A 57,671-nucleotide genomic window follows, 5' to 3' on the forward strand; every position below is an offset into this window, starting at 1 on the left:
GACGACCAGCTGGGCCGCCTGACCTTCACGCGCGACATGGCGCAGGCTATCTTCCACGTGCTGGGGACGCACGCCCCCTACGGCACCTATAACTGCACCGGCTCGGGTGCGGTCAGGTCCTGGGCGGACATCGCGCGCGCCGTCTTCGAGGCCGCCAACGGCAACGGGGAGAAGGTCGTGCCGGTCAGCACCGCCGACTACTACGCCGGCGCCGTCGGCCCCATCGCCCCGCGCCCGGTCCACTCCGCGCTCGACCTTTCCAGGCTCGAGTCGGTTGGGTTCCATATGCCCGACTGGGAGGAAGAGCTAAAACTTCATTTTGATTAGATGCCTTTAGTACATTGTTTGCATTCTTAAAATCAGTGAGAATGCAAACAATGCCATGGGCATTTATGCCATTTTGCCAAGCTGCACCAGGAATTTTTTGGATGGTTTTCAATGCATTTTAAACTTGCAAATTTGATTTTTAACGGATCTGATGCGATGTTGCAGTATCCATTGCTTTGCTATAGGGCAACGGAGGGTCTTGTTATTCCAACTTCGAATGACGCTATTGAAATCATGAAATCGACCAATGTTGATTTCACAACATATTTTAATGCGCTATCCATTTATAAGTGGCGAAAATACACTACTGCAAAGGCGTTTTATCTTCATATCGAGTATTGCGGCTCCGCCTTAACGCTTCAGCAGACGTATGCAAATAATTATTCTTGGATTCCTTCTACAATTGATGGCTCTGCGGTTAGTTTGCAACGATCCGATGAATGGAGTACGGCTGAAATCGAACTCTCCCTGTGTGAGGGAGAGATTCTGCACGCTTTTAATATCAGTACTGAAGGCCCTGTTAATATTCGGAATGCGTATTATTATTGCGATTGTGAAGAACTGGATATTCATCCAGTTGAGCTAGCGCTTGCAACTACTACGTTTAAAAAAGAAGACTATATTGTCCGTAACGTATCTCTTTTACAAAAGAACATTATTGATTCTGATGAAGAGATTGCTGATCATTTCCACGTACACATTATTGATAATGGCCGTTCGCTGAATAGTGCAAACCTGGATTCATCGCGTGTTACTGTTCATCCAAATCCTAATGTCGGCGGGTCTGGTGGTTTTGCTCGGGGGATGATTGAGTCACTTGAGCAGAATCCTAAAGCGACTCATGTTCTCCTGATGGACGATGATGTCGAGGTTCTTCCCGAGAGTTTTATCCGCACTTTCAACCTGCTCTCTCTTCTCAAAGAAGAATATGCTGAGGCCTTTTTATCGGGTGCCATGATGAGCTTGGAAGAGCCCAATTTGCGTACCGAGGATTTAGGGTTCTTTACTGCTAAGGGAACTTTTTCTCCCCTTAAGCCTGCAGGCTATATGACCTCACTTCATGATGTCGTTGAGACCGAGATATATAAGGCCCCAACTGGCCTTTATGAGGACACTGCCCAACAGTATGCTGGCTGGTGGTATTGCGTTATACCTACCGCAACGATTGAACGTGAGGGGTTGCCCTTGCCCTTATTTGTTCGTTCTGATGATGCTGAGTATGCTCTTCGTTGTAAACCCAAGTTCATGTCCATGAATGGTATTTGCGTTTGGCATAATTCCTTTAATTTTAAGTATAGTGCTGCCGTGGAGCGTTATCAGGTAAGCCGAAATACGTTAATCAGTCAGGCGACAACTGGCGCCGCGCCTCTCTCTGATTTTCTTTATGAGATTCGTCGTGAAGTTGAGCTCGACTTGAAAAAATTTAATTACGATGAAGCCACTCTTGCCGTAAAAGGTCTTGAAGATTTTCTGAGAGGTCCGGAGTGGATTTCTCATCCTGTTGCTGAATCTCGCTTTATGGCGGCAAATCGTGAAAGGGAACAATTGATTCCCATCGAGCAGCTCATCCCTCAGGCACTAGAATTGGGTGTCGACTTGACGCAACTGACTTTTGGCAATTTGAGTCTTGGGGGGGACAGGTCTAGGCTGCAGGCACTTAAGGATTATCTGACTATTAATGGCCACCGTTTTGTTAACGACTCCGCCAAACGTAACGGTAGAGTTGCTGTTATTGATGCTGCGGGATGGGTTTATCCCGCCGGTAAAATCAGGGATGTTGACACGCTTATTGTGGTAGATATGCCTAATAAAAAGGGCGCCATTAGACATATGGATAAGAAGCGATTCAAAGAGGTTTGGACTCGTTTTCGTAAAGCCGAGAAGGAATTCAAGCGTAACAAAGATAATATTTATGCCGAATACGCTTCGTATAGAGATGTTTTTACTTCGATCGATTTCTGGAAACAGTATTTGAAAGAAGCGTCGGAGTAGTCTTGATGTGAGTGGGTTTCAAGGTGGGACCCACTCATTCTTTTGTATCATATGAGTAATTGAGCTTCGTTCATTGTTTGTCGTTGCGAAGGTTAAGCCATGTCCTTGCTTTCTACTATTAAAAAGATCCTCCCTGGCTCATCCCGATCGTTGCATGCTATGCATGAGGATATGGATCGTCGTTTTGACGAGGTTTTCGCCCGTATTGAGCAGGCCGATAGTGGTATTAATATGAATATCAATTACAAATTCGATACTCGGCTATTTCCAGAAATTGAATTGCTCAAGCAACGCCAACAAAGTCTGTCAGAACAAATGAGTCTTCGCTTTGAATTGCTAGCGCGACGTGCGTACCCCGATCTCACCCCTTTTGAGCTCCGTTGCAAAATCTTTGATGCATTACCCGACGCCGAGGGTGATATTCGATTGATGCAACAGGCAAACGCGGCGTTGATGAGTAAGCTAGACGCGATTTGTGCTGCCAATAATATTCAATACTGGCTTTCTTATGGTTCTCTTGTTGGCACCTTGTCTCGATCGGGTTTTATTCCTTGGGACGACGATATTGATATCTGCATGCTTAGGTCCGATGCGGATAAGCTCACTGCCGCTTTAAAAGACGACCCTGAATATCAAATCACTCTTGTATATGACTGGTTTGTAAAGTGCCGTCAAGTTCGCTTTTGTTCAACTAATTCGCTTATACCTTGTTTTGTGGACATTTCGATTTACGACCGTGCGGCCGAGAATTCCAAGCGCGCGAACGATCGACTTAGGCAACTCAGAATTGAGCTTATGGATTTCTTTGACAAAAATGAACATGAGTTTAGTTTTTGGAAAGATAATCCTTGGATGTTTCATCCCGACAGTGGTCTTAGCGTGCAGTGCGGGGATGTTGACTTGGAAGCTCAGAGAACAGTTGTTTCTTCTGCGGAGATTGATCTTGTCCAGAGCGTATTCGATTCGTTTAACGAAAAGGCTCATGCACTTGGTTTGTTGACCGATGAGCCTCATGGCGATTTTGCATACGCGATCGATAACGTTTTTGATGCCCCTAAGCGAAAAATAATTTGGGATCGCAACGATATTCTTCCCGTAAGAAAGCATCCGTTTGGCGGTTTCTCTTTTTCGGTTCCTGCGAAAGCGGAAAAGGTCGCTGACGCCTGTTATCCTGGATGGCCTTACATGCCTATGGACATCTGCGGGCATGATCATTTTGCAAAGGATGTTTTGTCTGATCCTGATGTTCGCTCCGCGATGGCAAAGTTTGTCGTCGAATGTAATTAGTAGTTACAACGGCTTTGATTAAGGTATTTGAAATGCAGTTTAAACTTGCGAATGTTGTACTTAAAGTTGAAAAGCATGCAAAGGATTTTCCCGAACTCTACTATCGCGTGCTCTCCGGTGGTGCTTCGTATGATGACGATATACATTCACTTCATGTCAATGGACACGTTGACTTTCTGACGTATGTGAATGGCTTATCTGCTGGCAAATGGCATCAGTATGCATCTGTTGACGGCGTTGTCTTGCATATGGCTTTATTTGGCAGGGGCCGGGTTATCGTTCATGGAGTGAGATCTAGCGAGCTGAATCCTGTCGAGCTTAAATCGAATCCTTTTGATGGCGATGAAGTTGATCCTTGCGTTCTCGATATTGATATCGATACAACCGGTTACGACTTGATCGGTTTTAGGATTGAGTGTGATAGAGGCTGTTCTGTTGACCTCTTGAACGCCTCTTATCTGACCGATGTTCCTGAGGACTCAATTAACCAGATCAATCTTGCTCTTTCTACTACTACATTTAAAAATGAGCAGTACATTCTCCCTAATATCGAGCTCGTTAAAGCCGGTATCTCTAAAGAGGACGGTCCGATTCGCGACCACTTTCACATGTTTGTCGTCGACAATGGCCAGACGCTCGATTCTGCATCACTTTCCGATGAGCTAGTCACTGTTCTCCCGAATCCCAACACGGGTGGCTCGGGAGGCTTTGCACGAGGAATGATGGCGGCTACTGAAACTCCTGATCAGTTCACACATATCATTTTGATGGATGACGATGTCTCCATCATGCCCGAGAGTTTGATTCGTACGTTCAATCTCCTCTCTCTTGCGAAGGGCAAATATAAGGATGCCTTTATTAACGGCGCCATGCTTTCGATGGAGGATCCCACTCGTCAGTTTGAGGATGTCTCGTATGTGGCGACTACCGGTGCCTATCGTCGTGTAAAAGAGGACCTAAATGTTGGCAAGCTGTCCGACATCCTCGAAAATGAACGCACGAACGTTGAAGTTAATCGGGCCTACGGGGCTTGGTGGTATAGCTGCATTCCGGTGAAGGCTATCGAAAAGAACGGCCTTCCCATGCCTTTCTTTATCCGCTGCGATGACGTTGAGTTCGGCATGCGCAATAAGCCTGTCTACATGACCATGAATTGCATTTGCGTGTGGCATGCAAGCTTTGAGGGGCGTTTCCGCGCTTCGGTTGACTGCTACCAGTACTTCCGCAACTTCTTTGCCATGATTTCACTCGATGATTGTGCTGATGAGAAAATGTTTGTCCTTCGTATTCAGCGAGGGGTACGTCAGAACTTGCGCGATATGGATTATCAGGCTGCTGAGTTTATCCTTGATGGCTTTGAGGACTATCTGCGCGGCCCTGAGTATCTCCAGAAGCTTGATGGCGCCGCGACGATGATCGGTAAGGGTAGGTTAAACGAAAAGCTGATTCCTGTTTCCGAAATGGATCCAGAGCTTCTTCGCAAGGCTGGGGTTACGGAGCAAGTGCTCGCTAATGTTAATCTGGAATTCCATCCTTCAAAGTTTATGAAGTACTGGAGATCCATTCCTTACGACAAACACTATCTTCCCGATGCGCTGTTGCGAGAGAAGCCAGGTTATGTGGTTAAGAATGGCAGCTGTACGCTTGAGGGCAACTCGACGCGTTGTAAGACGCTGGTATTTCTTGATCCGACCCGCGAGAAGGGGTCGGTTCGCATGATGGATCGAACGCGATTCAAGAGCATTCGCCGTCGAGAACACGAACTGATGAAGCGCTATCGTAAAGAGGGCAAGAGCGTCAGGGGGGCATGGAAAGATGCCATGCCGTACATGACTTCGCGAGAGTTTTGGGAACAGTATTTAGGTCTGAAATAAGAAGAGGTCCGGATTAAGTCCGGACCTCTGTTAGTGTCGGAAAAATTTAGCCAAATATAGTCGGCCGAGATTGACCAATCCCGGCCGACCCATTTTGGCCAACACGCCCGCATCTATGACTTTCCTATCGCATTCCTACATCCCCTCGGGCTGGATCCCCCTCACCTTCACCGCCTGGGGGACGGCCTCCACCGAGTACGTGTCGAGCCCCCTGCCGCGGTAGCTCGGGCCCCGCATCACGAACACCGACGCCTTGTCGAGCAGCCTGTCGAGGGCGGCGTGTTGGCGCCACCAGCGTAGTGGCGGCGGGGAGGCACGGTGGCCATTATTCGGTGACCGGGATTGGTCAAAATCGGTTGACTATTAGCGGCTAAAATCGCCCGGCGCTAACACCTCTTCTTATTTTGAATAGGTTTTATAGGCTTGTAACTCCCATTGTTTTCTTTCGACTTTTGCAACTGAGTCGAGGATTAGTCCCGTTGCTAGGCTCAACCCACACAGGAACATGAATGAGGCCGCAAGTATGGCCGTGGGGAAGCGGGGGACTAAGCCGGTTTGGAAGTACTCCACAACAATTGGAATTCCGAGGGCAAGGCCTATGATGGCGAAGATGAGCGCTATAAGGGTAAAGAACTTGAGCGGACGATAGTCTTTAAAGAGCGTTCCAATCATTGCGATGACCTTGATGCCGTCGCTAACGGTGTTGAGCTTGGACTCGGAGCCTGCGGGCCGATCGCGATACTCCACCGGCACGTCTTTAATTCGCCAGCGGTGATCGACAGCGTGGATGGAGAGCTCGGTCTCAATCTGGAAGCCCTCGCTCAAAACGGGGAAGGTCTTGACGAAGGGTCTGCTCATGGCTCGGTAGCCGGTCATCACGTCGTCAAAGCTGTAGCCGTAAATCCACTTGATCATGGCGCGAACAAGATTGTTGCCAAAGCCGTGGAAGGCCCTCTTGTTCTCTTCGGCATAGGTGCCGTTTGACAGGCGATCGCCAACGGTCATATCGGCTTCGCCGTTAAGGATGGGCTCGCAAAGCGCCTTTGCCGCCTCGGCGGGGTAAGTGTCGTCTCCATCAACCATTAGATAGCATTCGGCGTCGACATCACGGAACATTTGGCGGCACACGTTGCCTTTGCCCTGTCTGGGCTCGTGGCGCACCGTGGCACCGTGCTGCTTGGCGATTTGCGAAGTGCCATCAGACGAGTTGTTGTCATATACAAAGACGGTTGCACCGGGTAACTCTCGATGAAAATCGTCAACAACTTTGCCAATCGTCAGCGCTTCGTTGTAGCAGGGGATTATGACGGCGGTATTCGAATAGTCCATGTCGGACCTCCTTTAATGAATCAACGGGTCGAAAGTATACCTATGTTAGCGCCGGGCGATTTTAGCCGCTAATAGTCAACCGATTTTGACCAATCCCGGTCACCGAATAATGGCCACCGTGCCTCCCCGCCGCCACTACGCTGGTGGCGCCAACACGCCGCCCTCGACAGGCTGCTCGACAAGGCGTCGGTGTTCGTGATGCGGGGCCCGAGCTACCGCGGCAGGGGGCTCGACACGTACTCGGTGGAGGCCGTCCCCCAGGCGGTGAAGGTGAGGGGGATCCAGCCCGAGGGGATGTAGGAATGCGATAGGAAAGTCATAGATGCGGGCGTGTTGGCCAAAATGGGTCGGCCGGGATTGGTCAATCTCGGCCGACTATATTTGGCTAAATTTTTCCGACACTAACACCTATCGTCTGCCCCTTTGATTAGATATGGGTTAGTTCTCCAGATTTGTTGCGGTGAGTTATCGTCAACGTGGGAGGGCTATACTTTCCACTGTTATGGTTTACGAGACAAGGAGATGGTCCGTGGCTGACAACGTAGAGAGTCAGAAAGCGGTGGCTAAACCGGCCTCTCACGCTAAAAATGATTTTGAAAAGGACAAGTTCATTCTTAAGCAACTTGTCACCAAAGATTTTAAGATTAAATATCGTCGCAGTGTTCTGGGTGTGGCATGGTCCGTGCTTAACCCGCTGCTGATGATGATTATTATGTCGATCGTGTTTTCGACAATCTTCGCGCAAGGTCGCAATGGTTCTATTACGCCCGAAATGTATCCGCTTTACTTGATCGTCGGTAACGTGACGTTCTCTGTCATGTCCGAGTCGACGAACCAAGCGCTTATGTCCATCATTTGGGCTTCCTCTCTGCTTAAGAAGGTTAAGGTGCACCGTTGGGTCTTTCCGGTGCAGAAGGTGCTGTTCTCGCTCGTTAACTTCGCCTTCTCTTTGGTTGCCGTCGCCTTGGTTATGCTTTGGTTCCACGTGCTTCCCACCTGGCATTTAATTCTGCTGCCGGTTTGCTTGCTCCTGCTCATGTGTTTCTGCATGGGCTTGGGCATGATGCTGTCTGCGCTGGCGGTTTTTTTCCGCGATGTTATGCACCTGTGGACCGTTGTTATCACGGCCTGGATGTATCTGACGCCGATTTTCTGGACAACCGACTTCATTAGCCAAATGGCACATTGGATCCAGGTCCTTGTGGTTGTGAATCCCATGTACAACTACCTCCAGTTTATGCGTGATATCTTCCTGTTTAATACCGTGCCTTCTGCGCTTACCTTTGGGCTGTGTGTTGTTTGGGCTATTCTTGCTCTTGCTATTGGTTACGCCGTCTTTCACAAGACCGAGCACAAGTTTATCCTCTACATCTAAGGAGTGCTGCTCATGACTGAATCTGCTATTGATTACAGCAAGCAGCCCCTTGCTGTTGAGGTCAAAGACGTCACCATGATCTTTAACATGGCGTCCGAGTCGCTTACGAACCTCAAAGAGTATTTTATTAAGCTCGCGAAGCATGAGCTGTTCTTTGAGGAATTCCGTGCGCTTAAGCACATTTCATTTGATGTGCATCGTGGCGAGGTCGTTGGCCTTGTTGGTACTAACGGTTCCGGCAAGTCTACGATGCTCAAGATCATCGCTGGCGTTTTGGAGCCCAGCGAAGGTGAGGTTAAGGTTCACGGCAATATTGCGCCGCTGATTGAGCTTGGTGCTGGCTTTGACCCGGAGCTTACGGCTCGTGAGAACATCTATCTGAACGGTGCGCTGCTTGGCTATACCAAGGAGTTTATCGACGCTAGTTTTGACGAGATTATTGAGTTCGCCGAGCTTAAAGACTTCGTTGACATGCCCTTGAAGAACTTCTCGTCGGGTATGGTCGCGCGTATCGCCTTTGCTATCGCTACGATTACCGAGCCCGATATTCTCATCGTCGATGAGACGCTTTCTGTTGGCGATGTCTTTTTCCAGCAGAAATGCGAGCGCCGTATTCAGCACTTTATTGAGAGTGGCGAGGTCACGGTCTTGTTCGTTTCTCACTCCATGGAGCAGGTTGAGCGCATTTGCCAGCGTGCTGTTTGGATCGAGAAGGGCGACCTGCGTATGGATGGCCCCGTGGATGAGGTCTGCAAGGCATACCACGACCAGTTCAAGTAGGTTATAATTTATTGGCCGTGTGAACTTGTACCTGCTTGGACGCGCGGCTTTATGCTCCATTAGCTCAGTTGGATAGAGCAGGGGACTTCTAATCCCAAGGTCGACGGTTCGAATCCGCCATGGAGCACCAGAGAGTTTTTGAAGACCCGGTTATTGTGCCGGGTCTTTGCTTTTTGGGACGCGTGCGCGTGCAGTGCTCCCTCAACAATAAGTCCGATGCAGCGATGCTGCACCGGACTTTCTACATCCCAGAATGGCTATTAGCCTTTGGCCGTTGGGCTCTTACGCCTCAGTCGGTTCCACGCCTAGCTCGTTGCGAACGAGCTCGAAGGCGGCTGCGATGGCCTTGTCCATGTCATAGTACTTGTAGCCGCCCAGGCGACCGGCAAAGACCACGTCGCCCTCCTGCGCCGCCAGCTCCTCGTACTGCCTGTACAGGGCCTCGTTCTTGGCGTCGTTGATGGGGTAGTAGGGCTCGTCGCCGGGCTTCCAGTCGGCCGGGTACTCGCGCGTGATGACGGTCTTGTCCTGCGTGCCGAACTCGAAGTGCTTGTGCTCGATGATGCGGGTGTAGGGGACCTCGCGCTCGGTGTAGTTGACCACGGCCACGCCCTGGTGGTCGGCCTCGTCGAGTGTCTCGGTCTCGAAGCGCAGGCTGCGGTACTCGAGCGTGCCCAGCCTGAAGTCGTAGAACGCGTCGATGGGGCCGCAGTAGATCGTCTTGGCGGCGATATCGGGCTCGGCGGCGACCAGCTCCTTGTACTCCACGCCGCAGCGAACCTCGACGCCCCCGAGCATGTTGGCGACCATCTTGGTGTAGCCGCCCATGGGGATGCCCTGGTAGCGGTCGTTGAAGTAGTTGTTGTCGTAGGTGAAGCGGCAGGGGAGGCGCTTGATGATGCTCGCGGGCAGGTCCTTGCAATCACGGCCCCACTGCTTCTCGGTGTAGCCCTTCACGAGCGTCTCGAAGATGTCGCGGCCCACGAGCGACAGCGCCTGCTCCTCCAGGTTCTGCGGCTCGCCGATGTTCTCGGCGGCCACCTGCTCGGCGATCTTGGCCTTGGCGTCGGCCGGTGTGACGACGCCCGGCCACATCTTGGCGAAGGTGTTCATGTTGAAGGGCATGTTGTACATGTTGCCGTGGAAGTTGGCGACCGGCGAGTTGACGTAGTTGTTGAACTCCGCGAAGCGGTTGACGTAGTCCCAGACGTCCTTCATGGAGGTGTGGAAGATGTGCGCGCCGTAGCGGTGGACCTGGATGCCCTCGACGTCCTCGGTGTAGATGTTGCCGGCGATGTGATCGCGGCGATCGATGACCAGGACCGACTTGCCGGCGCGCCTGGCGGCATTGGCAAAGACAGCGCCCGAAAGGCCGGCACCGACGACAAGGTAATCGTACTGGGACATGGAAATGCTCCTTTGTATGTCAATTGGACAGTTACAATTGATTCAGGACAAACGCTACTGACTCATTTGCCCCATAGATTAGTGTAGCAGATGCACTTTCAGCAGCTCCAGCGCGTGGGCGTAGCCTGGTTTCCAAATGATCATAAGGACTCGCTATTCTGCCCTTAGGCACTCGGGCAAGACGCTTCCAACTGCATCCATTGCTTGCGGCTTCAGGGACGGTTTCTCGAATCCAACATTTAGATCCTGGTACAGCATGCTTGTCGTGTGGTCATATAGCGGCTTGGTCACCGAGTAGAAGCGCCTGTCGCTCTTGCGGCCATTGATCGTCTTGCTTGTCGTGTTGACCAGTTTTAGGATTTCGTCGACGCTGTAGGGGAGTTCATTGGCATCGCGGCGAGATATCAGAACAAAATAGTTGGACGATCCGCTGACGGCTTTGGCGAAGTCCTTTGAGTAGATAAACTCGTTACCCTCATCTAGAAAGACGATTGAATCTTCGATGATCGACAGCTCGCGCTCCCAGCGTCTGCCGGAAAGCGTTTCGCAAGGCACGTCGCAGCTGAGTGTAACGCCGCTTTCCTGTCCTCGGTCGTTGTAGTCGCGAATCATCGAGATCAGCGTCGTTTTGCCCGTGCCGCTGTTGCCGCGTATAAAGGAAATATTGCGCTTAAACGTGAGTGTGTATTTGACCTTTGCCCGCTCTACGACAACGGTATGCGTTCCCTTCATTACTCATCAACATCCAAAAAGTCATTTGTAGCACCGACGAACTCCTGCATGTTCCTGACGATGCGGTCATCGTTATCGATGCGGATTTCAAAGTTCTTCCAGGGGAATTTCATGATGTGGTAAAGGGTCACCAGCACATCCTGCTCTTTGCCGATCTTGAGCAGCCAGCGGGCACAGTTGTCTCCGCAGGTAGATGCATTGAACACCATATTTGGGAGATTGCGCACCAGCAGCAGCGTCTTGACGCCGCCCGACAGTTCGAGTGGGGTGATCGAGCCCAGCTGCTTGCTTACGATGTTGTGGGGGCCGATGAGCTCTGATCCGTCCACGCTTTTAATGATCTGTGCGGCCATAGGGTCTTCGAACCATGAGTCCAAATATGAGTTCCTAAAATAGGTTTCGGTATCGTAGATGGAACCGGGGTAATCTCCCAGGTGGATGCTTAACATGCGCGTCTCCAGACCGTTGTGTGACTGCAACGATTATATGTCAGTAATAAAGTGCCGCCAGTAGCGAGGTTACTGCTGGCGGCACTGGCATTACTGGCGTGCCAATCGGCGTTGATGGATTTGCACGCGAGGCTACTTTTCGAGTCGTTCCCTCAGCAGCTCCAGCGCGTGAGCGTAGCCCTGGAGGCCTTCGCCGGTGATGGTGGCGAAGCAGGCTAGGCGGGCGTAGCTCACCTGACGGAAGTCCTCGCGCGCCTCGACAGCGCTGATGTGGACCTCCACTGCGGGGATGGCGACGGCCTTGAGCGCGTCCAGGATGGCCACGCTGGTGTGCGTATAGGCCGCCGGGTTGATGACGATGCCGTCGACCTTGCCATAGGCCTCCTGGATTTTGTCGACGATGCTGCCCTCGTGGTTGGACTGGAAGACCTCAACCTCGACAAAGCCCTGCGCGGAGCCTGCCTCCTGGCAGATCTGGACCAGGCGGTCGTAGTTGTCGCTGCCGTAGATGCCCGGCTCGCGAATGCCGAGCATGTTGAGGTTGGGGCCGTTGATGACGAGTGCTTTCATGGCTGCTTCCTTTGTAGTTGGTCGATTTGGCAAGGCGGAATGAAAAACCACCACAAAGGTGCCTGTCCCCTTTGTGGTGGTTTTGGTTAGAGAGCGGGTGGGAGGGTGTCGAGGACGGCGCGGGCGGTGTTGGCGGCGCAGTCGCGTGAGTCGATGATGTAGTCGGCCCAGGCGCGGTAGCGCGGCATGCGCTGCTCGGCCAGCTTGTCGATACCGTCGCGGGCGGTGATGGGGCGACCCTTGTGGGCGAGCTCGTCGAGCTTGCGGTTGAGCATCACGATCTGGCTGTTCTGGTGCAGCAGCGGATAGTTTTCATCGCGCGTGACCACGCCGCCGCCGGTGGAGAGCACCAGGTCACTACGCTTGGAGATGCCGGCCAGCGTCGTCGTCTCCTGCTCGCGGAAGGCCGCCTCGCCGCGCTCGACGATAAAGTCGGCACAGGGCATGCCTAGGCACTCTTCAAGCGCGCGGTCCAAATCGATGTGCTCGCGTCCCGTGAGCAGGGCAATCTGCTCGCCCACGCGGGTTTTGCCCGACCCCGGCATGCCGATCAGGGCGATATTCTGCTCGCGGTGGGACAGGCGTTTCGTCACGTCCAGGATGCGCTCGCGCGGGGTGACCTGGCCGGTGTAGCGCTCGACAGCTTGCGCCGCTTGGGCCACAAGCATGAGCAGGCCGCCGATGCAGGGGATGCCGCGGCGCTCCGCCTCGAGCATGAGGCCCGTGCGGGCAGGGTTGTAGACAATGTCGATGACGCCTTCGAGCGCATCGAGTCCTTCGAGCGTGCAGGGGGCGTCGGGGCAGTGGGGGAACATGCCGGCAGGCGTGCAGTTGACGAGCAGCGCGGCTTCGGACTGCTGCGCGATATTGTCGTAGTTGACCTCGCTCGTGCGGCCTACGGGCACGACGGTGGCGCCCAGATCGCCGAGCACCATGCTCGCCGTGGTGCCGGCGCCGCCAGTGGCTCCGAGCACGAGGGCCTTCTTGCCGGCAACATCAACCCCCAGCTCCTCGACCAGGCACTGAAAGCCAAAGTAGTCGGTGTTGTCGCCGCGTAGGCGGCCGTCGGGCAGGCGCGTGATGGTGTTGACGTTGCCCATGCGCTCGGCGAGTGGGCTCAGCTCGTCCAGATAGTCCATGACGGCGCGCTTGTAGGGAATGGTCACGTTGGTGCCCTCCCACTCATCGCCCGTCATAAAGGCCGCGAGGTCTTCGGGCTCGCGCTCAAAACGCACGTACTCAAGCCCCGCGAGCTTCTTGTAGATGGTCGGGGTGTAGCTGTGGCCCAGCACGCGGCCCAGCACGCCGTAGGGGCGGGTTGTGGCGGTATCGGCCATCTAGAGCACCTCCGTGTAGCTGCCAAAGTAGGTGAAGCTCTCGCACACGTCGTCAATCGAGTCGAGCAGGTCGTCGAGGGCTTTGCTGCCAAAGGGGCAGTCCAGATCGAAGTAGAACATAAACTCAAAGTCGCGCCCGGGGATGGGGCGGCTCTCGAGCTTGATGAGGTTGATATTGAGCGCGTAGAAGCGCTCGAGTACGCGATAGAGCGCACCCGGCTCGTTGGCCGTGGTGATCATGAGCGAGGTACGGTTGGCGCCGGGGTAGACGCGCGGCTCGCGGCTGATGACGACAAAGCGCGTGTAGTTGTTGTCCGAGTCCTGAATGTTGGGCTCCAGCACCTCCAGGCCATAGAGTGTCGCGCAGCTGCGCGATGCGATGGCGGCAACATCGGTGCGCCCGGAGCTGGCGACCATCTCGGCCGACATGGCGGTGTTGGGGTACTTGGTGGCGTGCAGGTCGTGGGACTCGATAAAGCCCGCACACTGGGCAATGGCTTGGCCGTGGCTGTAAACCTCGCGCACGTCGGTGAGTTTGGTGCCGGGTTTGACGAGCAGATTGTGGTCGATCTTGAGGCGCAGCGAGCGCACGATGTGGAAATCGAACTGGGCGAGCAGGTCGTAGACGGCGTTGACCGATCCGGCAGTTGAGTTTTCGATGGGTAGCACGCCAAATTCGCAAAAGCCGTCGCGTACGGCGCGCATAACGCCCTCGAAGGTCTCAAAGAAGGCGATATCGGGCACGTCAAAGAGCTTGCACGCGGCGATTTGACTGTAAGCGCCCTCGACGCCCTGGCAGGCGACGGTGGCCGTTTGAGGGAAGGGCGTGTCGGAGGCTGCAGCCGTGGCATGGGCCTTTTGCGACACCGTGATGCCCTTGAGCTCGTTGATGTAGCGCTGCTGCTCGGCCTTGCTCATGCTCATGAGGAGGCGGAACAGCGTGATGGTCTGCGCCTCGTAGCGCTCGGGTGCGCGGCTGGCGAGGTTGTTGAGCTTGGAGCGCTCGCGGGCGGGGTCGAAGACGGCCTTGCCCATCTCGATTTTTGATTTGGCGACTTCGGTGGCAATGTCCATGCGTTCGACAAAGCTGCTGAGAAGCGTAGTGTCGATGCCATCGATGGCCTGGCGGATGTCGGCAAGGTCCATGGAGGCCCCTTTCGTAAATCGTTGCCTGGGGTAGTTAATTTGGGACGGGGCTATTTTAGCTACCCCGGCAGCAAATCGGCCAAAACGTCGCGTTAACTGCCGGGGTAGCTAAAATAGCCCCGTCCCAAATTAACTACCCTTGGGGTGGGTGGACTAAAGCTGGCCTGCGTCCTCGAGGAGGGCGTCCCAGATGGCGAGCGCCGCGGCTGCCTCGGCTACGGGGACGGCTCGGGGGACGATGCAGGGATCGTGACGGCCGTGCACCGAGAGCTCGGCATTTTCCATAGCGTCCATGTCTACGGTCTGCTGCTCGCGGCCAATGGAGGGCGTCGGCTTTACGGCCATGCGCCACATGACGGGCGCGCCGGTGGAGATGCCGCCCAGGATGCCGCCGGCGTTATTGGACTCGACCTCGATCTCGCCGGTCTCGGCATCAACGCGGTACGGGTCGTTGTTCTCGCTGCCGCGCATGGCGGCCACGGCAAAGCCCATGCCAAACTCCACGCCCTTTACGGCGGGAATGCCAAACGCGATTTGCGCGATGCGGTTCTCGATGCCGTCGAACATGGGGTCGCCGATGCCCGCGGGAAGCCCGTAGATGCCGCACTCCACGATGCCGCCGATACTGTCGAGCTCGTCGCGCGCGGCCAGAATCTCCTCGCGCATGCGACCGGCGGCCGCTGCGTCGATGCAGGGCAGGTTGTTCGTAAGGATCGCCTTGCGGTCGGCCTCGCGATAGACCATGTCGTCCATGGGCAGGTCGGAGATGCCGCCGATTTGCGCGACGTGCGCCATGACCTGAATGCCGCGGGCCTCGAGTGCCTGCAGCGCGATGCCGCCGGCGATGCACAGGGGGGCCGTCAAGCGGCCGGAGAAGTGTCCGCCGCCGGCGACGTCATGCATGTTGTGGTACTTCACGCGCGCAGGGAAGTCCGCATGTCCGGGACGGGGCTTGCGGCGCAGCTCGGAGTAATCCTTGGAGCGCGTGTTGGTGTTTTCGATAATCGCGGCGATGGGCGCGCCGGTGGTATGTCCATCGACAACACCGGCGATGATGTGCGCGGCGTCGGCCTCGCGGCGTTTGGTTGCGGTCTCGTCGCGACCGGGGGCGCGACGGTCGAGGAAGGCCTGCAGCTGCTCCTGGTCCACGGCGATACCTGCCGGAATGCCATCGAGCGAGCAGCCGATAGCGGGGGAGTGCGACTGGCCGAAGATGCTCAGATGCAAGACGTTGCCAAAGGTCGAGGACATGCTATTCCTCCTCGAGTGTGACCTTGCCGCCCAGCAGGCGGTAGTGATCGAAGAAATCGGGATAGGACTTGTTGACCGCCTCGGCCCCGTGGATCACGACCTCGCCGGTGGCGCGGCTCGCGGCGATGGCGGCCATCATGGCGATGCGGTGGTCGTTGTGCGAATCGACTTCGCCGCCGGTAAAGGCGTCGACACCCTTGATGATGAGGTCGTCACCGGCAATGCGCACCTGCGCGCCCAGCGCGGTGAGCTCGCGGGTGGTAGTTGCCAGGCGGTCGGATTCCTTGATGCGCAGGCGGGCACAGTCGCGGATGAAGGTACGGCCTTGCGCCAGTGATGCCACGGCCGAGATAACGGGTACCAGGTCGGGAATGTCGTGGGCGCTCATCTCAAAGCCGGCGAGCTTGTCGGACTGCACGGTGGCGGCGTTGGTGGAGCGCACGATGCGGGCGCCAAAGCGCGAAAGCGCGGCAAGCACGTTGCGGTCGCCCTGTGCGGAGCTCAGCGACACGCCCTCGACGGTGATGGGGTCGGTGCCGATGGCACCGGCGCACAGCCAAAAGGCGGCGTTGGACCAGTCGCCCTCGACGGCTACGCTGCCGGGCGTGCGGTACGAGCCGCTGCTCACGCGGAAGTTGGTGATCTCGGGCTGGCCGTCCTTGGCGGGGATGCGCTCGACGTTGACCTCGACGCCGAAGGCCTTCATGGCCTGGATCGTCAGGTTGATGTAGGGGCGGCTCTCGATAAGGCCGCATACCTGCACGCAGGAGGGCTGGGCGAGCAATGGGGCTGCCAGCAGCAGACCCGAGATGTACTGCGAGCTCACGTTGCCCGGCAGCACAAAGGTGCCCGGGCGCATGCGTCCGCTCGTCTTGAGTGGAAAACCGCCCAGACCCTGTAGGTCGCAGCCGGCGGCAATGATCTCGTCGGAGAGCGGGGAGAGCGGGCGGGCGCCCAGGCGGCCCTTGCCCACGAAGGTGGCATCCGCACCCAGTGCGCAGGCGACAGGCAGCATAAAGCGCAGCGTGGAGCCACTTTCACCGCAGTCGAGCCTGCCGCCGGCAAGGGCCTTGAGCAGGCCAAACTCAATACTCTTCATGGTGGGGTGGACCTGGAAGCCGTCCTCGACGGTCTCGATGCGAGCACCCAGGGCCGTAAGGCAACGCACCGTGGCCTCGATGTCGGCGCAGGTGGTGTTGCAGGTGACGTGTGTCTCGCCGTTGGCAAGCGCGGCGCAGATGATCAGGCGATGCGCCATCGACTTGGACGCGATGGCGGGAACGGTGCCCTTGAGCGGGGACGGGGTGATGCGGGCTAGCATGCGGATGCGTCTCCCTTCTGGCCGAGGCCTTCGGCAATAAGATCGTGGAAGGTGGAAAGCGGCGTGCGGTCGATGCTGCAGCGGCCAATGCCGTGCGGAATCACCAGGTCGATGGTGTCGCCCACGCGCTTCTTGTCGTGGAGCGCCTCGGCAAAGACGGCATCGACATCGAGGTCGCAGCGGGTCTTGAGGCCATGGCGGGCGCAGAGCTCCTCAATACGACCGGGCAGCTCGGCATCGCAAATGCCGTGCAGGGCCGCGGCGCGCGTGATGATGCCCATGCCGATCGAGACGCAGTTGCCGTGTCCCAGCTCAAAGTGCTCGCAGGCCTCGACGGCGTGCCCGGCGCTGTGCCCAAAGTTGAGGAGCTTGCGCTGGTTGGTTTCGCGCTCGTCGGCGACGACCACGGCGCGCTTGATGTCGATATTGCGGGCGATGATGAGCGCTACGCGGGCTACATCGCGGTTGAGCAGCTCCAGCGTGAGCGGAGTCTTCTCTAGCTCGGCAAAAAGCTCCGGGTCGGCGATCACGGCGTGCTTCACAACCTCGCCGCAGCCGTCGGCGAACTGCTCGGGCGTGAGGGTGGCCAGGCACCCCACGTCGGCGATAACCACGCTCGGCTGCCAAAAGGCGCCGGCCAAGTTCTTGCCGGCAGCCAGGTCGATGGCGGTCTTGCCGCCCACCGACGAATCCACCATGGCGAGCAGGCTCGTCGGGATCTGCACAAACTTGCAGCCGCGCATGTAGGTGGCGGCCACAAAGCCCGCCACGTCGCCCACGACACCGCCGCCGAGTGCCACGATCACGTCGGAGCGCGAAAGCTCGTGCTCGGCCACAAACTCCAAAATGGCAACATAGGTTTCGGCGCGCTTATGGGCCTCGCCGGCTTCGAAGGTGCAGATGCTCACCTCGTAGCCTGACGCCTCCAGGCTCTGCTTAACGGGCATCTGGTAGAGCGGGCCGACGTTGGTGTCCGTCACGATGACGGCTTTGGTGCCGCCGGCAGTGGCGCGCACGAGCGGTCCCGCCTGCTCCAGCAAAAACGTGCCCACATGCACCTGGTAGGGGCGTGCGGTGTCGATATCGATGGTAATCGCCATAAGCTTCGGTCCTTTCGACCTGGCGTGATAGGTGGTCTAGTGGGAGGCCTCGTCGTCGAGTGCGCGCTTAATGCGGTCGCCCTCGGCAAGGAGATTCTCCAGATAGCGCTGGTCGCGGTCCTTGAGTGCACGGCTGTAGGCGCCAAGCGACTCGATCAGATGGTCGATCTCGAAGGCGAGTGCGTCGGCGTCGTCGATCATGAGCTCGGACCACATTTGCGGGTTGAGGTGCGCCACGCGGGTGAGATCGCGGTAGCTACCGGCCGAAAAGCCGTGGTGGACCTGGGCTGTGGGGCTTTTGACGTAGGCGTTGGATACCACGTGCGCAAGCTGGCTCGTGAAGGCGATGACGCGGTCGTGCTCGGCGGCGCTGGTGACGCTGAACTTGCCAAAGCCCAAGGGGCGCACCATTTCGCGCACCTGGCCTAAAAGCTCGAGCTTAAGGGCGTCGTCCACCGCGGGCGGTACGAGCACCAGCGGGGCGCCCTGGAACAGGTCGGCACGGGAGTGGGCGTAGCCCGAGAACTGGGTGCCCGCCATGGGGTGCGCGCCCACAAAGTAAAAGCCGTGCTTTCGCGCGAGCTCAAAGGCTCGCTCGCACACAATGCCCTTGACGCCTACGGTGTCGATCACCACAGGGCCCATGATGGCATCGGTGTCGGTGGCGTCGGCGAGCGCCTGGGCGTGCGCCTCGAGCCACTCGATGCATGCCTCGGGGTAGCAGGCAAGGACGATGATGTCACATTCGCCGAGTGTCTTGTCGTTGAGCTCTCCGGCGACAGTGCCCATGTTGGCGGCCGTCATGACATCGTCATCGGGGTCCCAGGCCAGCACGCGGACGCCCGCCTGCGCATAGCCGCGGGCAAAGCTGCCGCCGATGAGGCCAAGGCCGACGATGCCGGCGCACTTGGGGCCGCCCTGGTTAACACGCGCGTTTCTCACCGTACCCATGGGCTACTCCATGGTCTCTTGGCAGACAACCTCGCGGATGGCTCGGATGCGGCGCATGGTGTCGTCGAACTGATCGGGGGTGAGGGCCTGGGCGCCGTCGGACCAGGCGCGGCTCGGCTCGTCGTGGACCTCGATCTCCAGGCCGTTGGCACCGCAGGCGGTCGCGGCGAGCGCCATGGGCTCAACGTAGCGGGTGTAACCGGTGGCGTGGCTGGGGTCGGCGACGACGGGCAGGTGCGACAGGTGGTGCAGCACCGGCACGGCGTTGAGGTCGAAGGTATTGCGGGTGCGGGTCTCGAAGGTGCGGATGCCGCGCTCGCACAGGATGACGTTGTCATTGCCCTCGCTCATGATGTACTCGGCGGCCATAAGCAGCTCATCGATCGTGCCGGACATGCCGCGCTTAAGCAAGACCGGAGTCTTGGTCTTTCCGACCTCTTTGAGCAGAGGGAAGTTCTGGGCGTTGCGGGCGCCGATCTGCATGACGTCGATCTTCTTGTCCAGGAAGACCTGCACGTCGCGTGGGTCCATGATCTCGGTGACGATCGGCATATCGAGCTCGGCAGACGCCTCGCACAGCAGGTCGAGGCCGGCGGGGCCCATGCCCTGGTAGGCGTAGGGGGAGGTGCGGGGCTTGTAGGCACCGCCGCGCAGCATCGTGGCGCCGGCGGCCTTCACGCGGCGGGCGATGCGGATGAGGTTCTCGCCCTCGACGGAGCACGGGCCGGCGATGACCTGGAACTGATCGCCGCCGATCTTGACGCCGTGGCCGCAGTCGATGACGGAGTCCTCGGGGTGGAACTTGCGGTTGGCGCGCTTGAACGGCTCGGAGACGCGCTGTACGCGCTCGACGACGTCCATAGACTCGAGCAGGAACGGGTCGATCTTGGTCGTATCGCCCACCAGGCCGATGATCGTCTCGTTCTCGCCGCGCGAGACATCGGTCTTCAGACCCTTTTTCTCAATCCAGCTGACGATATGGCTGACGGCCTCGTCGCTGGCGCTCTGCTTTAAAATTGCGATCATGGTGTGCCTCTCACCTCGATGGATAACCCTTGCAAAAACGGCCCGCATCGCGAGCCGTGTATATATGGTGCATGAGAGTTTATACTATCTGACTCGCTTTTGCCTTCTAAAGTGGGCCGTTGCGCCGCGTCTTCCTCGGAATTGCAAAGCTTTTTCTTTTATTTTGATAGCCCGTGGTGCACTTGGGTATAATGCCACACGTTGGCCCTATTAGCTCAGGGGATTAGAGCGTCTGCCTCCGGAGCAGAAGGCCGTTGGTTCGAATCCAACATGGGGCACCATCGAACGTAAGACCGTCCGAACCTCGCATGGTCCGGGCGGTTTTTCTTATACCGACGCGACGTGATGGGACGTGGTATGGCAGCAACGGATATCGAGCGCGGACTCTCGACCGCCGAGGTCGAGGAGCGCATCGCCGCCGGTAAGATCAACCGCAACATGGAGCTCAAGACCAAGTCGGTCAAAGAGCTCATCATCGAGAACCTCTGCACGCTGTTCAATTTGATCAACGTGATCTTGGCGTTCCTGGTCATTTTGACCGGTTCGTTTAAGAACCTGACGTTTCTGTTCGTGGTGTTCCTCAATACCGCTATTGGCGTCATTCAGTCCATGCGTTCCAAGAAGATGGTCGATAAGCTCACACTGCTGACCTCCAAGAAGGCCATCGCGGTGCGCGACGGTGCCGAGGTGGAGCTCGACCTGGACCAGATCGTGCTCGACGACATCATCCGCCTGGGGCGCGGCGACCAGATTCCCGCTGACGCCGTGGTGGTTTCGGGCGAGGCGCTCGTCAACGAGAGCCTGCTTACGGGCGAGAGCGACCTTATTAAGAAACAGCCCGGTTCCGAGCTCATGAGCGGCAGCTTTATCGACTCGGGCCTGCTGCGCGCCCGCGTGATCCATGTTGGCGCCGACAACTACGTGGCCAAAATTAATAACGAGGCCAAGTACGTCAAAAAGGTCAGTTCCGAGATCATGAACGCGCTGAACGCCATCGTGCGCTTTGCGAGCATCATCATGATCCCGCTCGGTTTGGCGTTGTTTGCCTCGAGTGTGAGCGAGCTGTGGGATGCCGCGGGAACCCCGGGCGATAGCGCGCTTTCGTGGTGCTTCTCCGAGCTGTTGGCTGGCCATGTGCCTTCGTCGGCGCTGCTGTCCACGGTGGGCGCCCTGTTGGGCATGATTCCGCAAGGCCTGGTGCTGCTGACCTCGTCGGTGCTCGCCATCGCCACGGTGCGCCTGGCCCGCCGCAAGGTGCTGGCGCAGCAGCTCTACTGCATCGAGACGCTCGCTCGCGTCGACGTGCTGTGCCTGGACAAGACGGGTACCATCACGTCGGGCCGCATGGAGGTCGAGGGCACGTATCCGCTGCCGGTTGAGGGCGTTGCCCTGGGCGTGGGGGAGAACGAGGCGGCTGTTCTCGTCGATACCACGGTGCTCGATTTTGCCCTGGCAAACGTTGCCCGTGCGACTTCGGCAGATGCCAACGAGACCTGCCAGGCGCTGCTCAACTATTACGCTGATCGCCCGGTCGAGGTGTCTGAGCCGCTGTCGGTCATTCCGTTCTCGTCGTCTAAAAAATGGAGTGGCGCTTCTTTTGCGCAGGGCTCCTATGTGATGGGCGCCGCGCAGTTTGTGCTTTCGGAGCGTGTGTTTTCGCAGGTCGAGAACCGTGTCGCCGAGCTTGCCGATACCTGCCGCGTGCTCGTGGTGGCGCGCGTGGACGGCTTTACGCCCGATGGCGATATGGTGGGCGAGGCCGAGCCCGTGGGCTTTGTGACCATCCACGACGAGATTCGTACCTCGGCGGCCGAGACCATCGGCTACTTTAACGAGCAGGGCGTGACCCTCAACGTGATCAGTGGCGACGACCCGCGTACGGTGTCGTCGATCGCGCGCGTGGTGGGCGTGCCGGGGGCGGACGCTTATGTGGACGCCACGACGCTCGATACGCCGGCCAAGCTCGATGCCGCAGTGGACCGCTATCATGTCTTTGGTCGTGTGACCCCGCAGCAGAAGCGCGAGCTCGTGCAGGCGCTCAAGCGCCGCGAGCACACCGTGGCCATGACGGGCGACGGCGTCAACGACGTGCTGGCGCTCAAGGAGGCCGACTGCTCCGTCGCCATGGCGGCCGGCTCCGATGCCGCGCGTAACGTGGCCGAGATCGTGCTCGTCGACAACGACTTTGCCTCGATGCCCGCCGTGGTGGCAGAGGGCCGTCGCTCCATCAACAACCTGCAGCGTTCGGCCTCGCTGTTCCTGACCAAGACGCTGTTCTCGATGGGCCTGGCGGCGCTGTGCATCGCGCTGCCGCCGTACCCCTTCGAGCCCATCCAGATGACGCTCATTAACTTCTTCTGTATTGGCGCGCCGGGCTTTGTGTTGGGCCTGGAGCCCAACAATGCTCGCGTGAAGGGGTCGTTCCTGACGAACGTGCTCAAGCGGGCACTGCCGGCTTCGATTGCGGTCATTTTGGCTGCGGTGCTCGATATCTTTGTGGCGCGCGTGTTTGGCTTTAGCCAGCTCATGCTGTCTACGATGTGCCTGCTTACGTCGTGCGCGGCGAGCGTCAGCCTGATCTGGCGTATTTCGCAGCCTCTCACGCCCTTACGTGTGGTGCTCTTTGTGTTTGTAGTCGCCGGCATCCTGGTGGGCGTTATCGGATTCCCGGAGCTGCTGTCTATTGCCAACCTGTCGATGGGCCAGATGGTTATCTTGGCTGTCATCGTGGTCTTTACCTGCTCGGTGTTCTTTAAGCTCGCCACGATGATGGATTCGCTCAAGCCGCGTCGTCGTCATGCCGCAACTGGTTTTGGCCGCGGTGTGCGCGTCCGCCTGGGTCGCGGTGGCGGCAAGGTGAGCTCGACGGGTTCGACGGCGGAGCGTTTTGCCAAGCGCGTCGCCGCCGACATGGCGCAGCGCCGCGAAGATCGCACCGCTCGCGAGGCCGAGGCCCGCGCACTCGAGGGCGTGGCCCAGGCCCAGCCCAAGAAAAAGAAGCCCACAGGCGCCAAGCGCTCCCGCGTAACCAAGTCCGCCCAAGGCATCAAAGTTTCGATGCCCAAGAAAAAGAAGTTGTAACCGCACCTTACAGGGTAGCTAATTTGGGACGGGGCTTTTTTAGCTACCCCGGCTGATGGCCCCCAGGCTGATGGCGCGATCGATTTGGCCAATTGGCGGCCAGGGCAGCTAAAAAAGCCCCGTCCCAAATTAGCTACCCTCCGATGTTGAATTGGTGCCTTGCTCCTGTGGGGCCGTGGCGATGTTATGCTCTAACCTCGATTGTTTGAATTGCTTCGAAAAGAGGATGCCGTGATCTGCCCGCATTGCCTTAAGACTATCGAGGACGGCGCCTCGTTCTGCCCCTACTGCAACGCCTATGTGGGTCCGGGCGATGGTCCCGAGCACACCGAGTTCGTGTTCTGTGAGGGCTGCGGTGCCCGTCTTTCTCCGCATGATCGTACGTGCCCCAAATGCGGACGCCCCGCTCCGGGCATCCTCTCCGAGGACGCGGCCGCATCCGACCTGGCAGCGGGCCGCACGGCGGGCTTTCCGCGCCTAACGCGAGAGCAGATCGATACCGAGGTGCCGCATGCGCCGGCCTCTGCCGCTGCGGTGCTTTCGGACGCCGCCGACCCCAATGAGACTTGCGTGCTGCCGGCTTTCGATATGGATTTCGGTATCCCCAAGGTCGATATCCCCACGCCCGTTTCCCTGCATGACGATGCTCAAAAGTCCAAGCGCAAGGTGCACCCCGACGAGGACGCCTATCACAAGCATAAGCGTCATATTCCTAAGCCGCTCATTATCATCGCGGTCCTTGCCGTCGTGTGCGGCGGTGCCTATTGGTTCGTGACGACCGATCCCATGGGTGTCATGCCTGGCTTCTACGACCAGTTTGGCCAAGCTGCACAAACCACCTTCCCCACGCGCCAAAAGGGCGAGGCCACTGAGGACGATACCAAGCAGGGCGATTCTGCCGAGGTGGTCCAGGAAGAAACCGTGCTCACCGATGATCAGCTCTATACCAGGCTCGACGGTTTGTATCAGACCATCGTGTCCTACGCTGACGAGGATCAGATCGGCGAGGTCATCGATTCCTTTAACAACGGCTATCTCCGAACGCCGCTGTCCACCCGTCAGGAGCTGTCGCAGAGTGCCTACGCCCTGCGCGACCAGATCAAAAAGACGCAAGATGAGCTCAACAACCTGAAAGTACAGGACGATACGGTCTATGCGGATGACATCGCCCACTTAAAGCAGCTTGCCGAGTGGATGTATGAGCGCGTCGACGTGATCTGCCAGAGCTGGGATATCTCGCTGGCCATTCCCGATGGCGAGTCGATGAGTTCCCACCAAAGCGAGATCCTGGCGCCCATCGCGCAGGGCGGCAACAGCGCGCTGAACCAGTACGATGCCAATGTGGGTTCCTGGAAGCCGCAGCAGCGTTCCTAAAATTAGTTCGCCATAGTCGGCATAACCTACGTGCGCAATTGATGTAAGCGCATGCTTATTGCTACAATTCGTACAAATATGCTTTAAACGTACGAGGAAGGAACCACATGTTTGGTTTTAAGAAAGAGCTCTACACGCCCGAGTATCAGCTTGTCGGCGACGAGTGCGCCGTAATCGAGACGTCGAAGGGTACCATCAAGGTCAAGTTTGACGGCGAGGGCGCTCCCATTCATGTCGCGAACTTCTGCGAGCTTTCCACGATGGGCTTCTATGATGGCCTTAAGTTTCATCGCTATGTGCCCGGTTTTGTTATCCAGGGCGGCGACCCCAATACCCGCGACATGTCCGGCGCCGACGTCGCTGCCGGTCTTGAGGGCCCCGACGGCATGCCCGGTACCGGTGGCCCCGGCTACTGCATCAAGGGCGAGTTTGCCACCAATCCGCGCAACAGCCATGTCGATGGTGCCCTTGCCATGGCACGCTCCATGGACCCCGATTCCGCGGGTTCGCAGTTCTACTTCTGCCTGGGCGCCCAGCATAACCTCGATTCCGGTTACACCGTCTTTGGTACCACGGTCGAGGGTCTCGATGTGATTTCGCAGCTGCGTGCCGGCGACGAGATCGTCCATGTCGAGATCGTTCACGAGTAAAGGGGACTTCCTTGAATAGCCAGCTGATCCAACAGGGCCGCGCCGCTTACCGCGCGGGTGATTTTTCCGCTGCAGCCCAGATGCTTGGGGCGGCAAAGACTCCCGATGAGATTATGGGCGAGGCCGATCACCTTCGTGGTAACGCCTTGATGCACCTGGGCATGTATGCCGAGGCCGCCGAGGCCTATGCCGCCGCCCTCAACGACGGCACCTACGGCAAGCGCGGTGCGCTGCTCACCAACCGCGGCAAGGCGCTCGCCGCCGTGGGCGACTACACGACGGCCGCTCAGGCGTTCTCTGCTGCTACGCAGGATGCTTCCTATGCCACGCCGTTTAAGGCCTATCTGGGCCTGGGCAATGCGCTGTTCCAGTCGGGCGACTATGCCAACGCGGGTACTGCCTTCCGTCAGGCCGCCATCGACGGCGCCAATCCGGCTCCTGCCGCCGCACTCGGCGAGCTCGGTCGTTGCTTCATTAAACTCGGCCGTCCGGCGGATGCCGTGGAGACCTACCGCACGGCTATCGACTTTGCCGGCCCCCGCGACGACACGCGTGCGCTCAACGCCGGCATGGGTCAGGCGCTTTCTGCCGCCGGCCGTCCCTCCGACGCACTCGACGCCTTTAACGCCGCTACTGCCGATGGCATCTACCAGCTCACCTCCGAGCAGGCCGACGAGCTTGCCCGCGTGCACGATTCGCTTGCCGCGCTGTCTGCCCAGACGGCTATGGCCACGGCTCCGGCGCCCGCGATGGACGCTCCTGCCGTTGATCCGCTCGATCCTACGGGCGCGACCGGTCAGTTTATGCCCGATCCCTCGGACACCGGCTTCTTTACGCTGTCCGAGTCCGAGATGGTCCAGCAGGACCGTCAGGACCGTAAGCAGGCCAAGGTCCGTCGTCGCCATCGCCACACGGGTCTCAAAGTCTTCATCGTGCTGCTTCTGCTCATTTTGATCGCCGCGGGCGGTCTGGGCTTTGCCTACACGCGCGGCTTTGGCTTCCCGTCCCAGGAGTCTGTCGTTACCGATCTGTTCCAGGCTGCCGGCGACGGTGACACCGCAAAGGCCGAGTCTTGCCTGGCCTCGAGCCTGTCCGAGGACGCCAAGTCGATGATCATCTCTTCGATTCCGCAGGGTGCCACCGTGTCCGTCGAGGGCATGGATCAGTCCATGACCGAGACGACCGCTAAGGTGAAGGCATCGCTGTCCAAGGGCGGCGAGCAGGAGTACACCGTCAAATTCGTGCGCTCCGACAACCATATCGGCTGGGCCGTTTCCTCGCTCGATATGGATTTCTCGGCTGCTGACAACCAGTAGTGACCTTATGGGATTTAGCTTTGCCCGGCGCTTCACCGCAAGTGAGGTGCCGGGCTTGCGCTAGTATCATGAGCTAGTAGTTTTCCAGCAATCATCCAACACATCAGGAGTTGCGTTGTTTTCTTTGATGGATATGTTCTTCGGTAGCTATGCGGGCGATCTTGCCATCGACCTCGGTACCGCAAATACGCTTGTCTCCGTGCGCGGCAAGGGCATCGTCATTCGCGAGCCCTCTGTAGTCGCCATCGACAAGAACGACGAGCGCATCCTGGCGGTCGGTATCGAGGCAAAGCGCATGCTCGGCCGTACGCCCGGCAACATCGTGGCCGTTCGTCCCCTGAAGGACGGCGTCATCGCCGACTTCGATGTTACCGAAGCCATGCTTCGCTACTTTATCGACAAGGCTTCCGAGAAGCGCTATCCGTGGACCCCGCGTCCGCGCGTTGTCGTCTGCGTTCCCTCCGGCGTCACGTCGGTCGAGAAGCGCGCTGTCTTTGAGGCCACGATCCAGGCCGGTGCCCGCCAGGCCTATCTGATCGAAGAGCCTATGGCTGCCGCCATCGGCGCCGACCTGCCCGTCGAGGAGCCCACCGGCTCCATGGTTATCGACATCGGTGGCGGTACTACCGAGGTTGCCGTTATCGCTATGGGCGGCATCGTCGTTTCGCAGTCCATCCGTATTGCCGGCGACGAGTTCGACCAGGCTATCCTCACGCACGTTCGCGATGCCTACAACCTGGCCATCGGCGAGCGTACGGCAGAGGACATCAAGATCAAGGTCGGCTCCGCCGTGCCGCTCAAGGACGAGCTCGACGTCGAGGTCAACGGCCGCGACGTGATCACCGGTCTGCCCAAGACCGTGCGCATCGAGAGCGAGGAGATTCGTCGCGCACTCAACAAGCCGCTCGACGAGATGGCCAAGGCCGTCAAGGACGCACTCGACGCTACGCCTCCCGATCTTGCCTCGGACCTTATGTACTACGGCATTTTGCTGACCGGCGGCGGCGCGCTGCTGCGCGGTCTCGACGTGCGCCTGCGCGATGAGACCGGCGTTTCGGTCAACGTTAGCCCCACGGCGCTCGATAACGTCGTTAATGGCTGTGCCCGCGTGCTCGAGGCCAATGCGTTTGATGGCGGCTTCGTCCAGACCAATGCTTAATTTCCAAAAGGTGGATTCCATTTGGCACGATCTTCGGGTTTCTCCACAAATTTGAATACCAAGCGACAATCAACGGGTATGCGCCCGTTGATTGTTTTCAGCCTGGTTTCGGTGTTGCTGCTCACGTTTTACATCCGCGAGGGCGAGGCAGGGCCGATTCATGCCGTGCGTTCGGGCGTGACGACGATTACCTCGCCGATACGCTTTGTGGGCTCGGCTGTGGCGGCTCCCTTCAATGCGATCGGCAACGTGTTCTCTAACCTTACGGCGTCGCAGGACACGCTTGACGAGCTTAAGAAGCAAAATGAGGAGCTGACCTCTAAGGTCGCCGAGCTCTCCGAGGCCCAAAAGACTGCTGAGCGTCTGGAGGGGCTGGTCGGCCTGCAGTCGACCTACAACCTCAAATCGACCGCAGCTCGTATCGTTGGTGCCTCGGGCGATGCCTGGACTTCGACCGTAACCATCGACAAGGGTTCTGCCGACGGGCTTTCCATCAACATGCCTGTGACGAGTTCGGCCGGTGTTATCGGACAGATCATCGAAGTCTCGGCCAAGACGTCCACCGTGCGCCTGATTGGCGACGAGAACTCGGGCGTGTCCGCCATGGTGCAGGACACGCGCGCCCAGGGCATGCTGCAGGGTCAGGCTGACGGCACGCTGCGTCTTGAGTACGTGAGCGTCGACTCCGATGTTAAGGTTGGCGACATCATCGTGACCTCGGGCATCGGTGGCGTGTTCCCCAAGGGCCTTCCGCTCGGCACCGTCTCGTCGGTTGAGAAATCGGCAAACGATGTGTACTACACCATTGTGGTGCGCGCTCAGACGACGGCCGAGAACAACGAGGAAGTGCTGGTCATTACCTCGCTGACCGATGAACAGTCGGCCTCGGATGAGGACGTGAGCACGGCCAACAGCACGCCGCAGGGAACGTCGCGCGATGCTGCGACCAAGACGAAGGACGAGAGCTCGGATGACAGTTCCGACACGTCCGAGACGGCCGATTCCGGCTCGAGCGAATAGGGGGCATGTCCATGGATCTACACGAGCAGGGGATGAGCTCCCGCACGTTTGTGATCGCCGCCATCGTGTGCGTGCTGCTGCAGGCAGGCCTGGCACCGCAGATCTCCATTGCGGGCGGTCGCGTCAACTTCATGATTATCCTGGTGTGCCTAAGCGTGTTCTCGGGCGACCCGACCCGTGCCGTCGTGTGCGGTTTTTGCAGCGGCTTGTTTTATGACCTGTCCGCTGCCGTGCCGGTGGGCGTTATGTCGCTCCTGCTGACCGTGGGTTCTTTTGCCCTGGTGCACAGCGCCGTCGGTCAGACGGGCGGTACCCCGAGTGCGCGCGGCGTCACTGTGGGCGCCTTTGCGCTCGTCATTAATGTGATCTACAGCATCATCTTGCTGTTTATGGGTTTGGAGACGAGCTTTGTCGTGGCGATCTTCGGCCATGCGCTGCCGTCCTCGATCCTGACGGGTCTGGTTGCCATTCCGTTTTTGATGTCCGGCGTCGTGCCGCAGTCCGGCTATGGATTCTCCGCACGTGGCGGACGCCAGACGGGTATGCGCTTTAAGCCCAAGACCCGCAAGCTCAAATAGGGGAGGCCCGTAGATGTCTTCCCAGTTGACGGTTATTATCGCCGGTATCGTGCTGGTTGTGGCCATCGTGGTCGCGCTGGTCATCATGCGTCGCGGCGATTCCCGTTTTACCTACGATACGCAGCATGGAACGGCCCCGCGCGCCACCGAGGGCGAGGGCAATACCGCGGCGACCGCCTTTAAGGGCCGTTTTTCCATCCTCACCACGGGTGTGGGCGCGATGTTTGCGGCGCTTGCCGTCAAGCTGTGGGGCATGCAGATGGTCTCGTCGGACTATTACGAGAAGCAGGCTAATAGCAATCAGACTCGCACCGTTACCACTCCCGCTGTGCGCGGCCGCATCCTCGACCGCAATGGCGTGGCGCTTGTCCAGAACCGTCCCTCACTTGCTGTCGTGGCCTACCGCGACCTTGCCGAGGATGAGGTTCTGGTTCGCCATCTTGCCAACGTGCTTGGAATGCCTTACGTGGCGGTCCTTCGCAATATTCAGGACAATACAGAGGGCGCTCAGAGCCTGCATACCATCGCGACGGACGTCCGTCGCTCCACGGTTGCCTATATTCAGGAGCATGCCGGCGAGTTCCCGGGCGTCAAGATTGCCGAGCGTACCGAGCGCCAGTATCCATATGGCGAGACGGCATGCCATATCTTGGGCTATACCGGCACCATTACCTCCGAGCAGCTCGAGGCTCAGAATAAGAAAACCTCTGGCGATGATGATGCTTCTGCTGGCAAGATTACGTACCAGTCGGGCGATATCGTGGGCCAGGCGGGCGTTGAGAGCTACTACGAAAACCTGCTGCAGGGTATTCGTGGCGAGCAGACCGTCAAGGTCGATGCCTCGGGCAATGTGACCGGCCAGGCCGGCGCCGTGCCCGCGAAGGCCGGCTCCGACATTAAGCTCACGCTCGACCTTAAGATCCAGCAGGCCTGCGAGACGGCGCTGGCGAGCGCTATCGAGCTTGCCAAGACCACTGGCTACAGCAATGCCGGCAACGGCGCTGTAGTGTGTCTCGATCCCAACAATGGCGAGATCCTGGGCATGGCGAGCCAGCCCAAGTTCGATCCGTCCGTCTTTATCGGCGGCGTCTCAAATGACGTGTGGACCGAGCTCAATGATGACAAGGGTTCGCACCCGCTGCTCAACCGCGCCATTAGCGGACAGTACATGTCGGCCTCGACCATCAAGCCGCTCTCGGCGCTGGCCGGTCTTGAGTTTGGAACCTACACGTCGGGGCAGACGACCAACTGCACGGGTTATTGGACGGGTCTGGGCAAGTCGTGGGGAAAGTACTGCTGGCTGCATTCCGGCCACGGCACCATGACGCTGCAGTCGGGTATCGCCAACTCGTGCGACCCCGTCTTCTACGACATGGGCAAGGCGTTCTTCTATGACGAGCAACATCCCGAGGGCCTGCAGGAGGTCTTTCGTCGCTGGGGCCTAGGCAAGACCTGTGGTATCGATCTGCCGAGTGAGGGCGCGGGCCGTATTCCCGATGCCGAGTGGAAAGAGTCGTACTTCACCGACGCCTCTGCCGAGGACCGCAAGTGGAATGCCGGCGATATGACCAACATTGCCATCGGCCAGGGTGACATCCTGGTGACGCCCCTGCAGATGGCGTGTGCCTATATGGGTCTTGCCAACGGCGGCAAACAGTACGTGCCTCACGTGTTTTTGTCTGCCGTGTCGCGCGATGGCGACGGCGATGCCTATAAGTACAACGGCAAGGGCAAGAAGAAGCGCCTGGAGGCCAAGATCAACAGCGATTCGGATTTGGCTCTTGTTCGCAACGGCATGCACGACGTGATTTACACGGCATCGACGTCCCTGGCGGCTCACTTTGGCACCCTGACGCCGCAGGTATACGGCAAGTCGGGCACGGGCGAGAAAAGCGGCGAGGACGAATACGCGTGGTTCTGCGCCTATGCACCGGCCGATGATCCCAAGTATGTCATCGCTACTGTCCTGGAGCAGGGCGGCGGCGGCTCAGATACCGCGATGCATGTCGTGCGCGACGTGCTCGGCGTGATTTATGACGAGCCCGATACCTCTTCGGCCTCGGGCGATTCTTCGGTTCGATAGGAGGTTGCGATGGATTTTTCTCCGGCGGATCTGTTCCGTTCAACCAAGACCGGCTCTCGCAGCAGCCTGGACCGCGTCAACAAGCAACTTTCGGCTTCGCGCGGCACGTTTCGCCAAAAGGTGCATATCGGTGTGCTCGTGGCTACTGTGGCGCTTGTCGCCTACGGTGCCATCATTATCTGGTCGGCTTCGCAGTTTAAGGCCGATGCCTCGTTCTCACGCCATCTGCTGGGAATTGGCATCGGTGCGGTGCTGGCGGTGCTGGTCTGGCGTATCGACCTGCGCGGTATTTCCAATTTCTCGACGGCGTTGCTCGTCATCGACCTGATCGTGATCTTTTCGCCCAAGATTCCGGGCCTGTCCTATACGGGCGGTCTGGGCATGACGGGCTGGATCAAGATTCCCGGTATCGGCTTGACATTCCAGCCGGTTGAGCTTGCCAAGCTCATCACCATCTTCTTTATTGCTACGCTTGGCTCGCAGTATAACGGTCGTATCGATACCGCTCGCGACTACGTCAAGCTCTGCGGCATGCTGTCCATTCCGTTTTTGGCCGTCGTTGCCATGGGCGACCTGGGCTCGGGCCTGGTCGTGCTGGTTTCGGGCGCCATCGTCATTTGTATGAGCGGTGCGCGCCGCGAATGGGTGCTGTCGACCCTAGCCCTGCTCGTGGGCCTGGTGGCCCTCGTCCTGGCGCTCGATTCGGTCTTTGATTCGTTGCTCGGCCACGATGTGCTCATCAAGCAGTATCAGATGAACCGTCTGACGGTCTTTATCGACCCCGATAATGCCGATTCGGACGATGCCTACAACCTGCAGCAGTCGCTTATCGCCGTTGGCTCGGGTGGCTTCTTTGGTAAGGGTTTGGGCCATGCGACGCAGTCGGCCGGCGGCTTTCTGCCTGAGTTCCACACCGACTTCGTCTTCGCCTTCCTGTCCGAGACCTTTGGCTTTTGCGGTTCCTTTTTGCTCCTGTGCCTCTACGTGCTGCTGATCTTTTCGACGATTCGCGTCGCCTTTAAGTGTGAGTCGCTGTTCTTGCGCCTATCGTGTGTGGGCATCGTTGGCATGTGGGCGTTCCAGACCTTCGAAAACATCGGCATGTGCATCGGCATGATGCCGATTACCGGTATTCCGCTACCGTTTATTAGCTTCGGTTCGTCTTCGATGATGATTCAGCTGCTGACGGTGGGTATCGTACAATCCATATGGCGGCATCGTTCGGGCGCCGCGTAACCGCTGGAGGGGTTTGCTATGAAAATTCCCGTAGATAAGCTGACCCGCGCTTTTAAGATGGGCGCGTCCGTTAAGAAGGATTCCGATACGCCGGTGCGCGTCTCGGTCTATTTGGATTCGTCCGCCTCGCGCTTTCTGGCCGAGACGGTGCGTGACGCCTTTGTACCGCAGACGACCTCGGGCATTGTGCGCGTCGAGCGTCTGGGGGTGGAGCGAATTGCTCCAAAGACCGATACCGATGTGGTGCTGGTGCTCTCGTGCGGCTCCGACCGCTTGGAGAGTGCCGTGCAGGAGCTCGTGATCGCCGGCGCCCCCGTGTGCGTGCTTGCCGAGTCTGCTGTGGAGGTGCCGTTTATCGAGGAGTCCACGCCTGTGCTCGGCGTGGTAGCGGCAAACGATAAGACGTATCTGCTCGAGACGCTTGCCCGCTGGATTCTCGATCGCACCGAAAAGGAAACGGCTTTTGCGGCGAACTTTGCCTTCATGCGCATCGCGGCGGCCAATCGTATCATCACCTCGTGCGCGCTCACCAATATGGCGACCGGTGCGCTGGTGTTTTTGCCGGGCGCCGATTATCCCGTTATGGCGCTGGCGCAGGTGGGCATGCTCTTTGAGCTCGCTGCCGTCTTTGGACGCGGCATTAAGCCTGAGCGCGGCTACGAGGTCGCTGGCGTGCTTGCCGGCGGTCTTGTGATCCGCGCGGTCACCCGCGCGCTCGTCAAGCAGACGCCGCATATTGGGTTTGCCGTCAAGGCGCTCACTGCTGCCGCGGGCACCTACGGCATGGGCCGTGCGCTCGTTTCGCTCTACGAGCGCGATGTCGACTACAGCCGTGCCAACGAGGTAGTCACTGCCACGTTCTCCCGCGTTCGCGATCTGGTGACCACGGTCGCGGGCGCTACCCGTCCTATGGCGTCCTATCAGGACGCATCCGATCTCGCTGCTTAGGGGTTTTCCGTTGCGCGTTGCATACCAAGACTGTTTTCATTTAATTGAGCCGCTGCTCGCCAAGGTCGAGAAACCGAGCCGCTATATCGATCACGAGTGGGGCACGCTTTCCAAGGCCGATGCCGATTACCGTTGTTGCCTGATCTATCCGGACGTATACGAGGTCGGTCTGCCCAACCAGGGTATCGCCATCCTCTACAACATTCTTAACCAGGCCGAGGGCATCTCCTGCGAACGCGGCTATGTGCCGTGGCCCGATATGGGTGACGCCATGCGCGAGGCGGGTATTCCGCTGCTGTCGCTCGAAGGTGCAGCGCCGGTCGCTTCGTTTGATATTGTCGGCCTACATGTGCCGCACGAGATGGCGGTGACGAACTTCCTCGAGGCTCTCGACCTCGCTGGCATTCCGCTGTTAGCGGCCGACCGCACTGAGGACGATCCCATTATCATCGCCGGTGGTCCTTCGGTGTACAACCCCGAGCCGTACGCGGCCTTCTTCGATGCCATCCTCATCGGCGAGGGCGAGGAATCGCTGCTCGAGACCTGCCAGCTGCATCGCCGCCTGCGTGACGAAGGGGTCCCGCGCGCGCAGATTGTTGAGCAGCTTGCATCCATTGCCGGCAACTACGTGCCGTCGCTCTATGAGGTTCGTCACGACGAGCCCTGCTCGCCGCATGGCTACACCGTGCCGCGTGAAGGCAAGGATGCGCCGACCGTGGTCTACAAGCGCGTCGTCGAGGATTTCGGCGCCACGAATCCGCTGTCGCAGTCGTGCGTACCCTATGCGCAGCTGGTTCACGACCGCCTGTCTATCGAGATCCTGCGCGGCTGCGCCCGCGGCTGTCGTTTTTGTCAGGCCGGCATGACGTATCGCCCGGTGCGCGAGCGCTCGGCCGACCAGATCGTCTCGTCGGTGATTCAGGGTCTGGAAAAGACCGGCTATGACGAGGTGTCGCTGACCTCGCTCTCCACGACTGACCACTCCTGCATTCGCGACGTGCTCGGCAGGCTCAACCGTCGCCTGGAGGATACGGGTATTCGCGTATCTATTCCGTCGCAGCGCCTGGATTCGTTTGGCGTGGATATGGCCGAGTCGGTCGCCGGCGAAAAGAAGGGCGGACTGACGTTCGCGCCCGAGGCCGGCAGCCAGCGCATGCGCGACATCATTAACAAGAACGTGACCGAGGAGGACCTGGACCGTGCGGCCAAGGCGGCCTTCGAGGCCGGCTGGAACCGCATGAAGCTCTACTTTATGATGGGCCTTCCCGGCGAGCGCGACGAGGACATCGTGGCCATCGCCAATCTGGCCGATCACGTGCTGGAGCTCGGTCGTTCCGTGGTGCCCAAGGCTCGTCGCGGCTCGATCTCGGTGTCGATCTCGGTTTCGGTCTTTATCCCCAAGGCTGCCACGCCGTTCCAGTGGTGCCCGCAGCTCGACTACGACGACGTCAAGCGTCGCCAGAAGCTGCTTGTCACGAGCGTTCGCAACCGTGCCGTCCGTGTGCATTACCACGATGCCGAGACTTCGCTCATCGAGGCCGCGCTGTCCCGCGCCGGTCGCGACATGACGCCCGTCATCATCGATGCTTGGCACGCGGGCTCTCGCTTTGACGCCTGGGTAGAGCATTTCTCGCTCGATAACTGGAAGGAAGCTGCTGCCAAAAACGGCATCGACCTCAATGAGCTCGTGCACCTGCCCTACGAGTTGAACTGGCGCCTGCCGTGGGAGCACGTGAGCCCCGGCTGCACGCGCGGCTTCCTCGAGCGCGAGTACCGTCGCTCGCTCGAGGGCGTCACGACTCCCGACTGCACCCGCACGTCGTGCACCGGCTGCGGGATCTGCCCCACGCTCCACGCCAAGAATGTATTGATGGGTGATCGCGCATGAGTGAGCGCCTGACCGACAACCCCTCGCTCTTTAGGCTTCGTGTTCGCTATGGCAAGCGCGACCGCCTTAAGTACCTGGGCCATCTCGAAGTGATCCATACCATTGAGCGCATCGTGCGCCGTGCGGGACTTCCCTATGCCGTCACGCAGGGCTTCTCTCCGCACATGCGCGTGGGCTTCTCTTCGGCGCTACCGGTTGGTACGTCGTCGACCTGCGAGTGGTATGACCTGTTTATGACCGAGTTCGTGGCGCTCGACGAGGCGTTTGAGCGCCTGTCTGCGGCGTCTCCGGCCGATCTGGCGCCCATCGAGGCGGCGTACATCGACGTGCGCACGCCGGCATTGACGGCGCAGCTCACGCGCCTGTCGTATCGCATCGACCTGTACTTGGATCCCGAGACGCCCGTAAGCGCCGACGAGGTGCGTCGTGCGATCGACACGCTGCGCGCGGACCATGGCATCGACTACGCGCGTGGCAAAAAGAGCAAGCGCTTGGATTTGGATCACACGCTCGTGGGCTATGGGCTCACGGCGGGGGAGCGCCCGGATCATCTGGTGCTTATGCTCGACACCCATGCCGACAACGAGGGTTCCATGCGTCCGGAAATTTTGCTTTCTGCTGCTGATGTTTTGTTGCAGGGCTTGACCCCGGGCGTGGATGCACCTATTGTTTCCACCGGTATGCAAGACCTCGTGACCATCTGCTCCTACGATGTCGAGCGTCAGAATCAAGCATGCGAGGACGACGAGGGCCGACTCGTCAGCCCCATACCTGTGCGAACTTGTGGATTTGCTCCACATACTCGTTGACGGGGGTATTTTCGCCTGCTACTATATTCGGCTGTTGCACTAACTGATGCATGAAGGGCAAGTAAACATGTACGCAATCGTTAACACGGGCGGCAAGCAGTACAAGGTCGCCACCGACGATGTCATCACCGTCGAGAAGATCGAGGGCAATGAGGGCGACAAGGTCACCCTGCCGGTTATCTTCCTCAACGATGGTAAGAAGATCGTCACCGATCCCGACAAGCTGGCCAAGGCCAAGGTTACCGCTCAGATCGTTGAGCAGTTCAAGGGCGAGAAGCAGCTGGTCTTCAAGTTCCACAAGCGTAAGCGCTATCGTCGTCTGAAGGGTCACCGTCAGCAGCTCACCAAGCTGAAGATCGTGAAGGTCCAGGCTACGTCCCGCGCCAAGAAGGCTGTCAAGGCAGAGGCCGAGGCTGTTGCCGAGGCTCCCGTCGCCGAGTAGATTACACTCGTAACGAAAGAGTAGGTATACACAATGGCACACAAAAAAGGACTCGGTTCCTCCCGTAATGGCCGTGACTCCCGCGGTCAGCGCCTTGGCACGAAGCGCTATGCCGGCCAGACGGTAACCACGGGCACGATTCTCGTCCGTCAGCACGGCACTCACATCCACCCGGGTGAGAACGTTGGCCGTGGCAAGGACGACACGCTGTTCGCGCTGGTCGACGGTACCGTTGAGTTCCACAAGGGTATCAAGCACAGGGTCAGCGTACGCCCGCTCGCGAACGCGTAATTCACCCTTCATAGAGCACATATGTGGGAGGCACTTGAGTTTTAGGATTCAAGGGTCTCCTTCTTTTTTGTAGGAGGCGATTCTGTTGTCACAGTTCACCGATATCAGCCGCATTAACGTGTGCGGCGGCGACGGCGGAGCCGGATGCATGTCGTTTAGGCGCGAGGCATTTGTCCCCAAGGGCGGCCCCGATGGCGGCGACGGCGGTCGTGGCGGCAACGTCGTCATCCAGGCCGACGCTCAGCTGTCTTCGCTGATCGATTACCGCTTTAAGCATCATTTTCGTGCCGAGCGCGGAACGCACGGTCAGGGCGCCCGCCGCAACGGAAAGAGCGGCGAGGACCTTATCTTGAAGGTTCCCATGGGCACCGTGGTGCGCGAGCTCGACCCCGAGACGCAGACCCCGATGTTCGAGATTGCCGACTTGGTTCACGACGGCGAGCGCGTTGTCGTGGCTCCCGGCGGTGCCGGCGGCCTGGGCAACACGCACTTTGTGACGTCGGTGCGCCGCGCGCCCGCGTTTGCTCAGCTGGGCGAACCGGCCGAGGAGCACTGGATTGAGCTCGAGATGAAGCTTATGGCCGATGCCGCGCTCGTGGGCTTTCCCTCGGTTGGCAAGTCCTCTCTCATCGCGCGTATGAGTGCCGCCCGTCCCAAGATTGCCGACTATCCGTTTACCACGCTTGTGCCGAACCTCGGCATGGTGCGTGCCGGTGAGTATTCTTACGTCGTTGCCGACGTTCCTGGTTTGATCGAGGGCGCGAGCGAGGGCAAGGGCCTGGGCCACCAGTTCCTGCGCCACATTGAGCGTACGGCCCTGATCATGCATGTCGTCGACATGACGGGCGGTTTTGAGGATCGCGACCCGGTTGAGGATTACCGCATCATCAACCGTGAGCTCGAGCAGTATGGCGCCGAGCTTTCGGAGCGTCCGCAGATCGTTGTCGCCAACAAGTGCGATGCGCCGGGCACGGCCGACAAGATTGCCGACCTTAAGCGTGCAGCGCTCGACGATGGCCATATGTTCTTTGCCGTGTCCGCCGTGACTGGCGCCGGCCTCAACACGCTGATGCTTGCCGTGGGCGAGCAGGTGGCTAAGCTTCGCGCCGAGCTGGCGGTCTCCGATGAGCCGGTCGTTCTGCGCGACGATGAGTGGGAGCGCCGCCGCCTGCAGCGTGAGAAGCGGTTCCGCATTGTCCAGGAAGAGCCCGGTGCCTTCCGTGTGGTTGGTCGCGCGATTGAGCGCATGGTCATCCAGACCGACTGGGAAAACGAGGAAGCCGTCATTTACCTGCAGCATAAGTTTGCGCGTATGGGTGTCGACGACGCGCTCGAGAAGGCCGGTTGCCGTGCGGGCGATGAGGTCCGTATTTGCCAGCGTGCCTTTGACTTTGAGGGCGCCGAGGACTTCTCGGAGTACGAGGAGCTCGATGATGCTGGCGAGGACGTTGCCGTTGAGGCCATTGACGTGGCCGATGCTGCGGATGAGGGCGTCGAGGTTGTCGATGTGGCAGACCTCGCGGACGATGTCGAGACCCCGGAGGGCGAGTAAGCCATGTCGCTGCGCGGTGGAATCGGTCTGCCCGAGCTTCCTCTAGAGGACGGGCAGGAGTTTAGGCTTGGCATTATGGGTGGCACCTTTGATCCCATCCATTACGGACACCTGGTGACCGCTGAGCAGGCGCGCGAGTCCCTCGACTTGGATGCCGTGCTCTTTATGCCGGCGGGCACGCCTGCCTTTAAGCTTGACAAGCCGGTGACGCCTGCCGAGGACCGTTATGCCATGACGGTTCTCGCCACCGCCGCGAACCCGGCCTTTTTGGCGAGCCGGTTCGAGATCGACCGTCCGGGCGTAACCTATACGGCCGATACGCTTCATGCCCTTCGCGACTTTTACCCGCCGCAGGTAAAGCTCTACTTCATTACGGGCGCCGACGCGATTATCGATATTGTGACCTGGCATGATGCCGAACGAATCGCTGAGCTTGCTACCTTTATTGCGGCGACGCGACCGGGCTTTGATATCGATACGGCGCGTGCCCGCATCAAAGAGTCGGGCCTGCCGTTTGACGTGCGCTATATTCAGATTCCGGCGCTGGCGATCAGCTCGACGAACATTCGCAAGCGTGTTGCTCGCGGTATGAGTGTGCGCTATCTTACGAGCGAGTCCGTGCTCGGCTACATTCGCAAACGCAGGCTATATGCCGATTTGGGCCAAGAAGATTTTGAGTGATGGGGGTCTATGTTGTCGGTAGAGGATCTGTTTGAGGGCGATGAGCGCGCGCTGCTCAAGCGCATTCAAGAGTTGCTCGATGTTCGCATGAAGGATAAGCGCAAGCGCTATGTGCATTCGCTTGGTGTTGCCGAGACCGCACTTCATCTGGCCGAGGTCTATGGCGTTGACCGCTTTAATGCTGCTGCCGCCGGCTTGATTCACGACTGGGACAAGGTGCTTTCCGATGACGAGCTCGTGGCCCGCGCGCTTCATTATGGCATCAAGGTTGCCGGCTCTCCTTCCGCTGCGACGCCGCTTTTGCATGGCCCTGTTGCCGCCTATGAGCTTCCGCAGCTTTTTCCCGAGCTGTCGCCGGCCGTTTTCCAGGCTGTCGACCGTCACACCGTAGGCGCTTGCGACATGACGCCGCTCGATATGGTGGTCTTTGTGGCCGATGCCATCGAGCCCAACCGTCACGGCGACTATGCCCATGCGCTGCGCAAGATGGTGGGGAAGTCCTCGCTCGACGAGTTGTTCTTCTCCTGTTTTGCGCAGGGTCTGGTCTATGTGATCCAGACCGGGCGTTATCTTTATCCCACAGCTATTACGATTTACAACCATTACGCCCAGCTGCGCTAGCTCGGGCTGTCTAGAAAGAGGTATTCCATGGCCGACGAGACCATGACCGACGAGCAGATTTTTGAAGGTGTGGAGCACAAGAGTTTCGCTGCCACGTCCGACCGCACTGCCGCCTCGCTGTCCGCGAGCGGTGTTGCCGCCGAGGATGTCGCCCGCGCCGCCGCGCAGGCCGCCTACGACAAGAAAGGCGAGGACGTTCAGGTGCTCGACCTGACCGAGCTTTCCGATGTGTGCGACTACTTTGTGCTCGCCACCGGTACCAACAACCGCCAGGTCGATTCGATCGTCGACGAGATCGAGGAGAAGGTCGCCGAGGCTTGCGGCGAGCATCCGTTCTCCATCGAGGGCCGTGAGCAGAAGACCTGGATGCTCATGGACTACGGTTCGGTTGTCGTCCACGTCTTCACTCCCGAAGCCCGCGACTTCTACCGCCTAGAAAAGCTCTGGGGCGACGCCCCCCAGCTCCCCCTCGACCTCCTCTAGTGGCTCATTTGATACAGGGCTTTTAGTTGGCCTCGCGCATTTTGCCGGGCAGTTGCGGTTTTCCGTACCTGCCCGGCTTTCTTTTTGCCCAAAGGCGGTTAATCGTTGAAGCGGGATTGGCGGCCGAAGGATAGGGCGGTGTCGCCGAACTTGTCTCGGACGGCGTCGATAGCAACCGAGAGGTCGCGTCGGTCGCTGGATTGGGCTCCGCGGTCGTCGACTTCGCAGAACAGGTCGGTCTGGATGCCGCCTTGGTGGTCGAAGTCGCTCATGCCGATGCCCGCTAAGCGAACATGCATGCCTTCCTGCCAGATGTTGTCGAGCAGTTCGAGCGCAACCGCCACAAAGATGTTCTCATCGTCGGTCGGATGAGGCAGCCGGCGCTGTGCCGTACGCCCGCTGCCATACGAATACTTGAGCTTGAGCGTTACCGTGCCGCCCGTCAGTCCCTGACGGCGCAGGCGGCGTCCAACTGACTCGCCCAACAGTGCAATCGCCGCTTCGATGTCTCCGCGCTCAGTTAAATCTTTCGCAAAGGTGCGTTCATTGCTGACCGACTTGATCTTGCGCTCTTCATCGAGACTCGTGACTTCGGAGATTTCAAGTCCCAGCGCACGCTGACGCATACGTTCGCCGTTGACGCCAAAAATAGAGGCCAAGGTGGATTCCGGCGCGCGTGACAGCTCGCCGAGCGTGTAGATGCGCATACGGCGCAGTCGCTCCTCGGCCGAGCGCCCGATGCCGCTCATGGCAGATACCGGCAGCGCGGCCAAAAAGCGCTGCTCGGTTCCGGGGCGCACAATCGTCAATCCAAACGGCTTGTCACGCTCGCTTGCGATCTTTGCGACCGTCTTGTTGCAGCCCACGCCAATGGAGCACGTCACTCCCAGCGCTGCCACACGGTCGCTTATACGCCGTGCAACCAGCAGTGGGTCCTCGGGCGCAAAGCGACCCGGTGTGATATCGATAAAGGCTTCGTCGATGGATACGCGCTCAACGCGCGGCGTCTCCTCGGCAAGAATCGCCATGACCTGCGCGCTCACCTCGCGGTAGCGATCAAAGTGCCCGTGCGTCCAAATGGCTTGCGGGCACAAGCGCCGCGCCTCGGCCGAGGCCATGGCAGAGTGCACGCCAAAGCGGCGCGCCTCATACGAACACGTGGACACGACGCCACGCGAATCGGCGTCTCCGCCCACGATGAGCGGCTTTCCGCGCCATTCGGGATGATCGAGCATCTCCACGCTCGCAAAAAACGCATCGAGGTCCATGAGGCCCACCGCCGGACCCGTCCAGGGAGGCGGCGTGACGCCCATGGCATCCTCATAACCGTATGTATGTTCGCGTCTTTCCATGTCATGAGTATACCGCGCAGCTCATGTGGGGTGCGTGTATGTGCTTGCAAATCCCGAATTCTTGTCTAAGATATGGATTTGCCCTCGACTACACCGAAGAAGTTGGTCTCACGGACTTCACCTGCCCGCGTCGATGGCGTATTATGTTCAACTGTTTGTTTGTAGTTGCAGCCTAAAGCTGCTTGGTTGGAGGAGTTTCCTTTGGCAGTCAAGATTCGCCTTGCTCGTCACGGCGCTAAGAAGCGTCCGTACTACCGTGTCGTCGTCGCCGATTCCCGCGCCCCGCGTGACGGTCGTATCATCGAGGAGGTTGGCCGCTACAACCCGATGACCGCCCCCAAGACCATCAACCTCGACCTCGAGAAGATCGCCGACTGGCAGTCCAAGGGCGCTCAGCTCACCGACGCCGTCGCCGCTCTGGTCAAGGCCGCCAACGAGGGCGAGAAGACCGAGACCGTCGTCAAGAAGTCCAAGAAGCAGCTCGCCAAAGAGGCCGAGGCCGCTAAGGCTGCCGCTGAGGCCGCTGAGGGCGCCGAGGAGTAAATCGTGCCTGAGGTTGACGCTGCACAGCTCGAGGGTGAGGCAATGCTCTCAGATCGCATCGCCGATCTCGTCGAATATCTCGTTGTTCAGATCGTCGACGACCCGGATTCCGTGAGCCTTGAGGTCATTGATGGTGATGACGCCTCTATGATTGAGGTTTCTGTCGCCGAGGATGACGTCGCTAAGGTCATCGGCCGTCGTGGCCGTACCATCAAGGCCATTCGCACGCTCGCCCGTGCACTGGCCGCTCGCCTCGACACTGCTGTCGAGGTAGAGGTTCTGGGCTAGGACCTTGAGGTCCCAGTACAAAAACATCGCCCGTGTGGTCAAGCCGCACGGAAGGAAGGGGGAGGTCCTCGCGCAGCCGCTGCGGGGGCTTCCTTCTGTATTAGAGCCGGGTATGCGCGTCGCCCTGACGCCGCCGGCGCTCAAGCGCGACCGCTTTTGCACGGTCGTGTCCGTCACCGATACGGGCGATGGCGATCTGGTCTCGTTTGAGGGCATTGACGACTTGACGGCCGCCGAGGGCATCACGGGATGCTATGTGCTGGCAAATCGTGACGACTTTGAGCTCGATTCGCTCGACGCCGCCTATACCGACCTGATGGGTCGCGAGGTGGTCGACGAGCGCTTCGGTTCGCTCGGCACGATTGTCGAGATCATGTCGACGCCTGCCAACGATGTTTGGGTTGTCGAAGGCGATCGGTACGGCGAGGTACTGATTCCCGTGATCGAGCAGGTCGTGCTCGATCTTCCCGATGCAGGAACAATTTCCGTCCACGTGATGGATGGCTTGATCGATATGGACAAGTAGGGAGGACAACATGCTGATTGAGACCCTTTCGGTCTTTCCCGAGATGTTTGAGCCCGTTATGTCCACGTCGATCTTGGGCCGCGCCCGCAAGGCCGGCCTTTTTGATTTTAAGGCGTATAACCTGCGTGACTGGACGCACGACCGCCATCGTACCGTCGATGACGAGCCGTACGGCGGCGGGCAGGGCATGCTCATGAAGGTCGAGCCTATCGCCGAGGCCATCGAGGCCATTAGCGCGGAGGGCCCCAAGCCCACGGTGGTGTTCTTCACTCCCTGCGGCGAACCCTTTACGCAGCATGTGGCCGAGCGCCTGCTCAAAAGTGAGCGTCTGCTGTTTGTTTGCAGCCGTTACGAGGGTGTCGACGAGCGTGCCTATGCGTATGCCGACGAGCGTCTGTCGATCGGCGATTACGTGCTCACGGGCGGCGAGCTTCCCGCTATGGTCGTTGCCGATGCCGTCGTACGCCTAATTCCCGGCGCCCTTGGTGACGAGATGAGCAACGTGGACGAGTCATTCTCGACTGCCGAGGACGGTGGTCTGCTCGAGTACGCGCAGTACACCCGTCCTGCCGAGTTCAACGGCGAGGGCGTGCCTCCAGTGCTCGTGAGCGGTGATCACGCCAAGGTCGATGCCTGGCGTCGCAAGAACGCCATCGAGCGTACCTGCCGCTGGCGCCCTGACCTGATCGAGACGGCGCGGCTTACGCCCGAGGAGCGCGCTTACGCTCAGGAGATCCTTGACGCTTCGTATTCGCAGAGCGAGGAGTGAGTATGGTTCCTACGCAACATTCCGCGTTGAGGGGCGCTTTTGAGTGGATCGCGGTCATCGCAATCGCGCTCGTGGCCACCTTCCTGATCCGCACCTTTGTGGTCGAGCCCTTTGTGGTGCCCACCGGCTCCATGGAGGACACGATCGAGATTGGCGACCAGATCCTGGCACAAAAGGTGAGCCTCGAGCTCGGTCAGCCCGTCAAACAGGGTGATATCGTGGTGTTCCATAACCCCGATGCCACGTCCGAGCATGACGTGCTGGTAAAGCGCGTCATCGCCACGGCCGGTCAGACGGTCGACCTTCAGGACGGCAAGGTCGTCGTCGACGGCCAGGCGCTCGATGAGGACTATACGACCGGCATGAGCTGGCCGCTTTCGGTCCAGGCGCCCGCCGCCCAGGTGAGTTATCCCTACACCGTTCCCGACGGGTGCGTGTGGGTGATGGGCGACAACCGCGAAAACTCTGCCGACTCGCGCTACTTTGGTCCCGTCGATCGCTCTGATTTGATCGCTGTGGCGCTTGTGCGCTACTGGCCGCTCAACCGCATCGGCGCTATCGACTAAAAACCGCTATAGTACAGTACCTAACCGTGTAATCGTTTCGACGAGGGGATATTAGAGGCATGAACGCTTCATCGCTTTCCTTCCAAGACATCATCCTGCGCCTCCAGCAGTACTGGGGCGAGCAGGGCTGCGTCATTATGCAGCCCTATGACTCCGAGGTCGGTGCCGGTACCTTCCATACCGCGACCACGCTGCGCTCGCTCGGTCCCGCCGAGTGGCGCACCTGCTATGCGCAGCCTTGCCGCCGTCCCGCCGACGGCCGCTACGGCGAGAACCCTAACCGCATGCAGCACTACTATCAGTTCCAGGTGCTCATCAAGCCGTCGCCGGTCAACGCCCAGGAGCTCTACCTGGGTTCGCTGGCCGCCATTGGCCTGGACCCCAACGACCATGACGTCCGCTTTGTCGAGGACGACTGGGAGAGCCCGACCCTGGGCGCCTGGGGCCTTGGCTGGGAGGTCTGGCTCAACGGCATGGAGGTCACGCAGTTTACGTACTTCCAGCAGGTGGGCGGTATCGAGGTCGACCCCGTGCCCGTCGAGATTACCTATGGCCTGGAGCGTATCGCCATGTACGCCCAGGGCGTCAACTCGGTCTACGATCTGGTGTGGAGCTACCTGCCCGATGGCACGCCCATGACCTACGGCGACGTGTTCCTCGAGAACGAGCGCGAATTCAGTGCCTATAACTTTGAGGTCGCCAACGTCGAGATGATGCGTCAGAAGTTTGACGACTACGAGGCCGAGTGCCATTCCTGCCTGGATCGCAAGCTGCCGTTGCCCGCATACGACTGCGTCATGAAGTGCAGCCACGCTTTCAATCTGCTCGATGCCCGCGGCGCTCTGTCTGCGGTCGAGCGTGCCAACTACATCCTGCGTGTCCGCGCCGTCGCCAAGGCGTGCTGCGAGGCCTATATGGCCGAGGTCGCCGGAGTCAACGAGAATGCCAACCAGGAAGGCGAGGTGGCGTAAGCCATGGCAGACGCTAAGGATTTCCTGTTTGAGATCGGTACGGAGGAAATGCCCTCCGCACCGCTGAACAATGCCGTCAAGCAGCTTGGCACCATGATCGCCAAGGGTCTCGACGAGGCCGGTCTGGCCCACGGCGAGGTCCGCGTGATCTCGAGTCCGCGTCGTTTGGCTGCACTCGTGGCCGACGTCGCCACCGCGACCGATGAGGTTCACGAGGTCAAGCGTGGCCCCGCGGCAAACATCGCCTTCGACGCTGACGGTAACGCCACCAAGGCCGCCCAGGGCTTCGCCCGCAAGTGCGGTGTGGCTGCCGAGGACCTGGTCCGTCGTGAGGATACCGATGGTCGCGAGTATGTCTTTGCCGAGAAGAACATTCCCTCCGCACCGGCAACCCCGATCCTGACGGCCCTGTGCGAGAAGACCATTGCCGGCCTGCAGTGGCCCAACTACCGCTCCCAGCGCTGGGGCCACGAGCACGCGACGTTCGTGCGTCCGGTCCGCTGGATTTGCTGCCTTCTGGGCGAGGATGTTGTGCCCGTGTCGTTTGCCGACGTGACGAGCGGCAACACCACGCGCGGCCATCGCGTGCTCGGCCCCGGTGACCACGTTGTCGCCAGCCCCGCCGCCTACGAGCAGGTACTCGAGGACGCCGGCGTGCTTTCTGCCGAGCGCCGTCGCGAGGCCATCCTTGCCGGTATCTCCGAGGTCGAGGCCGCTCGCCCCGGCTGCCATGTCGATACGCCCAAGAAGGTCTTTGAGGAGGTCATTAACCTCTGCGAGTGGCCGACGGTGCTCGTCGGTACTTTCGACGAGGAGTTCCTCAAGGTCCCGCACGAGATTATCTGCGAGTCCATGCTCACCAACCAGCGCTACTTCCCGATCTATGACGGGGAGGGCAAGCTGACGCGTGAGTTCGTGGTCGTCTCCAACAGCAAGCCCGAGAACGCCGAGCGCGTGATCGACGGTAACGAGCGCGTCGTGCGCGCCCGTCTGGACGACGCTAAGTTCTTCTACGAGGAGGACCTGAAGATCTCCCTCGACGAGTTCCGTGAGCGTCTGTCCAAGGTTGCCTTCCAGGAGAAGCTCGGTAGCGTGCTCGCCAAGTCCGAGCGCATCGAGCAGCTCGCGCTCGCTATCGCCCGCGAGGCTCACCTGGGCGCCCATCTTGCCGCCGACGCTGCTCGCGCCGCACACCTGTGCAAGGCAGACCTGGTGTCCAACGCCGTCGTCGAGTTCACGAGCCAGCAGGGCGTGATGGGCGGTTATTACGCGACCGCGATGGGGGAGAACGACGAGGTCGCCCATGCTATTCGCGATCACTATCGTCCCCGTTTTGCCGGTGACGAGCTGCCCGAGGGCACCGCTGGCTGCATCGTGGCCTGCGCCGACAAGCTCGATACCATCGCCGGTATCTTTGCCATCGGCGAGCCCCCGACCGGCTCCTCCGACCCCTACGCGCTGCGTCGTGCCGCTATCGGCATTATCAACATCCTGCGCGACCGTCTGCCGATCGACCCCACGTCGCTCATCGACTTTGCCCTCGAACTCTACAGTGAGCAGGGCATTGAGTTCGACGCCGCCGAGGTCGCCCAGCAGGTTCGTGACTTCTTCCATGGCCGCCTGGTGAGCATGGCCCGCGACGAAAAGATCCCGGCCGATACCGTTGCCGCTGTCTCCGCGGTGCACATTATCGCCCCGTCCGTCTTCTTCGCCCGCTGCGCCGCCCTCGACGAGGCCCGCAAAAACGACGCTGAGACGTTCGACAACCTGGCTACCGCCTATGCCCGTGCCGCGCATATCTCGAAGCCCGAGCTGGGTGCGGAGTACGACCGCGCCCTGATGGGCGAGGCCGAACTCGCGCTCGCCGACGCCTCCGAGGCTGCTCAGACCGCTGTCGATGCCGCCCTTGCTGCCGAGGACTACCCGGCCGCATTTGCTGCCCTCGCCGCCCTGCGTGCCCCCATCGACCGCTTCTTCGACGAGGTCATGGTCATGGACAAGGACGAGCAGCTTCGCGATAATCGCCTTAAGCTGCTCAACCGCTTCGAGGCCGTTTTCTCCGGCATCGCCAACATCGGTGAGCTTGCCCGCAAAAAGTAAGCCAGCCTGCGCATAAGCGCAAAAGGAGCCCCGCATGGATTGCCCGGTCACCGCTCGTCCCACCGTTATCGTTATCTCCGATTCGCTCGGCGATACCGCTTGTGAGGTGGTGCTTGCGGCGTCCGGGCAATTTGATGAAGGGGCTTTTCGTCTCTTGCGCCTGCCCAAGGTGACCTCGGTGGAGCAGGTCAAGTCGTTTGTGGGTCCGCGTGTCGACGCGGACCATCGCGACATTGCCGTCTTCCACACCATTGTCGATCCGGCGCTTCGCGCCCGCGTCCTCGATTACCTGGGTATGCTGCATATCCGTTCGGTCGACCTGATCGGCCCGACACTCGCCGTGCTTTCGTCGCTTATTGGCGTTGCACCCAAGGGCGTTGCGGGCGTGATTCATAAGACTGATGATCGGTATTTCCATCGCATCGAGGCCATGGAGTATTTTGTTGAGCACGATGACGGGCGCGGGTGCGATGATCTGTCGGGTGCCGATATCGTGCTGTTGGGCGTATCGCGCACGTCCAAGACGCCACTGTCGATGTATTTGGCCTATCAGGGCTACAAAGTCGCCAATGTTCCTTTGGCCCATGGCATGGAGCCGCCTAAGTCGATTTACGAGGTCGACCCGATGCGGCTGTTCGGTCTGATTTCGACCGTCGACGTGATTTCCGAGATTCGCGATAGCCGCTTGGGTGATGACTACGCCCGCGCTGTCGCCGGCTCCTATGCCGAGCCTGAGAGCGTGCGCAGCGAGCTTGAGGAAGCCCGTGCCCTCATGAAGCGCCTGGGCTGCTTTGTGGTGCGTACCGATGGTAAGGCGATCGAGGAGAGCGCCTCCGAGATCATTAGCCATTTGGAGGAAATCAAAGAAGCCCGCGCACGCCGCGCCGCCCGTCGGGCCCAACAAACGTAGCCCATTTGGGACAAGGTTGTGTTTGGGTAGCTAATTTGGGACGGGGCTATTTTAGCTACCCATAATCCGGATACGGCTTGGGGCCGAACGCCCGTGTGGGGTAGCTAAAATAGCCCCGTCCCAAATTAGCCACCCAAAGAGACTACCTCAAAATAATGCATGATTATGGTAAAGCGATTTAGCAGTTATTACCGCTTTTGACCTGCAAGTTACTTGCATTGGTATCTTCATAAGGTAACCACCTTTACCTACCGTTTACCGCCAGTTTTAGCACGTTTACCAAACCGCGCATCCTCTGCTCAAGCCCGCTCAAAACCCGCCGTATAGTTCCCTCACGGCCCGCATCCGGCGGGTCGATTCGTTACCACGGTCGTGCGCGTAAGCGCATGGAAGGGGAAGTATCGTGAGCGATTGCAAGAGGGTTTACCGTTTTGGAACCGACGCCCAGGGCACCTGTGTCACTGAGGGCGACAAATCCATGAACTTCGTGCTTGGCGGCAAAGGCGCAAACCTTGCCGAGATGAGCCGCATCGGTCTGCCGGTTCCCGGTGGCTTTACCATTACCTGCCAGACCTGTGTTGAGTACTCCGGTGCCGGCAACGTCTGGCCCGAGGGCGCACTCGATGAGATCGTTGCCGCCGAGGCAGACCTCGAGGACCGCTGCGGCAAGAAGCTTGGTGACGCTAACGATCCGCTGCTCGTGTCGGTTCGCTCGGGTGCTCCGTTTTCCATGCCCGGCATGATGGACACGGTTCTCAACCTGGGCCTCAACGACGACTCGGTTCAGGGTCTCATCGCCCAGACGCAAAACCCGCGCTTTGCCTGGGATAGCTACCGTCGCTTTATCCAGATGTTCTCCAACGTTGTCATGGGCGTTGACGCCGACCTATTCGAGAATGCCCTGACCCAGGCCCGCCTGGTCGCCGGCGCCCGCGTCGACTCCGAGCTTTCGGCCGAGGATCTGCAGGAGCTCGTCGAGACGTTCAAGGGCATCTTCTCCGAGTACGTCGAGGCCGCCCTGTACCCCGAGCTCGAGGTCGCCGACGGCAAGCCTGTCTTCCCGCACGATCCGGAGCTCCAGCTGCGCCTTGCTATCCAGGCCGTCTTCGGCAGCTGGATGAACGAGCGCGCCTGCATCTACCGCAAGCAGCACGGCATTTCCGACGACCTTGGCACCGCCGTCAACGTTCAGGCTATGGCCTTTGGCAATAAGGGCGAGACCTCGGCGACCGGTGTCGCCTTTACGCGCAACCCGGCCGACGGCACCAAGGAGTTCTACGGTGACTTTCTGGTCAACGCCCAGGGCGAGGACGTCGTCGCCGGCATCCGCAACACCGAGTCCATTGCCGACCTCAAGACCACCCCGGGCCTCGAGTCCGCAGGTGAGGAGCTTGAGCGTGTCTTCCTGACGCTTGAGGATCACTACCGTGACATGTGCGACATCGAGTTTACCATCGAGCAGGGCAAGCTCTGGATGCTCCAAACCCGCGTGGGCAAGCGTACCGCCACCGCCGCTCTGCGCATCGCTATCGAGATGGTCGAGGAAGGCCTCATCACCCGTGAGGAGGCCGTGAGCCGCATCGACCCCGCGCAGCTCGACCAGCTCCTGCACCCGCAGTTCGACTCCTCTAAGAAGTACGAGGCGCTTGCACACGGCCTTAACGCCAGCCCCGGTGCCGCCGTGGGTGAGGTCGTGTTCTCGAGCGATGACGCCGTCGCGCGTTCTGCCGAGGGCCATAAGGTCATTCTGGTCCGCTGGGAGACCAACCCCGATGACCTGAAGGGTATGGTTGCCGCCGAGGGCATCTTGACGAGCCATGGTGGCAAGACGAGCCACGCCGCCGTTATCGCCCGTGGCATGGGTACCCCCTGCGTCTGCGGTGTCGAGCGTTTCCATATCGACGCGGCCGAGAAGGTCGTGCGCATCGAGGGCAGCGACCGCGTGCTGCACGAGGGCGACATCATCTCCATCGATGGCACTCAGGGCATCGTCGTCGATGGCGCTGTCGATTTGGTCTCCGCTGAGCTCACCGGCGATCTGGACACCATCCTGTCCTGGGCCGACGAGATCCGCTTGGACGAGACCGACGGTCACGCCAACCACGTGCGCGTCAACGCCGACAACCCCGAGGATGCCGCGCTCGCGCTCGAGTTTGGCGCCGAGGCCATAGGCCTGTGCCGCACCGAGCACATGTTCCTGGGCGACCGTAAGAACATTATCCAGAGCTTCATCCTGTCCGACGACGAGGCTGTGAAGCAGCAGGCCCTGGCCGATCTGCTCAAGGTCCAGACTGAGGATTTCTTGGCGATGTTCAAGACCATGTCCGGTCGCGATGTGGTCGTTCGCCTGCTTGATCCGCCGCTGCACGAGTTCTTGGATAATCCTCGCGAGCTCGAGGTCGCCATCACCAAGAAGGAGGCCGCCGGCGCTCCCGAGGAGGAGCTCACTGCCCTGCGCGCCCGCCTGCGTCGTATCGACGGCATGGTCGAGTCGAACCCCATGCTGGGCTTGCGCGGCGTGCGCCTGTCCGTCGTCTTTGGCGATCTGCCGCTCATGCAGGTCCGCGCTGTGGCCACGGCTGCCGCCCGCCTTATCAAGGAAGGCGTCGACCCACGCCCCGAGATCATGGTTCCGCTCGTCTCCATCACGGCCGAACATGTCCAGACCCGCGAGGTCATCGAGCGTGTCATCGCCGAGGTATCCTCCGAGGAGGGCGTCGAGCTCAACATTCCCGTGGGCACGATGCTCGAGCTACCGCGCGCCTGCATGGTCGCCGACGAGATCGCCCAGCACGCCGACTTCTTCTGCTTTGGCACCAATGACCTCACCCAGACGACCTTTGGCTTCTCGCGCGACGACGCCGAGGCCAAGTTCATCCCGCTGTACATGCATAAGAAGATTCTGAAGGACAACCCCTTCGAGACCATCGACTCGGCGGTGCTGGAGCTGGTGCGTATGGCCGTGGCGAAGGGTCGCGCCACCAACCCCGGCATGCACTTTGGCGTGTGCGGTGAGCACGGCGGCGACCCTAAGTCTATCAAGGGCCTGTTCAACGTGGCCGATGTGGACTATGTGTCCTGCTCGCCTTACCGCGTGCCCCTGGCGCGCCTGGCCGCCGCTCAGGTCAAGCTCGAGGCCAAGCGTTCTGCCTAACGTTTTGGGTGTAGACGCCTAGTGTAGCCCCCCTTCATGCCGCCCGTCTCATTCGTGAGGCGGGCGGTTATCATGTGCGGGTTTTGTCTTTTTGTCTGCGTAAAAAATTGTTCTTGCAGCAGAAACCCGCGCGTGTATACTCGAATACGTTTGTTCAACTACGTGCCGGCCAAGGTGGTACGGCACCTCTAGAAGAGTAAGGAATTGCACATGGATTACATCCGCGCAATCGAGCGTCAGCAGATCCGCGAGGACATTCCTCAGGTTCGCGTCGCCGACAACGTCAAGGTTCACTACCGCATTAAGGAAGGCGACCGCGAGCGCATCCAGGTCTTCCAGGGCGACGTCATCCGTATGGCCGGCGCCGGTGCCCGCGAGACTTTCACCGTCCGCAAGATGTCCTTCGGTGTCGGTGTTGAGCGTACCTTCCCGCTTCACAGCCCCAAGATCGCCAAGCTCGAGGTCGTTCGTCATGGTCGCGTCCGTCGCGCCAAGCTGTACTACCTCCGCGACAAGGTGGGCAAGGCTGCTCGCATCCCCGAGAAGCGCTAAGAAGATCGCAGCGTCTGTCCACTCGTTTGGACACAAGGGTCACCTTCGGGTGGCCCTTCTTTTTATCTGATTTGCATGCAAGGAGGGCCTGGTATGGCCAACATGACGAGCTCGGTTTCGGCATCGCAGGTTGCCGGTGAGTTGGCGAGCGCTACGTTTGAGGAGATTCCCGCCCTCGTGGAGCATTATCGCGAGGACCCGCGCCAGCAGGTGATCAAGGCTTGTGAACGCGCCCTCAAACGCCATGCCAAAGAGCTTGCCGAGCGTGAGCGTGTCAATGACATGTACGAGCTTATGCATGAGCTTGGCGGCGATGGGGTGGTCGTTGGTGTCGATGAGGTGGGTCGCGGATCGGTGGCCGGTCCTCTGACGGTGTGCGCCGTCTGTCTTCCTATGGAGCCGCGCGTCTGGGGTATCAACGATTCCAAAAAGCTCACGCCGGCGCGCCGCGAGCTGCTCTCGGTGAAGATTGCCGAGGTGGCGACGGCGATCGGTTTTTGCCATATCGCGCCGAAGGATATCGATGATATGGGCATGGCCCGTGCCATCCGCGCTGCCGTCGCGGGCGCCGTGGCCGATACGGGCCTCGAGCCCGACTGCGTCCTCATGGATGGCAACCCCTTGGGCGCCGTTCCTAACGAGCGCGATGTGGTGAAGGGCGATGCCAAAATCGCCTGCATCGCCGCTGCGTCCATCATGGCCAAGGTCACGCGTGACGAGATGATGGTCGAGTACGACGCCGAGTACCCCGAGTACCATCTGGCCGAGTCGAAGGGCTATGCAAGCCCCGAGCATATCGAGGCCATTCGCAAACATGGACTTTGTCCACTGCACCGCGTGAGCTTTTGCGGAAACTTTTTGCAGACTGAGCGTCTTTTCTAGATCAATTGTGGAGAAAGGGACCCCTGGCGTTTTATAAACCTGCTGGTAGCGGGCCGTGTGCAACGTTATTGTTGCGTACGGCCCATTTTTTGTCGGCATTTGGTCAGCTTTTGGTTTGTTTCCGGTACTTACCCGCATGAAAGGTGCCCTCATCATCGGGGCAATGCAGTGTGCGGGAAAGGAGACCCATGAGTGCCGCAAGCAAAAAGAGCAAGACGCAGCAGCTCAAGGAGCGTTGGGAAAACGGCGAGCTCGATTGCGGGGCGATGACGCCCGAGCTTATCAAGGGACTCAGCCCCCGCGAGCTGGGCATGCTGGGCGAGCTGATCACCATCGACTACTTTAACGAGCGCGGCTACACCTTGCTGGAGCAGGGTTATCGTTGCACCGAGGGTGAGGCCGATCTGGTGCTGCTCGATGAGCTCGACGATGTCGTGGTGATGGCCGAGGTCAAGACCAGACGCGTTGCACTGGATTGCAACACGCGGGTCTTTCCCGAGGAGGCCGTGGACGCCCAAAAGCAACGCCGCTATCGCCGCATCGCAAGTTGCTATCTCATGGAGCATTATCCGCTCAAGGCGATTCGCTTCGATGCCGTGGGCGTCACCATCCGCGGCGGGCATATCGCCGAGATCGAGCATCAGTACAATGCGTTCGATTGGCAGGTGTCGTGATGGCGTTCGAGACGTTTGCCGTACACGCGGCCTGCATCCGCGGCGTCGAGGCGATTCACGTCACGGTCGAGGTCTCGCTTGCCGGCGGCGTTCCGGGCATTCAGATGCTCGGCATTCCGAGTATGGAGGTGATGGAGTCGCGCGGTCGTATTCGCTGTGCGATGCGCTCCGCCGGGTTCGAGATCCCGCGCTCGGGCATTACGGTCAATCTGGCGCCCGGCGATATTCGCAAGACCGGTAGCGGCTTTGATCTGCCCATCGCCATCGCGGTATTGGCGGCCGATGGTCAGATTCCCCGCGACAACCTCGATCGTTGTCTTATCGCAGGTGAGCTTGGCCTGGACGGTACGGTGCTTCCTGTCAAGGGCGAGGTGGCGTTTCAGCTATTGGCACGTGATATGGGGCTGTCCTTTATCGCCGGCAGGTCCGATCAGCATGTGCCGCTTGCGGGCGTGGATTGCGGATTCATCGATCATTTGTCTCAGCTTGTTCATGGTATGGGCGATGCCGCGCGGCACTACTTGGATTCTGAGGGCGTCGAGGCGACCTTTGAGCCCGAGCTCGACTATGCCGACGTACTGGGGCAGGAAGTCGCTAAACGCGGCATGGCGCTTGCGGCGGCAGGAGAACTCGGCTTGCTCATGATTGGGTCCCCGGGATCGGGCAAGACGATGCTTGCGCGCCGTATGACCGGCATCCTGCCTGAGCTTTCCGTTGAGGATCAACAGGAGGCGCTGTGCATCCATTCGGTCTTGGGCGAGAACATCGATGGCTTATTGGCAGGTCATCGGCCGTTTCGAAGCCCCCATCACAGTATTTCGACCGCAGGCCTTATCGGCGGGGGACGCCCGGTGCATCCGGGTGAGATCAGCCTGGCTCATGGCGGCGTGCTCTTTTTGGACGAGCTTGCCGAGTTTCCCACGGGTGTGCTGCAGACGCTGCGTCAGCCCATCGAACGCGGCTACGTCAGGATCGTGCGCGTCGACGGGGCCTTTACCTTCCCGTCGCGCTTTCAGTTGCTTGCTGCGAGCAATCCCTGCCCCTGCGGCTTTTTGGGCGATCGCGAGGTGCCATGCCGCTGCTCGGCATCGATGGTGGAGCGCTATCGGGCAAAGCTGCGCGGTCCTTTGGCCGACCGTATCGACATGATGATCGATGTGACCCGTCCCGACCCCCAAGTGATTATCGAGGGTGCGGAGGGTATGTCGTCGGCCGAGTTGCGTGACTACGTTTTGCGCGGTCGTGCTTTTCGCGCTTGGCGCGAATCCCGTATGGACGATGCGGACGCCGAGGCCGAGGATGATGAGACGCGGTCCATTGACGGCGTCGTTTCGACCTTTGAGCTCGATGATGCGGCGGAGAAGTGTGTGCTCGGCCTGTCAAAGCGCACGCATCTCACGGGCCGCGGCATCGTGCGCCTGGTGCGTATCGCGCGTACCATCGCCGACGTCGCCGAGAGCGAGCAGGTGACGCAGGATCACGTGCTCGAGGCGGCGATGTACCAGGGAAGGAGGGACCAATGATGGCTGAGGGGACCTTCGAGCTGCATCCAGGTGACGCGTTGTATCCCGAGACCGTTTTGGAGCTTTCTGATGTACCCCAGACGCTCTTTGTGCGCGGCAATCCCGAGGTGCTTTCGACGCCTGCGCTCTCCATTATCGGCGCGCGCAAGGCTTCTCCGTATGGTCTTGCCGTGGCAGAGCTTGCGGCAAAGGTGGCGGTCGAGGCGGGAGTGACGGTTGTTTCGGGCGGCGCGGTCGGTTGTGACCAGGCCTCGGGTTGGGCTGCGGTCAACGCCGGCGGCAAACACGTCGTGGTGCTGGGGACGGGCGCCGACGTGGTTTACCCGCGTTCGAGCGCGGGGCTTATTACTCGCACGCTTGATACGGGTGGCGCGATCGTGTCGATCTCTCCGTGGGGCATGGGTCCGCGCAAGTTTGCCTTTCCGCGCCGCAATCGTGTGATCGCGGCCCTGTCGCAAGCCCTCTTTGTATCCGAGGCGGGTATGCCTTCCGGGACGTTTTCTACAGCCGAGGCTGCTATGGATTTGGGGCGCGAACTTCTTGCCGTGCCGGGGTCGATCCTATCGCCCGAGTCACGTGGCACGAATTACCTCATTGCGAACGGTGCCTGCTGCATCATCGACGAGGAATCTATCGAGATGGCTATTTCACGCATCTACGGCACCCTGCGCTACTCGCGCCCCGATGCTCCCGGTATTGCCGACCTGGATCCAACGCAGCAGACCGTGATGCATGCGCTCATCGCCTCTCCGCTCAAGGTCGATGACATCGCGGCGCTCGTCTCGCTCGATGCCGTCGGCGTACTCAAACTCCTGGGTTCGCTTGAGCTCGAGGGTCTTATCGAGCGCATGATGGATGGAAGGTATGCGCCCTCCAAGTTTGCCCTTCACGCCCAGACCCCCTTCGGTCACAATGGAAAACGTGTCAATTAGAAAGGTGTTTGCAGATGCAGTTCGATCAGGTGACGGTTATCGGTGGCGGTTTGGCGGGTTCGGAATGCGCGATCCAGCTGGCAGACCGCGGGTTCGCCGTAAAGCTGTGCGAGATGCGCCCCCAGGTGAGCTCCCCGGCCCACCATACCGATCACCTGGCAGAGCTCGTCTGCTCCAATTCGTTTAAGTCGACCCGTCCGGACTCTGCGGCTGGTTTGCTGAAGGCCGAGCTTGAGCGCATGGGCTCGGTCCTGCTCGATTGCGCCCGTCGCGCGGCTGTTCCCGCCGGTGGTGCCCTGGCGGTCGACCGTGTCAAGTTTTCCGAGCTTGTCGAGGCCGAGGTTGCCGCCCGTCCTAATATCGAGATCATTCGCGGCGAGGTCATGTGGATTCCCGAGGGTCACGTGGTCATTGCCGCCGGCCCCTTGTGCTCGCCGGCGCTGAGCGAAGAGGTCATGAAGCTCGTCGGTGGCGACGCCCTTGCGTTCTTCGATGCCGCGGCACCGATCGTCGATGCCTCGACGCTTGATATGGACGTGCTGTTCTCGCAGTCGCGCTACGAGGAACAGGGGAGTGGCGACTACCTCAATGCCCCGCTCAACAAGGAAGAGTACGAGGCCTTTATCGAGGCGCTCACCACGGCCGACCGCGTGGTGCTCAAGGACTTTGAGGGCGGCGATCTGTTCCAGGCATGCCAGCCTGCCGAGGAGGTTGCGCGCACCGGCAAGGACGCCATTCGCTTTGGCGCCATGAAGCCCGTCGGCCTCACCGACCCGCGTACCGGACGTCGCCCCTGGGCGGCGATTCAACTGCGTGCCGAGAACAAGGAGAAGACCGCCTATAACCTGGTGGGCTTCCAGACCAACCTGACCTTTGGCGAGCAGAAGCGTGTCTTCCATATGGTGCCGGGTCTGGAGAACGCCGAGTTCTTCCGCTACGGTGTCATGCACCGCAATACCTTTGTCGACGCCCCGCACGTGCTCGATGGCACCTTTGCCGTGCCCGGTACCGGCGTGCGCCTGGCCGGTCAGATCACCGGCACCGAGGGCTATATGGAGGCCGTGGCGACCGGTCTGCTCGCGGCGCTCAACACCTATGCCGAGGCTATCGGTACCGCGGGCGTCGAGTTGCCGCGTGTGGGCGCCCTGGGTGCGCTCGTGGGCTATGCGACCGATCCTGCCACCGTGGGCTACCAGCCCATGCATGTCAACTTTGGCTTGATGCCGCCGCTCGAGGACGGCAAGCGCCGCAGTAAGCGCGACCGCTACCAGGCCTATGCGGACCGTGCGCTCGAGGCTCTTGATGCCTATCTGGCCACTCGCCCCGATCTGTTTGGAGGCGACCGGTCATAGCCTTTGACCTGTACGACACCATCGACTCGTTTATCGCCTATATTGCTCGCGTCGAAGGGCTCGCTCCCAACACGGTGACCGCCTACGCTTCGCGGCTGGAGCGTTTCGCTT

53 protein-coding genes and 2 tRNA genes (1 of these 55 running past the window's edge) are annotated in these 57,671 nt (G+C 59.6%); 42 read left to right on the forward strand and 13 right to left on the reverse strand.

Going from position 1 to position 57,671, the window contains the following annotated elements; translation table 11 throughout:
- The 4 genes from DWZ22_RS10430 to DWZ22_RS03940 form a co-directional block, all read left to right on the forward strand.
- The coding region (locus DWZ22_RS10430) for a sugar nucleotide-binding protein (protein ID WP_233546441.1) at window positions 1-327 on the forward strand (327 nt) is incomplete at its 5' end.
- A gap of 111 nt (window positions 328-438) precedes the next feature.
- Window positions 439-2,319, forward strand: a complete 1,881-nt coding sequence (locus tag DWZ22_RS03930) for a glycosyltransferase (protein ID WP_118405483.1) — start codon at window positions 439-441, stop codon at window positions 2,317-2,319.
- Between the two features lie 99 nt (window positions 2,320-2,418).
- The gene (locus DWZ22_RS03935; RefSeq protein ID WP_118405484.1) at window positions 2,419-3,606 is read left to right on the forward strand and encodes a LicD family protein; all 1,188 of its coding nucleotides are present in this window, start codon (window positions 2,419-2,421) and stop codon (window positions 3,604-3,606) included.
- 32 nt (window positions 3,607-3,638) lie between these two features.
- Window positions 3,639-5,480, forward strand: coding sequence for a glycosyltransferase (locus DWZ22_RS03940; protein WP_118405485.1), 1,842 nt, complete (start codon window positions 3,639-3,641; stop codon window positions 5,478-5,480).
- Window positions 5,481-5,879: 399 nt separating this feature from the next.
- Here DWZ22_RS03940 and DWZ22_RS03950 read toward each other — a convergent pair whose 3' ends face one another.
- On the reverse strand, window positions 5,880-6,809 hold the full coding sequence (locus DWZ22_RS03950) for a glycosyltransferase family 2 protein (protein WP_118405486.1): 930 nt from the start codon (window positions 6,807-6,809) through the stop codon (window positions 5,880-5,882).
- 529 nt (window positions 6,810-7,338) lie between these two features.
- Here DWZ22_RS03950 and DWZ22_RS03960 point away from each other — a divergent pair.
- From DWZ22_RS03960 to DWZ22_RS03970, 3 genes are all read left to right on the forward strand, one after another.
- Window positions 7,339-8,184 carry an ABC transporter permease gene (locus DWZ22_RS03960; protein ID WP_233546442.1) on the forward strand — a complete coding sequence of 282 codons (846 nt, stop codon included), beginning with the start codon at window positions 7,339-7,341 and terminating at the stop codon, window positions 8,182-8,184.
- A gap of 12 nt (window positions 8,185-8,196) precedes the next feature.
- Window positions 8,197-8,964 carry an ABC transporter ATP-binding protein gene (locus DWZ22_RS03965; protein ID WP_118405488.1) on the forward strand — a complete coding sequence of 256 codons (768 nt, stop codon included), beginning with the start codon at window positions 8,197-8,199 and terminating at the stop codon, window positions 8,962-8,964.
- Between the two features lie 53 nt (window positions 8,965-9,017).
- Window positions 9,018-9,094 (forward strand) — tRNA-Arg (locus DWZ22_RS03970).
- Window positions 9,095-9,246: 152 nt separating this feature from the next.
- On the opposite strand, the gene glf is transcribed toward DWZ22_RS03970, so the two are convergent.
- The 11 genes from glf to aroF all read right to left on the reverse strand — a co-directional run bounded on the left by glf (window position 9,247) and on the right by aroF (window position 20,254).
- Window positions 9,247-10,371 (reverse strand): UDP-galactopyranose mutase, encoded by a 1,125-nt coding sequence (gene glf, locus DWZ22_RS03975; RefSeq protein WP_118405489.1) that lies wholly within the window; start codon window positions 10,369-10,371, stop codon window positions 9,247-9,249.
- Window positions 10,372-10,524: 153 nt separating this feature from the next.
- Window positions 10,525-11,103: a hypothetical protein gene (locus tag DWZ22_RS03980; RefSeq protein WP_118405490.1), complete on the reverse strand. Its 579-nt coding sequence runs from the start codon at window positions 11,101-11,103 to the stop codon at window positions 10,525-10,527.
- Window positions 11,103-11,552, reverse strand: a complete 450-nt coding sequence (locus DWZ22_RS03985; RefSeq protein WP_118405491.1) for a DUF4869 domain-containing protein — start codon at window positions 11,550-11,552, stop codon at window positions 11,103-11,105. Before DWZ22_RS03985 ends, DWZ22_RS03980 begins: the two co-directional genes overlap by 1 nt.
- A 132-nt stretch (window positions 11,553-11,684) precedes the next feature.
- Window positions 11,685-12,122 carry a type II 3-dehydroquinate dehydratase gene (gene aroQ, locus DWZ22_RS03990; protein WP_118405492.1) on the reverse strand — a complete coding sequence of 146 codons (438 nt, stop codon included), beginning with the start codon at window positions 12,120-12,122 and terminating at the stop codon, window positions 11,685-11,687.
- Window positions 12,123-12,208: 86 nt separating this feature from the next.
- The gene (locus DWZ22_RS03995) at window positions 12,209-13,459 is read right to left on the reverse strand and encodes a shikimate kinase (RefSeq protein ID WP_118405493.1); all 1,251 of its coding nucleotides are present in this window, start codon (window positions 13,457-13,459) and stop codon (window positions 12,209-12,211) included.
- Window positions 13,460-14,605 carry a prephenate dehydratase gene (gene pheA / locus DWZ22_RS04000; protein ID WP_117794406.1) on the reverse strand — a complete coding sequence of 382 codons (1,146 nt, stop codon included), beginning with the start codon at window positions 14,603-14,605 and terminating at the stop codon, window positions 13,460-13,462. It abuts the gene before it with no gap.
- A gap of 153 nt (window positions 14,606-14,758) precedes the next feature.
- Complete coding sequence (aroC, locus tag DWZ22_RS04005; protein ID WP_117799072.1) at window positions 14,759-15,856, reverse strand: chorismate synthase; 1,098 nt, start codon at window positions 15,854-15,856, stop codon at window positions 14,759-14,761.
- Window position 15,857: 1 nt separating this feature from the next.
- A complete protein-coding gene (gene aroA, locus DWZ22_RS04010; protein WP_118405494.1) occupies window positions 15,858-17,177 on the reverse strand; it encodes a 3-phosphoshikimate 1-carboxyvinyltransferase in 1,320 nt (439 codons plus the stop codon).
- Complete coding sequence (gene aroB, locus DWZ22_RS04015; protein ID WP_118405495.1) at window positions 17,171-18,277, reverse strand: 3-dehydroquinate synthase; 1,107 nt, start codon at window positions 18,275-18,277, stop codon at window positions 17,171-17,173. Before aroB ends, aroA begins: the two co-directional genes overlap by 7 nt.
- A gap of 36 nt (window positions 18,278-18,313) precedes the next feature.
- On the reverse strand, window positions 18,314-19,228 hold the full coding sequence (locus tag DWZ22_RS04020) for a prephenate dehydrogenase/arogenate dehydrogenase family protein (RefSeq protein ID WP_118405496.1): 915 nt from the start codon (window positions 19,226-19,228) through the stop codon (window positions 18,314-18,316).
- Between the two features lie 3 nt (window positions 19,229-19,231).
- Entirely contained in the window at window positions 19,232-20,254 is a 1,023-nt protein-coding gene (aroF, locus tag DWZ22_RS04025) for a 3-deoxy-7-phosphoheptulonate synthase (protein WP_118405497.1), read from the reverse strand.
- Window positions 20,255-20,458: 204 nt separating this feature from the next.
- Here aroF and DWZ22_RS04030 point away from each other — a divergent pair.
- The 19 genes from DWZ22_RS04030 to rsfS all read left to right on the forward strand — a co-directional run bounded on the left by DWZ22_RS04030 (window position 20,459) and on the right by rsfS (window position 40,466).
- Window positions 20,459-20,535 (forward strand) — tRNA-Arg (locus DWZ22_RS04030).
- A gap of 76 nt (window positions 20,536-20,611) precedes the next feature.
- Window positions 20,612-23,335, forward strand: coding sequence for an HAD-IC family P-type ATPase (locus DWZ22_RS04035; protein ID WP_118405498.1), 2,724 nt, complete (start codon window positions 20,612-20,614; stop codon window positions 23,333-23,335).
- Between the two features lie 231 nt (window positions 23,336-23,566).
- Window positions 23,567-24,709 (forward strand): zinc ribbon domain-containing protein, encoded by a 1,143-nt coding sequence (locus tag DWZ22_RS04040; protein ID WP_158573293.1) that lies wholly within the window; start codon window positions 23,567-23,569, stop codon window positions 24,707-24,709.
- A 107-nt stretch (window positions 24,710-24,816) separates the two neighbouring features.
- The gene (locus tag DWZ22_RS04045) at window positions 24,817-25,359 is read left to right on the forward strand and encodes a peptidylprolyl isomerase (protein WP_055249980.1); all 543 of its coding nucleotides are present in this window, start codon (window positions 24,817-24,819) and stop codon (window positions 25,357-25,359) included.
- Between the two features lie 11 nt (window positions 25,360-25,370).
- Entirely contained in the window at window positions 25,371-26,675 is a 1,305-nt protein-coding gene (locus DWZ22_RS04050) for a tetratricopeptide repeat protein (protein WP_055309859.1), read from the forward strand.
- 127 nt (window positions 26,676-26,802) lie between these two features.
- A complete protein-coding gene (locus DWZ22_RS04055) occupies window positions 26,803-27,834 on the forward strand; it encodes a rod shape-determining protein (protein ID WP_006236061.1) in 1,032 nt (343 codons plus the stop codon).
- A 78-nt stretch (window positions 27,835-27,912) separates the two neighbouring features.
- Window positions 27,913-28,854: a rod shape-determining protein MreC gene (gene mreC / locus DWZ22_RS04060; protein WP_118405500.1), complete on the forward strand. Its 942-nt coding sequence runs from the start codon at window positions 27,913-27,915 to the stop codon at window positions 28,852-28,854.
- A gap of 11 nt (window positions 28,855-28,865) precedes the next feature.
- Complete coding sequence (locus tag DWZ22_RS04065; protein WP_022094761.1) at window positions 28,866-29,432, forward strand: rod shape-determining protein MreD; 567 nt, start codon at window positions 28,866-28,868, stop codon at window positions 29,430-29,432.
- 13 nt (window positions 29,433-29,445) lie between these two features.
- On the forward strand, window positions 29,446-31,515 hold the full coding sequence (gene mrdA / locus DWZ22_RS04070; RefSeq protein WP_118405501.1) for a penicillin-binding protein 2: 2,070 nt from the start codon (window positions 29,446-29,448) through the stop codon (window positions 31,513-31,515).
- Between the two features lie 9 nt (window positions 31,516-31,524).
- Window positions 31,525-32,751, forward strand: a complete 1,227-nt coding sequence (locus tag DWZ22_RS04075; RefSeq protein WP_117799077.1) for an FtsW/RodA/SpoVE family cell cycle protein — start codon at window positions 31,525-31,527, stop codon at window positions 32,749-32,751.
- 18 nt (window positions 32,752-32,769) lie between these two features.
- Window positions 32,770-33,699, forward strand: coding sequence for a YcjF family protein (locus DWZ22_RS04080; RefSeq protein WP_118405502.1), 930 nt, complete (start codon window positions 32,770-32,772; stop codon window positions 33,697-33,699).
- 10 nt (window positions 33,700-33,709) lie between these two features.
- Window positions 33,710-35,587 carry a TIGR03960 family B12-binding radical SAM protein gene (locus DWZ22_RS04085; protein ID WP_118405503.1) on the forward strand — a complete coding sequence of 626 codons (1,878 nt, stop codon included), beginning with the start codon at window positions 33,710-33,712 and terminating at the stop codon, window positions 35,585-35,587.
- Window positions 35,584-36,396: a TIGR03936 family radical SAM-associated protein gene (locus DWZ22_RS04090; RefSeq protein WP_118405504.1), complete on the forward strand. Its 813-nt coding sequence runs from the start codon at window positions 35,584-35,586 to the stop codon at window positions 36,394-36,396. Before DWZ22_RS04085 ends, DWZ22_RS04090 begins: the two co-directional genes overlap by 4 nt.
- Before the next feature lie 67 nt (window positions 36,397-36,463).
- Window positions 36,464-36,838: a 50S ribosomal protein L21 gene (gene rplU, locus DWZ22_RS04095; protein ID WP_035138585.1), complete on the forward strand. Its 375-nt coding sequence runs from the start codon at window positions 36,464-36,466 to the stop codon at window positions 36,836-36,838.
- Between the two features lie 33 nt (window positions 36,839-36,871).
- Window positions 36,872-37,129, forward strand: coding sequence for a 50S ribosomal protein L27 (gene rpmA / locus DWZ22_RS04100; RefSeq protein WP_006236075.1), 258 nt, complete (start codon window positions 36,872-36,874; stop codon window positions 37,127-37,129).
- Window positions 37,130-37,214: 85 nt separating this feature from the next.
- A complete protein-coding gene (gene obgE / locus DWZ22_RS04105; RefSeq protein WP_199583448.1) occupies window positions 37,215-38,681 on the forward strand; it encodes a GTPase ObgE in 1,467 nt (488 codons plus the stop codon).
- A gap of 3 nt (window positions 38,682-38,684) precedes the next feature.
- A complete protein-coding gene (gene nadD / locus DWZ22_RS04110) occupies window positions 38,685-39,362 on the forward strand; it encodes a nicotinate-nucleotide adenylyltransferase (RefSeq protein ID WP_089573445.1) in 678 nt (225 codons plus the stop codon).
- Between the two features lie 9 nt (window positions 39,363-39,371).
- Window positions 39,372-39,983 (forward strand): bis(5'-nucleosyl)-tetraphosphatase (symmetrical) YqeK, encoded by a 612-nt coding sequence (gene yqeK / locus DWZ22_RS04115; protein ID WP_118405506.1) that lies wholly within the window; start codon window positions 39,372-39,374, stop codon window positions 39,981-39,983.
- Window positions 39,984-40,010: 27 nt separating this feature from the next.
- Complete coding sequence (rsfS, locus tag DWZ22_RS04120) at window positions 40,011-40,466, forward strand: ribosome silencing factor (RefSeq protein ID WP_118405507.1); 456 nt, start codon at window positions 40,011-40,013, stop codon at window positions 40,464-40,466.
- 98 nt (window positions 40,467-40,564) lie between these two features.
- Here rsfS and dinB read toward each other — a convergent pair whose 3' ends face one another.
- Window positions 40,565-41,818: a DNA polymerase IV gene (gene dinB, locus DWZ22_RS04125; protein ID WP_187361901.1), complete on the reverse strand. Its 1,254-nt coding sequence runs from the start codon at window positions 41,816-41,818 to the stop codon at window positions 40,565-40,567.
- Between the two features lie 201 nt (window positions 41,819-42,019).
- Here dinB and rpsP point away from each other — a divergent pair, with 201 nt between their 5' ends.
- From rpsP to DWZ22_RS04205, 16 genes are all read left to right on the forward strand, one after another.
- Window positions 42,020-42,361, forward strand: coding sequence for a 30S ribosomal protein S16 (gene rpsP / locus DWZ22_RS04130; protein WP_022094749.1), 342 nt, complete (start codon window positions 42,020-42,022; stop codon window positions 42,359-42,361).
- Between the two features lie 42 nt (window positions 42,362-42,403).
- Entirely contained in the window at window positions 42,404-42,649 is a 246-nt protein-coding gene (locus DWZ22_RS04135; RefSeq protein ID WP_117806340.1) for a KH domain-containing protein, read from the forward strand.
- Window positions 42,650-42,683: 34 nt separating this feature from the next.
- Window positions 42,684-43,175: a ribosome maturation factor RimM gene (gene rimM / locus DWZ22_RS04140; RefSeq protein ID WP_233546451.1), complete on the forward strand. Its 492-nt coding sequence runs from the start codon at window positions 42,684-42,686 to the stop codon at window positions 43,173-43,175.
- Window positions 43,176-43,185: 10 nt separating this feature from the next.
- The gene (trmD, locus tag DWZ22_RS04145; RefSeq protein WP_055285126.1) at window positions 43,186-43,944 is read left to right on the forward strand and encodes a tRNA (guanosine(37)-N1)-methyltransferase TrmD; all 759 of its coding nucleotides are present in this window, start codon (window positions 43,186-43,188) and stop codon (window positions 43,942-43,944) included.
- Between the two features lie 2 nt (window positions 43,945-43,946).
- Complete coding sequence (gene lepB, locus DWZ22_RS04150; RefSeq protein ID WP_117806302.1) at window positions 43,947-44,510, forward strand: signal peptidase I; 564 nt, start codon at window positions 43,947-43,949, stop codon at window positions 44,508-44,510.
- Window positions 44,511-44,569: 59 nt separating this feature from the next.
- A complete protein-coding gene (locus tag DWZ22_RS04155) occupies window positions 44,570-45,481 on the forward strand; it encodes a glycine--tRNA ligase subunit alpha (protein ID WP_118405509.1) in 912 nt (303 codons plus the stop codon).
- 3 nt (window positions 45,482-45,484) lie between these two features.
- Window positions 45,485-47,581: a glycine--tRNA ligase subunit beta gene (gene glyS / locus DWZ22_RS04160; protein WP_118256519.1), complete on the forward strand. Its 2,097-nt coding sequence runs from the start codon at window positions 45,485-45,487 to the stop codon at window positions 47,579-47,581.
- Between the two features lie 34 nt (window positions 47,582-47,615).
- The gene (locus DWZ22_RS04165) at window positions 47,616-48,491 is read left to right on the forward strand and encodes a pyruvate, water dikinase regulatory protein (protein WP_118405510.1); all 876 of its coding nucleotides are present in this window, start codon (window positions 47,616-47,618) and stop codon (window positions 48,489-48,491) included.
- 403 nt (window positions 48,492-48,894) lie between these two features.
- A complete protein-coding gene (gene ppdK / locus DWZ22_RS04170) occupies window positions 48,895-51,645 on the forward strand; it encodes a pyruvate, phosphate dikinase (RefSeq protein WP_118405511.1) in 2,751 nt (916 codons plus the stop codon).
- A 210-nt stretch (window positions 51,646-51,855) separates the two neighbouring features.
- Entirely contained in the window at window positions 51,856-52,197 is a 342-nt protein-coding gene (rplS, locus tag DWZ22_RS04175) for a 50S ribosomal protein L19 (RefSeq protein WP_006236098.1), read from the forward strand.
- 93 nt (window positions 52,198-52,290) lie between these two features.
- Window positions 52,291-53,079, forward strand: a complete 789-nt coding sequence (locus DWZ22_RS04180) for a ribonuclease HII (RefSeq protein ID WP_117742722.1) — start codon at window positions 52,291-52,293, stop codon at window positions 53,077-53,079.
- A gap of 188 nt (window positions 53,080-53,267) precedes the next feature.
- Complete coding sequence (locus DWZ22_RS04185; protein WP_117794427.1) at window positions 53,268-53,753, forward strand: YraN family protein; 486 nt, start codon at window positions 53,268-53,270, stop codon at window positions 53,751-53,753.
- Window positions 53,753-55,276, forward strand: coding sequence for a YifB family Mg chelatase-like AAA ATPase (locus DWZ22_RS04190; RefSeq protein ID WP_118405512.1), 1,524 nt, complete (start codon window positions 53,753-53,755; stop codon window positions 55,274-55,276). Before DWZ22_RS04185 ends, DWZ22_RS04190 begins: the two co-directional genes overlap by 1 nt.
- Window positions 55,276-56,208, forward strand: a complete 933-nt coding sequence (locus tag DWZ22_RS04195) for a DNA-processing protein DprA (protein ID WP_117742785.1) — start codon at window positions 55,276-55,278, stop codon at window positions 56,206-56,208. Before DWZ22_RS04190 ends, DWZ22_RS04195 begins: the two co-directional genes overlap by 1 nt.
- Before the next feature lie 14 nt (window positions 56,209-56,222).
- A complete protein-coding gene (trmFO, locus tag DWZ22_RS04200) occupies window positions 56,223-57,560 on the forward strand; it encodes a methylenetetrahydrofolate--tRNA-(uracil(54)-C(5))-methyltransferase (FADH(2)-oxidizing) TrmFO (RefSeq protein WP_118405513.1) in 1,338 nt (445 codons plus the stop codon).
- Window positions 57,561-57,580: 20 nt separating this feature from the next.
- Window positions 57,581-57,671 carry the 5' end (the start) of a tyrosine recombinase gene (locus DWZ22_RS04205; protein ID WP_118405514.1) on the forward strand. Its footprint extends 806 nt past the window's final position, so only the first 91 of its 897 coding nucleotides appear in the window; the start codon lies at window positions 57,581-57,583; the stop codon falls past the right edge of the window.

This window comes from Collinsella sp. AF31-11 (assembly GCF_003475605.1).
In the GTDB taxonomy this organism is placed as follows: Bacteria; Actinomycetota; Coriobacteriia; order Coriobacteriales; family Coriobacteriaceae; genus Collinsella.

Coding starts and splice junctions, on each gene's coding strand:
- DWZ22_RS03930 (WP_118405483.1), top strand. CDS start 439: ATGCATTTTAAACTTGCAAATTTGATTTTTAACGGATCTGATGCGATG.
- DWZ22_RS03935 (WP_118405484.1), top strand. CDS start 2,419: ATGTCCTTGCTTTCTACTATTAAAAAGATCCTCCCTGGCTCATCCCGA.
- DWZ22_RS03940 (WP_118405485.1), top strand. CDS start 3,639: ATGCAGTTTAAACTTGCGAATGTTGTACTTAAAGTTGAAAAGCATGCA.
- DWZ22_RS03950 (WP_118405486.1), bottom strand. CDS start 6,809: ATGGACTATTCGAATACCGCCGTCATAATCCCCTGCTACAACGAAGCG.
- DWZ22_RS03965 (WP_118405488.1), top strand. CDS start 8,197: ATGACTGAATCTGCTATTGATTACAGCAAGCAGCCCCTTGCTGTTGAG.
- glf (WP_118405489.1), bottom strand. CDS start 10,371: ATGTCCCAGTACGATTACCTTGTCGTCGGTGCCGGCCTTTCGGGCGCT.
- DWZ22_RS03980 (WP_118405490.1), bottom strand. CDS start 11,103: ATGAAGGGAACGCATACCGTTGTCGTAGAGCGGGCAAAGGTCAAATAC.
- DWZ22_RS03985 (WP_118405491.1), bottom strand. CDS start 11,552: ATGTTAAGCATCCACCTGGGAGATTACCCCGGTTCCATCTACGATACC.
- aroQ (WP_118405492.1), bottom strand. CDS start 12,122: ATGAAAGCACTCGTCATCAACGGCCCCAACCTCAACATGCTCGGCATT.
- DWZ22_RS03995 (WP_118405493.1), bottom strand. CDS start 13,459: ATGGCCGATACCGCCACAACCCGCCCCTACGGCGTGCTGGGCCGCGTG.
- pheA (WP_117794406.1), bottom strand. CDS start 14,605: ATGGACCTTGCCGACATCCGCCAGGCCATCGATGGCATCGACACTACG.
- aroC (WP_117799072.1), bottom strand. CDS start 15,856: ATGTCCTCGACCTTTGGCAACGTCTTGCATCTGAGCATCTTCGGCCAG.
- aroA (WP_118405494.1), bottom strand. CDS start 17,177: ATGCTAGCCCGCATCACCCCGTCCCCGCTCAAGGGCACCGTTCCCGCC.
- aroB (WP_118405495.1), bottom strand. CDS start 18,277: ATGGCGATTACCATCGATATCGACACCGCACGCCCCTACCAGGTGCAT.
- DWZ22_RS04020 (WP_118405496.1), bottom strand. CDS start 19,228: ATGGGTACGGTGAGAAACGCGCGTGTTAACCAGGGCGGCCCCAAGTGC.
- aroF (WP_118405497.1), bottom strand. CDS start 20,254: ATGATCGCAATTTTAAAGCAGAGCGCCAGCGACGAGGCCGTCAGCCAT.
- DWZ22_RS04035 (WP_118405498.1), top strand. CDS start 20,612: ATGGCAGCAACGGATATCGAGCGCGGACTCTCGACCGCCGAGGTCGAG.
- DWZ22_RS04045 (WP_055249980.1), top strand. CDS start 24,817: ATGTTTGGTTTTAAGAAAGAGCTCTACACGCCCGAGTATCAGCTTGTC.
- DWZ22_RS04055 (WP_006236061.1), top strand. CDS start 26,803: ATGGATATGTTCTTCGGTAGCTATGCGGGCGATCTTGCCATCGACCTC.
- mreC (WP_118405500.1), top strand. CDS start 27,913: ATGCGCCCGTTGATTGTTTTCAGCCTGGTTTCGGTGTTGCTGCTCACG.
- DWZ22_RS04065 (WP_022094761.1), top strand. CDS start 28,866: ATGGATCTACACGAGCAGGGGATGAGCTCCCGCACGTTTGTGATCGCC.
- mrdA (WP_118405501.1), top strand. CDS start 29,446: ATGTCTTCCCAGTTGACGGTTATTATCGCCGGTATCGTGCTGGTTGTG.
- DWZ22_RS04075 (WP_117799077.1), top strand. CDS start 31,525: ATGGATTTTTCTCCGGCGGATCTGTTCCGTTCAACCAAGACCGGCTCT.
- DWZ22_RS04080 (WP_118405502.1), top strand. CDS start 32,770: ATGAAAATTCCCGTAGATAAGCTGACCCGCGCTTTTAAGATGGGCGCG.
- DWZ22_RS04090 (WP_118405504.1), top strand. CDS start 35,584: ATGAGTGAGCGCCTGACCGACAACCCCTCGCTCTTTAGGCTTCGTGTT.
- rplU (WP_035138585.1), top strand. CDS start 36,464: ATGTACGCAATCGTTAACACGGGCGGCAAGCAGTACAAGGTCGCCACC.
- rpmA (WP_006236075.1), top strand. CDS start 36,872: ATGGCACACAAAAAAGGACTCGGTTCCTCCCGTAATGGCCGTGACTCC.
- nadD (WP_089573445.1), top strand. CDS start 38,685: ATGTCGCTGCGCGGTGGAATCGGTCTGCCCGAGCTTCCTCTAGAGGAC.
- yqeK (WP_118405506.1), top strand. CDS start 39,372: ATGTTGTCGGTAGAGGATCTGTTTGAGGGCGATGAGCGCGCGCTGCTC.
- rsfS (WP_118405507.1), top strand. CDS start 40,011: ATGGCCGACGAGACCATGACCGACGAGCAGATTTTTGAAGGTGTGGAG.
- dinB (WP_187361901.1), bottom strand. CDS start 41,818: ATGGAAAGACGCGAACATACATACGGTTATGAGGATGCCATGGGCGTC.
- DWZ22_RS04135 (WP_117806340.1), top strand. CDS start 42,404: ATGCTCTCAGATCGCATCGCCGATCTCGTCGAATATCTCGTTGTTCAG.
- trmD (WP_055285126.1), top strand. CDS start 43,186: ATGCTGATTGAGACCCTTTCGGTCTTTCCCGAGATGTTTGAGCCCGTT.
- lepB (WP_117806302.1), top strand. CDS start 43,947: ATGGTTCCTACGCAACATTCCGCGTTGAGGGGCGCTTTTGAGTGGATC.
- DWZ22_RS04155 (WP_118405509.1), top strand. CDS start 44,570: ATGAACGCTTCATCGCTTTCCTTCCAAGACATCATCCTGCGCCTCCAG.
- glyS (WP_118256519.1), top strand. CDS start 45,485: ATGGCAGACGCTAAGGATTTCCTGTTTGAGATCGGTACGGAGGAAATG.
- DWZ22_RS04165 (WP_118405510.1), top strand. CDS start 47,616: ATGGATTGCCCGGTCACCGCTCGTCCCACCGTTATCGTTATCTCCGAT.
- rplS (WP_006236098.1), top strand. CDS start 51,856: ATGGATTACATCCGCGCAATCGAGCGTCAGCAGATCCGCGAGGACATT.
- DWZ22_RS04180 (WP_117742722.1), top strand. CDS start 52,291: ATGGCCAACATGACGAGCTCGGTTTCGGCATCGCAGGTTGCCGGTGAG.
- DWZ22_RS04185 (WP_117794427.1), top strand. CDS start 53,268: ATGAGTGCCGCAAGCAAAAAGAGCAAGACGCAGCAGCTCAAGGAGCGT.
- DWZ22_RS04190 (WP_118405512.1), top strand. CDS start 53,753: ATGGCGTTCGAGACGTTTGCCGTACACGCGGCCTGCATCCGCGGCGTC.
- DWZ22_RS04195 (WP_117742785.1), top strand. CDS start 55,276: ATGGCTGAGGGGACCTTCGAGCTGCATCCAGGTGACGCGTTGTATCCC.
- trmFO (WP_118405513.1), top strand. CDS start 56,223: ATGCAGTTCGATCAGGTGACGGTTATCGGTGGCGGTTTGGCGGGTTCG.